The organism is Kordiimonas sp. (assembly GCF_048260245.1).
GTDB lineage: Bacteria > Pseudomonadota > Alphaproteobacteria > Sphingomonadales > Kordiimonadaceae > Kordiimonas.
In genome coordinates this window covers 1-53,879 of sequence record NZ_JBLXGZ010000028.1, presented here as the reverse complement: position 1 = coordinate 53,879, position 53,879 = coordinate 1, and the positions used below count along the sequence as shown (strand labels likewise).

36 protein-coding genes and 1 pseudogene are annotated in these 53,879 nt (G+C 54.9%); 26 read left to right on the top strand and 11 right to left on the bottom strand.

Annotation, left to right across the window (positions count from 1 at the left end):
• The 3 genes and pseudogenes from ACN0VM_RS13560 to ACN0VM_RS13550 form a co-directional block, all read right to left on the bottom strand.
• A pseudogene (locus ACN0VM_RS13560) lies at positions 1-234 on the bottom strand (gamma-glutamyltransferase); the annotation flags it as partial.
• A gap of 104 nt (positions 235-338) precedes the next feature.
• Complete coding sequence (locus tag ACN0VM_RS13555; protein ID WP_417451429.1) at positions 339-3,608, bottom strand: VPS10 domain-containing protein; 3,270 nt, start codon at positions 3,606-3,608, stop codon at positions 339-341.
• Between the two features lie 190 nt (positions 3,609-3,798).
• Positions 3,799-5,763, bottom strand: coding sequence for a TonB-dependent receptor plug domain-containing protein (locus ACN0VM_RS13550; protein ID WP_417451428.1), 1,965 nt, complete (start codon positions 5,761-5,763; stop codon positions 3,799-3,801).
• Between the two features lie 686 nt (positions 5,764-6,449).
• Here ACN0VM_RS13550 and hypF point away from each other — a divergent pair.
• The 21 genes from hypF (at position 6,450) to ACN0VM_RS13445 (ending at position 30,168) form a co-directional block, all read left to right on the top strand.
• Complete coding sequence (gene hypF / locus ACN0VM_RS13545) at positions 6,450-8,939, top strand: carbamoyltransferase HypF (RefSeq protein WP_417451427.1); 2,490 nt, start codon at positions 6,450-6,452, stop codon at positions 8,937-8,939.
• Positions 8,899-9,177 (top strand): HypC/HybG/HupF family hydrogenase formation chaperone, encoded by a 279-nt coding sequence (locus ACN0VM_RS13540; RefSeq protein ID WP_417451426.1) that lies wholly within the window; start codon positions 8,899-8,901, stop codon positions 9,175-9,177. Before hypF ends, ACN0VM_RS13540 begins: the two co-directional genes overlap by 41 nt.
• A 20-nt stretch (positions 9,178-9,197) precedes the next feature.
• Complete coding sequence (locus ACN0VM_RS13535) at positions 9,198-9,932, top strand: D-sedoheptulose-7-phosphate isomerase (RefSeq protein WP_417451425.1); 735 nt, start codon at positions 9,198-9,200, stop codon at positions 9,930-9,932.
• 8 nt (positions 9,933-9,940) lie between these two features.
• Positions 9,941-11,107, top strand: a complete 1,167-nt coding sequence (hypD, locus tag ACN0VM_RS13530; protein WP_417451424.1) for a hydrogenase formation protein HypD — start codon at positions 9,941-9,943, stop codon at positions 11,105-11,107.
• On the top strand, positions 11,104-12,195 hold the full coding sequence (gene hypE / locus ACN0VM_RS13525; RefSeq protein ID WP_417451423.1) for a hydrogenase expression/formation protein HypE: 1,092 nt from the start codon (positions 11,104-11,106) through the stop codon (positions 12,193-12,195). Before hypD ends, hypE begins: the two co-directional genes overlap by 4 nt.
• A 28-nt stretch (positions 12,196-12,223) precedes the next feature.
• Entirely contained in the window at positions 12,224-12,832 is a 609-nt protein-coding gene (locus tag ACN0VM_RS13520; RefSeq protein ID WP_417451422.1) for a hypothetical protein, read from the top strand.
• A gap of 71 nt (positions 12,833-12,903) precedes the next feature.
• Positions 12,904-14,568 carry a hypothetical protein gene (locus ACN0VM_RS13515; RefSeq protein WP_417451421.1) on the top strand — a complete coding sequence of 555 codons (1,665 nt, stop codon included), beginning with the start codon at positions 12,904-12,906 and terminating at the stop codon, positions 14,566-14,568.
• Between the two features lie 63 nt (positions 14,569-14,631).
• Entirely contained in the window at positions 14,632-15,468 is an 837-nt protein-coding gene (locus ACN0VM_RS13510; protein ID WP_417451420.1) for a hypothetical protein, read from the top strand.
• Entirely contained in the window at positions 15,461-16,291 is an 831-nt protein-coding gene (locus ACN0VM_RS13505; RefSeq protein WP_417451419.1) for a M15 family metallopeptidase, read from the top strand. Before ACN0VM_RS13510 ends, ACN0VM_RS13505 begins: the two co-directional genes overlap by 8 nt.
• A gap of 20 nt (positions 16,292-16,311) precedes the next feature.
• Positions 16,312-18,111, top strand: a complete 1,800-nt coding sequence (locus tag ACN0VM_RS13500; RefSeq protein ID WP_417451418.1) for a nickel-dependent hydrogenase large subunit — start codon at positions 16,312-16,314, stop codon at positions 18,109-18,111.
• A gap of 194 nt (positions 18,112-18,305) precedes the next feature.
• Positions 18,306-18,971, top strand: coding sequence for a TetR/AcrR family transcriptional regulator (locus ACN0VM_RS13495; RefSeq protein ID WP_417451417.1), 666 nt, complete (start codon positions 18,306-18,308; stop codon positions 18,969-18,971).
• A gap of 143 nt (positions 18,972-19,114) precedes the next feature.
• Positions 19,115-20,269 (top strand): amine dehydrogenase large subunit, encoded by a 1,155-nt coding sequence (locus ACN0VM_RS13490; protein WP_417451416.1) that lies wholly within the window; start codon positions 19,115-19,117, stop codon positions 20,267-20,269.
• Positions 20,270-20,278: 9 nt separating this feature from the next.
• Positions 20,279-20,809 (top strand): MauE/DoxX family redox-associated membrane protein, encoded by a 531-nt coding sequence (locus ACN0VM_RS13485; RefSeq protein ID WP_417451415.1) that lies wholly within the window; start codon positions 20,279-20,281, stop codon positions 20,807-20,809.
• Positions 20,806-21,402 carry a redoxin domain-containing protein gene (locus ACN0VM_RS13480; protein ID WP_417451414.1) on the top strand — a complete coding sequence of 199 codons (597 nt, stop codon included), beginning with the start codon at positions 20,806-20,808 and terminating at the stop codon, positions 21,400-21,402. Before ACN0VM_RS13485 ends, ACN0VM_RS13480 begins: the two co-directional genes overlap by 4 nt.
• Before the next feature lie 15 nt (positions 21,403-21,417).
• Complete coding sequence (locus ACN0VM_RS13475) at positions 21,418-21,978, top strand: methylamine dehydrogenase light chain (RefSeq protein ID WP_417451413.1); 561 nt, start codon at positions 21,418-21,420, stop codon at positions 21,976-21,978.
• Positions 21,979-21,986: 8 nt separating this feature from the next.
• Positions 21,987-22,460 (top strand): c-type cytochrome, encoded by a 474-nt coding sequence (locus ACN0VM_RS13470; protein WP_417451412.1) that lies wholly within the window; start codon positions 21,987-21,989, stop codon positions 22,458-22,460.
• Positions 22,461-22,567: 107 nt separating this feature from the next.
• Positions 22,568-22,960, top strand: coding sequence for a c-type cytochrome (locus ACN0VM_RS13465; protein WP_417451411.1), 393 nt, complete (start codon positions 22,568-22,570; stop codon positions 22,958-22,960).
• Positions 22,961-23,011: 51 nt separating this feature from the next.
• The gene (locus ACN0VM_RS13460; RefSeq protein WP_417451410.1) at positions 23,012-25,360 is read left to right on the top strand and encodes a TonB-dependent receptor; all 2,349 of its coding nucleotides are present in this window, start codon (positions 23,012-23,014) and stop codon (positions 25,358-25,360) included.
• 69 nt (positions 25,361-25,429) lie between these two features.
• On the top strand, positions 25,430-27,109 hold the full coding sequence (locus ACN0VM_RS13455; protein WP_417451409.1) for an AMP-binding protein: 1,680 nt from the start codon (positions 25,430-25,432) through the stop codon (positions 27,107-27,109).
• Positions 27,110-27,134: 25 nt separating this feature from the next.
• Positions 27,135-28,538 (top strand): aldehyde dehydrogenase family protein, encoded by a 1,404-nt coding sequence (locus ACN0VM_RS13450; RefSeq protein ID WP_417451408.1) that lies wholly within the window; start codon positions 27,135-27,137, stop codon positions 28,536-28,538.
• A 10-nt stretch (positions 28,539-28,548) separates the two neighbouring features.
• On the top strand, positions 28,549-30,168 hold the full coding sequence (locus tag ACN0VM_RS13445; RefSeq protein WP_417451407.1) for an AMP-binding protein: 1,620 nt from the start codon (positions 28,549-28,551) through the stop codon (positions 30,166-30,168).
• A gap of 148 nt (positions 30,169-30,316) precedes the next feature.
• On the opposite strand, the gene ACN0VM_RS13440 is transcribed toward ACN0VM_RS13445, so the two are convergent.
• Positions 30,317-37,765, bottom strand: a complete 7,449-nt coding sequence (locus tag ACN0VM_RS13440; protein ID WP_417451406.1) for a filamentous hemagglutinin N-terminal domain-containing protein — start codon at positions 37,763-37,765, stop codon at positions 30,317-30,319.
• Between the two features lie 11 nt (positions 37,766-37,776).
• The gene (locus ACN0VM_RS13435) at positions 37,777-39,594 is read right to left on the bottom strand and encodes a ShlB/FhaC/HecB family hemolysin secretion/activation protein (RefSeq protein WP_417451405.1); all 1,818 of its coding nucleotides are present in this window, start codon (positions 39,592-39,594) and stop codon (positions 37,777-37,779) included.
• Between the two features lie 373 nt (positions 39,595-39,967).
• Here ACN0VM_RS13435 and ACN0VM_RS13430 point away from each other — a divergent pair, with 373 nt between their 5' ends.
• Both ACN0VM_RS13430 and cydB read left to right on the top strand, forming a co-directional pair.
• Entirely contained in the window at positions 39,968-41,389 is a 1,422-nt protein-coding gene (locus ACN0VM_RS13430; protein ID WP_417451404.1) for a cytochrome ubiquinol oxidase subunit I, read from the top strand.
• Positions 41,382-42,380: a cytochrome d ubiquinol oxidase subunit II gene (cydB, locus tag ACN0VM_RS13425; RefSeq protein ID WP_417451403.1), complete on the top strand. Its 999-nt coding sequence runs from the start codon at positions 41,382-41,384 to the stop codon at positions 42,378-42,380. The genes ACN0VM_RS13430 and cydB overlap by 8 nt, the downstream gene beginning before the upstream one ends.
• 176 nt (positions 42,381-42,556) lie before the next feature.
• Here the strand turns inward: cydB and ACN0VM_RS13420 are convergent, their stop codons facing one another.
• Positions 42,557-43,231, bottom strand: coding sequence for a hypothetical protein (locus ACN0VM_RS13420; RefSeq protein ID WP_417451402.1), 675 nt, complete (start codon positions 43,229-43,231; stop codon positions 42,557-42,559).
• A 132-nt stretch (positions 43,232-43,363) separates the two neighbouring features.
• Here ACN0VM_RS13420 and ACN0VM_RS13415 point away from each other — a divergent pair, with 132 nt between their 5' ends.
• Positions 43,364-44,428: an oxidoreductase gene (locus ACN0VM_RS13415; RefSeq protein WP_417451401.1), complete on the top strand. Its 1,065-nt coding sequence runs from the start codon at positions 43,364-43,366 to the stop codon at positions 44,426-44,428.
• On the opposite strand, the gene ACN0VM_RS13410 is transcribed toward ACN0VM_RS13415, so the two are convergent.
• The 5 genes from ACN0VM_RS13410 to ACN0VM_RS13390 all read right to left on the bottom strand — a co-directional run bounded on the left by ACN0VM_RS13410 (position 44,425) and on the right by ACN0VM_RS13390 (position 47,266).
• The gene (locus tag ACN0VM_RS13410; RefSeq protein ID WP_417451400.1) at positions 44,425-44,985 is read right to left on the bottom strand and encodes a GNAT family N-acetyltransferase; all 561 of its coding nucleotides are present in this window, start codon (positions 44,983-44,985) and stop codon (positions 44,425-44,427) included. The two genes, ACN0VM_RS13415 and ACN0VM_RS13410, sit on opposite strands and share 4 nt — an antisense overlap.
• A gap of 38 nt (positions 44,986-45,023) precedes the next feature.
• The gene (locus ACN0VM_RS13405) at positions 45,024-45,374 is read right to left on the bottom strand and encodes a hypothetical protein (protein WP_417451399.1); all 351 of its coding nucleotides are present in this window, start codon (positions 45,372-45,374) and stop codon (positions 45,024-45,026) included.
• A 127-nt stretch (positions 45,375-45,501) separates the two neighbouring features.
• Positions 45,502-46,128 (bottom strand): phage tail protein, encoded by a 627-nt coding sequence (locus ACN0VM_RS13400; RefSeq protein WP_417451398.1) that lies wholly within the window; start codon positions 46,126-46,128, stop codon positions 45,502-45,504.
• 40 nt (positions 46,129-46,168) lie between these two features.
• Positions 46,169-46,588: a DUF6916 family protein gene (locus ACN0VM_RS13395; RefSeq protein WP_417451397.1), complete on the bottom strand. Its 420-nt coding sequence runs from the start codon at positions 46,586-46,588 to the stop codon at positions 46,169-46,171.
• Between the two features lie 51 nt (positions 46,589-46,639).
• Positions 46,640-47,266 (bottom strand): phage tail protein, encoded by a 627-nt coding sequence (locus tag ACN0VM_RS13390; RefSeq protein ID WP_417451396.1) that lies wholly within the window; start codon positions 47,264-47,266, stop codon positions 46,640-46,642.
• Positions 47,267-47,652: 386 nt separating this feature from the next.
• Here ACN0VM_RS13390 and ACN0VM_RS13385 point away from each other — a divergent pair, with 386 nt between their 5' ends.
• Together ACN0VM_RS13385 and ACN0VM_RS13380 are read left to right on the top strand one after the other, a co-directional pair.
• Complete coding sequence (locus ACN0VM_RS13385; protein ID WP_417451395.1) at positions 47,653-48,012, top strand: sulfotransferase; 360 nt, start codon at positions 47,653-47,655, stop codon at positions 48,010-48,012.
• 99 nt (positions 48,013-48,111) lie between these two features.
• The coding region (locus tag ACN0VM_RS13380) for a VCBS domain-containing protein (RefSeq protein ID WP_417451394.1) at positions 48,112-53,879 on the top strand (5,768 nt) is incomplete at its 3' end.

Here is a 53,879-nt window from a genome sequence, read left to right as displayed (position 1 = left end):
CGTGCCGCCTTTCTTGAGGATATCAATCGCCACCTGGCTCGCCAGTGGGTGCGAGGTTGCGGCCATGCCGTGGCGCCCGAGAACCGCGCTTCGTGTTGCCCACGGGTTACCGGTCACGCGGTCACCGCGGTTATCACCCCTCAGGTCAGGAATTTTTACTTCGACGCCCATTGCAGCGCTGGTGCCCGCCAGCAGCAGGCCTGCGCCTATCATCGCTTTTATCCGGTTCATCATATTGTTCTCTCCCCTTTGTCTTCAACTTTTGGCCCCACACCATAGATGAGCCACCGGGCATGCCCGGTGGCTCCTTGTCTTGTTTTACGTTTCAGCGTAACGCTTTAGTCAGCATCCGGCAGTGTTGCCGCGCCGCGTACCCAAGGGGCACCAGCGTCCATGAGCGCTTTTTCAAACGCCGGGACCGTGGTGTCCAGCAAGGTCTCAAGCCGTGCTTTCACGCCCGTGAACGCCTCAAGCGCGTAGCCCAGTTGCTCCCGGCTTTGGGGGGTCGGCCCATAGCTCGTGGAGCTGCTGAACTTGGCGAAACCGACCCGGCTACTGATGGTGGCAGGCGCTGCCCCCATCTGGTCGCGGGAACGTTTGCCATCAAGCGCTTCCTCAAGGCTGAAAATCTCCGCGCGGAGGGCAGCATATTGTGTCTCTAGCGCGGCACGGTCGGCTGTACGGTCAAGTGCCGTGCGGTAACCTTCCAGCTTTTTCTGCAGGTCAGCAATAGTGATGCTGGCAGCCTTCACGGCGGTTTCCGCCTTGATCACCCTTTGCTGGAACGCCTGCGCGTCGGCGGGGGTAGCTCCATCGAGCGTTGGTTCGATGTACTCGGTCACATTAAACGACACCGGGCCCACCAGTTCCCGAATGGCGCCGTTTTGGCGAACGTTGAGCGTGGCACTATACTGGCCTGGTAGCGCCTTCACGCCTTTCGGTTCGCCCATCCACTCGGGCCTGGGCTCGTTGGTGATGGCTTCCTTCATCGCGTGGTGGAGGTCCCACGTCACCCGGTGCACGCCCTTTTTGTTCGGGGCTGCCACATGCCGCACCACATTGCCGGCTTCGTCACGAATGGTGATAAAGACAGCGGGCTCTTCTTCCCGGCGTTCGGCTTCCAGCACATCCCACGCAGGGAACAAGACATCCTTGCCTTCCTTCACAGCTTTCTTGTCTGCCTCAACACGCTGTTCCTTGGCGGATTTGAAGCTGTCTTTCAGATAGTAGGTGAGAATTGTGCCGTAAGGCGGGTTTTCCGCAACCCACTGGTCGTCGCCCTGGCTGTCGCTGTGAAACTCGTCTTCCACATAGAGAAGTGTTTCAGGGTCTGCGAACAACAGGGCTTCATTCTCAAGGGCTGCAGCATCAATGTTACGCAGCGGGGTATAGTCATCAAGGATGAAGATACCGCGGCCAAAGCTGCCCGCCACAAGGTCGTTTTCCCGGCGCTGGATGCGTACATCCCGGAAGGAGATGGTCGGCACACCGCCTGTCAGTTCAATCCATTCTTTACCGCCATCAACCGTGAAATAGAGGCCAAACTCGGTGCCAAGGAACATGAGGTCCTTGTTCACATGGTCTTGCGTGATGCGCCAAACGAGGTTCTTTTCCCCCAGCCCGTCAGTGATAAGCTGCCATGACTTGCCGCGGTTGGTACTCTTGATCAGGTAAGGTTTATAGTCACCTTCCTTGTGGTTATCGAGCGCAGCATAAACCGTGTCAGCGTCGAAACGGTCAGCGCGGATATCGTTCACATAGGCCCGCGCAGGCACGCCCTTGATCTTGCTTACCTCATAGCGGGTCCAGTTATTGCCGCCATCTGTGGTGACCTGAATGAGGCCGTCATCCGTGCCCACATAAAGGATATCCTCGTCAACCGGGCTTTCCGCCACGTTGGCGATGGTGTGATAGTCAGACATGGCATAGAGGTCCCAGCCCGCTTCGCGGCTCCAGGTGCGGCCCATCATCGGCATGTGCAGGCGGTTGCCGTCCCGTGTCAGGTCGCCAGAGATTGGGGTCCAGCTATCGCCACGATCGTCTGACCGCCACAGGCGCTGTGACGCATGGTAAAGCCGTTTCGGGTCATGGTGCGATACGTTGATCGGCGCATCCCAGTTGAAACGTTCGGCCGGGTCGCCCGGTTTGCCCTGCGGCTGTATGAAAGTGCTTTCGCGCAGCCTGCGGTCATGCCGGGAAAGGCTGCCGCGCTGCCACTGGCCATAGACAATATCCGGGTTGCCGGGTTCGGTGGCAGGTTGGTGGCCGTCCGCGCCCAGGATCAGGAACCAGTCTGAATTCTTGATGCCGTCGGCGCGCATGGTGCGGCTTGGACCGCCCTGGGTGGAGTTGTCCTGCGTGCCGCCATAAACATTATAGAAGGGCAGGTCGTCATCCGCTGCGATCTTGTAGAATTGCGTGACAGAAATGCCTTGCATGAAACGCCATGTTGCCATGTCGTCCCGGCTTTCATAAAGCCCGCCATCGGAGCCCACGAGGATGAAATCAGGGTCGGTGGGGTGGAAGGCGAAGGCGTGGTCGTCCACATGGCGGTTTTTCAGGTTCATGGTTTCCCATGTCTTGCCGCCATCCTTGGACACCGCGCTTGCGTTATTGGACATATAGATCAGGTCGAACGTGTCGGGGTCCGCGAAAATCTCCTGATAGTAGTGCGGCCCGGTGCCGCCCGCGACCTTGTCAGACATTTTTTCCCAGCTTGCGCCCTTGTCTGAAGATCGCCAGAAACCGCCCTTGCGCTCGTCAAGCTCGATCGCGGCATAAACCACGTTCGGGTCGATCGGCGACACAGCGATACTGGATTTGCCCATGTTTTCCTTGGGCAGGCCATTTGTCATTTTCACCCATGTTTCGCCGCCGTCATCTGACGTATAAAGCGCGGAGCCCGGTCCCGTGTTCACAAGGGCTGCAACCGTGCGCTGGCGCTGCCATGTGGCCGCATACAGCTTGTCCGGGTTTTTGGGGTCGATAGCGACAGAGCCAACCCCGGTCCACTCATCACCCTCAAGCACATTGCGCCATGTTTTACCGCCATCTGTGGTTTTAAAGAGGCCGCGTTCACCGCCCTTTGACCACAATGGCCCCTGTGAGGATACCCAGACCGTGTTTGAATCGGTTGGATGCACGATGATGTCGCCAATATGCTCGGATTTCTTGAGGCCCATGTTCTTCCATGTCTTGCCGCCATCAAGCGACTTGTAGACACCGTCGCCAAAGGCGATGTGGCGGCCCGCGTTGTTTTCACCCGTGCCCACCCAGATGATGTTCGGGTTGCTTGGATCGATTGTTACATCGCCGATGGAATATACGTCCTGCTTGTCAAAAATCGGGGTCCATGTGGTGCCGGCGTTGACGGTTTTCCAAACCCCGCCTGAGCCAATAGCAACATACCAGATGTTTGGGTTTGTCTGGTCAACCGCGATATCTGCCACGCGGCCGGACATATAGCCCGGGCCAATGTTCCTGACCTTGAGGCCATCGAATGTCTTGGCCGACATTGGTTTCTGTGGTTTCTGTTCTGCGTCGTCTGCGCCCATCGCCGGTGTGGCGGCGAGCATCATTGCCAGTGCAATATTTATCCCGAGCTTCATAGGTGTCCCCCCTTTTGTGTCGGTTTTTCCACATTTTTGTCTAGGAAGTGGCTTCCTGACGTTTTGTAACTGATACTTCAAATAGCCTCAAAGTGTTATACAGTAATAAAATTAAAGTCATAAACGCGGTCGCCATGGTGGCATTTTTTGACCCCGCTGCACTTCACATATTCGCGAGGTACATTTGCCTTCAGTCACTGGCCAGTCGAATGCCCAGCTTGAACGTGCGTCCGGCATCTGGAAGCCCAAGCTGCGGCAGGACCACCGTATCAGTGATATTGTTCAAGGCGCCGTAAACCTGCCAGATGCCATAGTCTGTTTGTTTGATTGGCATATAGAATTTGACATTGAACTCGGTAGAGGTGCCAAGGCGGGCCACAGTGCCGTCTTCATTTTCATCGAACGCATGGCCCAGGTGGTTCATCTCTGCCCTCACGTTACCGCCGCTTGCGAACATATAGTTCGCGGCCAGCAGCAGTTGGCTTTTTGGCCGCTGGTAAAGGGTCGGGCGGGTGCCGTCTGCCGCGCGGTCGGCCTTCAGGTCCTGCCAGAAGGCGTTGGCTTCAAGGGTCAGGGCGTTTGTTGCCTGCCAGATCGCCCCCGCTTCAATGCCGTATCCGTTTGAGCCGTCCAGATTGTAGCGTTGCCTGCGTGAGACGCCGTCCACCGTCACGTTGCGCTGGGAAAGCGTGTCGTCAATCCGCGTGAACCAGGGGGTGAGGGATAGTTCAAGCGGCAGAGTGGCGGGTGTCCACGCGAATGTCACGTCGCTTACAAGCGCGGTTTCCGGCTTCAGGTCAGGGTTCAGGAGGAAACGGCCGAGCGCGTTTCCGTACAGCTCCCGCATGGTTGGGAAGCGCGTGCGCAGGCCCAGCGTGGCGGTGACGGTCAGTTCCTGTGATGCCTGCCACTCAGTCGCGCCGCCTGCCGCCCAGTTGGCGATGGCAGGCTGCACAGGCCTTCCACCGGTGAGCGGGGTGGACGCGCGGTCATACGCCAGCGACAGCGAGCTTTTGACCATACTGCTGAGGGGGATATCCACTTCACCACCGATGCTGACCAGCCGCTGGCGGAACTGCTCCGGCTCGCTGGTGGTGTCTGCCATAAGGTCAGTCTCGGTCTGTGTGTGTGTGCTTTCCTGTATTGAGGTGATAAGGCGCGTGGTCAGGTGCTGCCAGTCGTGCGACAGCACCAGCCGTCCGCCATAGGTGCGGTCGCGGTCGTCCTGCTGCTCCTCGGGTTGGCTGTAAGTGACATCGCTATAGGAGACGATCTGCTGCTCAAACTGCTGGTGCCATGCATTGACACGCAGGCCGGTTGCCTCACCCAGCGCGATATCACCGGCAAGGCTGATCTGGGTCATGTGCCAGTCTGGGTAGCGCCAGAAGCGGGGGGCGCCCTCGGCGGGGTCGATGTGGGCGGCGGCGGCAATGCCTTTTTCAGCGTCGATATCCATCGCGGAAAGACGGAAGGTACCCCACTCGCGCTCAAGGGCGGCGGCGGCGAAAAAGCTGGTGCTCTCAAGGTCGGTATTGGTCCGGCCATCGTCCGCCTGCGGGTCAAAGGGGATCGGGTCACTGCTTGCAATGCTGATGGCATCCCGGCTGAAACGGTTGGCACCCAGTTGCAGGTCCAGCCCGCCTACGGGTACAAAAACCTCGCCCTCCAGCAGGTAGGAATCGTGGCTGCCAACCTCGGTCCGGGCGTTCATCTTGAAATGCCCGCTGGTCTCGAAGGTGGAGATATCCACCACCCCCAGCACGGCATTGGCGCCATATTCAATGGGCGCGGCGCTTTTGATGATGCTGACGTTCCTGATGAAACTGGCCGGGAACAGCGACAGGTCGGCGCGGCCGTCCCACGGCACGCTGATGGGCGCCCCGTCAATGAATATCTGCGACTGGCGCTCCTCCGAACCACGAAGCCTGAGCACAGCTTCCCCGCGGGAGTTTGTGCGGATGCCCACACCCATAACCGCACGGAAGACCTCGGTAAAATCGGTGGGGAGCCTGCTCTCAATATCCTGTTCACTCAGCGCTTGGGTGGGCTGAAGCGCGCGGTCTTCGCTTCTGATGGCGGTGACGCTGATTTCGTTGAGATTCTCTTTCAGACCATCGTCGGCGGTTACACCCCCTGTAAGGTGGAGGGCACACATACCGACAGCAAGGCCGCTAGCGTATGACAAGACGCGGAAGGTGCACTTTGTGTGGGGGGCAGGTCCCTGTGTCCTTTGAAGGGGATGCATTCTGAGTGCCTCGCTGTACTGTACGGTTTTTTATTTTATGGCTGAGTTTCAAGTGCCAGCACTATAGGTGTGGCCTTGCCGCAAGAAAAGGCACCTTTTGTTCGGCCGGTGCGACGGGGCATGCGGGGCGGCTATCATTAGGAGACGTCACCAGATCGCCGCCGATGAGCAGTTCATTGCTGGCAACAAGGGGAATGTCTCAGCGGCATGCTCTGTTGTTGCCTCAGTTTGAACTGATAGAAAATGACAGTAATTTCAATTGAGAGCATTAATACACCTAATAAGGTAAATTCAGTGCGCTAGGGTTTGCTCGACGATCCAGTTTTGATCAGGGCCTTCAATATTTTAAATATTCTATATTTTTCAGTTGTTTAAAAATTACTTTCGTTGAGTTTCTGTCGGTTTGTGGGGCCTTTTTCACTCAGTTAGAATAATTGATTTGCTAGTTTCGTGTACTTTGATACACTTATTAGTGAAGATATTTATCGTAATAGGTGTATCAAAGCGCCTGAGTTATATTCCGTCTTTATACATCGTGTACCTGAGTGATCTTGCAGCAGTCCCGAGTTTCCTCTTTCGAGGCGTGGGGAATAGTCATGTTATTTGAAAATCAGGAGATACGTGTCAAAGGCACGGTACAAGGGGTTGGTTTCAGGCCGACAGTGTTCCGGCTTGCCCATGAGTGCCAGATAAACGGCGAAGTTTTTAACGACGCTGAGGGTGTGGTGATAAACCTCGCAGGCAGTAGTGCTCAGATTGAGGCCTTTGTTGCTAAATTAAGGCTGAACGCACCGCCGCTGTCGAAAATTGACGGAATAGAATGTCGACCTACGGACAAGGGACGGCACTATAGCGATTTTCGTATTACAGAATCGAGCAAGGGACAGACCAGCACAGAAGTGACGGCCGACGCAGCAACATGCAGCGCATGCGCTGATGAAGTGATGAACCCAAGTGAACGGCGTTATTTGTATCCCTTTACCAACTGCACCCATTGTGGTCCGCGCCTGTCAATCATCCAAGATATTCCCTACGACAGAGCAGGTACCACCATGCGTGCCTTTCCCATGTGCAAGGCCTGTGCATCAGAATATGAAAACCCGCTTGATCGTCGTTTTCATGCCCAGCCTGTGGCGTGCCATGAATGCGGCCCGCGTATTTTTATACCCGGCGAATGTGAGGGGCCAACTGGTCCTGCGAAGGCCGCTGCGATGCGCGCCCATACCGAGGCGGTGTTGGTCCGCACGGTGCGAGCCCTGCATGCTGGTGATATCGTCGCAATCAAGGGTATCGGTGGTTTCCACCTTTGTTGTGATGCCAGCAATCATGAAGCAGTTCGAAATCTTCGCCGTCGTAAGCAACGGTATGCAAAGCCATTCGCGTTGATGTGCCATGAACGGGAACGCATTAGTGCTTATTGCCAGCTTGGCAGTGAGGAGTGGAAGGTACTTAGCAGTCCTGCTGCACCGATCGTTCTGCTCGACATAAGGCGAGACCCGATCAATATGCCGATCTTGTCGCCCGACATCGCCCCGGGTAGCAACCTTCTTGGTTTCATGCTGCCTTATACGCCGCTTCATGCGTTGCTATGCCAGCGCTTTGGTGGCCCATTGGTGATGACAAGCGGCAACGTATCGGGTGAACCGCAGATTATTGACAATGAAGAAGCGCTCCTGCGGCTTGGTCATATTGCGGATATGTTCGTTTGCCACGACAGGGATATTGCCAACCGTATCGACGATTCGGTGGTGCGGTACATGGCAGGTAAACCGCGGGTAATGCGCCGTGCCCGTGGTTATGCCCCGCGGTCAATCCAACTGCCCGGGGGCTTTGATAAGGCGCCACCGATTTTGGCTTATGGCGCGGAGTTGAAAGCCACTTTCTGCATGCTGCGAAAGGGCAGTGCGCTGGTGTCGCAGCATCAAGGTGATCTTGAAGACCTCCGCACCTGTGAAGATTATGAGAAAAACCTCAGCCTTTATCAGGAGCTGTTCGAATTCACCCCTACCCAACTGGCGACCGACATGCACCCGGATTATCTTTCCTCCAAGCGGGGGCAATGTGATGCGGATCAGGGCCAGCTACCGCTTCATCAGATTCAGCACCACCACGCGCATATTGCTTCTGCCATGGCGGAAGGCGGCCTGTCTATTGATCATCCGCCGGTGCTGGGCATCGCGCTGGATGGCCTTGGTTTTGGCGCCGACAATACCTTGTGGGGCGGTGAGGTGTTGCTGGCAACATATGAAGGTTTTGAAAGGCTGGCGAGCTTGAAACCAGTGCCTATGCCGGGCGGCGCCATGGCTGCCAGACAACCCTGGCGTAATGCGCTTGCCCATGTTCTTGCGGCTATGTCCTACGGTGACTTCGTTGATCGCTTCGGCGAAATACCGTTGGCCACTGTATTTGCTGACAAGCCAATAGGTACGGTGATGGCGATGATGGCACGCGGCCTCAATTGCCCGCCAGCAAGTTCTGCGGGACGCCTGTTCGACGCCGTTGCTGCCGCTGTGGGAGTGTACCCGGATTTGATCCAGTTTGAAGGCCAGGCGGCGATTGAGCTTGAAATGCTGGCTGACGTAGATGCTGTTATATGGGGCACTGTGACCGGCGCATATCAGTTTACGGTGCGGCAAAAGGACCTTGCTGCTGATGGGCTGCCGGGCCTTGAGGTGGACGCGGCCACCATCTGGCTGCCACTTCTAGAAGATATACGAACGGGTGTGAGTGCAGCCACGATCGCCACCCGTTTTCACGCTGGCCTTGTGGCGGCGCTTGTTACCACGGTCGAGCGTTTGCGCGCCGACCACACATTTGGCGATGTGATCCTGTCTGGAGGCTGTTTGCAAAATCGCATCCTGTTTGAAGCTCTCAATCTCCAGCTGAGCAATCGCCAATTCCGCTGCATCAGCCATGCTGAAGTCCCCGCCAACGATGGCGGTATAGCACTGGGCCAGGCGGTGATTGCAGCGGCCCGAATTGCAAAAGATACCAAAGACATCAAGCGCAATTCAGCATCCAGTACTGTCAGGAAAGGGAGTGATCATGTGTTTAGGAATACCGGGGAAAATAATCAGCATCAGTGACGAGGCACAACAAACGGGCATGGTGGACGTGGGCGGCATCCAACGCGCCGTCAATCTCAGTTGTATTGCCGAAGAAGGCGGAAACCTTGGTCAGTTTATCGGAGATTGGGTTCTCGTTCATGTAGGTTTTGCCATGAGCCGGATCAACGAAGCGGAAGCGCAGGCGACGCTGTCGGTGCTGACGGAGCTAGGTGAGATGCAGGAAGAACTCGATGCCATGCAAGCTGGCGCCCGCTAGCTGATGATCGGGGGGATCCAATGACAACCACAAAAAACAGGGAAGCGTTACAGTCGCTGTATCCGTTCCTGCACAATAAAAAAAGCGACATCGGCCGAATGAAAACGGCACTGTTGGACTCAATTAACCGGAAGGTAGACCAGCACCGCATCGTTATAGACACCTTTTACACCCAGAATGGCGAAGCCATGGTTGGGTGCGCCCAAGCCATCGCGGCCACCTACCGTGCTGACGGACGGTTGTTTGCGATGGGAAACGGTGGGTCGAGTTCCGATGCATCGCATATCGCGGTTGAGTTTCTACATCCAGTAACTACCGGTCGGCCTGCGCTCGCAGCTTATGATCTGACAGCCGACAAAACGCTGATAACAGCTCTGTCGAACGACGTCGGGTTTGACCATGTTTTTGCGCGTCAGGTTGCCAATCTGGCCAGGCCCGGTGACTGCCTTATCGGCATTTCAACAAGCGGTAATTCGACCAATATCGTCAGTGCTTTTGAGGTGGCGCGAAAACAGAATGTCACCACGATCGGGCTGGCGGGTGGTGATGGCGGTACCATGGCGGCCATGGGGCTTGATCATTGTCTTGTAGCGCCATCAGACAGCATTCATCGCATTCAGGAATGCCACGTCACGATCTACCACGTCCTTTGGGACCTGGTTCACACGCTTCTTGCCGATGATCGCGGCAACCTCGGGAAAGCATCCAGTCCCGGGGCAAATACCCATCTGGGGAAAGCATCTAAAAAAGAGTAGGGCCAATCATGAAATATGTTGACGAATTCCGTGACCCTGAGAAGGCGAAAGTCCTTCTGGTCGAGATTGAGAAGATAGCCGGCGGCCTCGCTGAGAAACTTGGACGGCCTGTCTATATCATGGAGGTATGCGGCGGCCATACCCACACCATTTTCCGATACGGCATCGATAATATGCTGCCGGATAGCCTTGAACTGGTTCATGGCCCGGGTTGCCCCGTGTGTGTGCTTCCCATGGGCAGGGTCGATGACTGCGTCGCAATTGCGGAGCAGGAGAATGTGATCTTCACCACTTTTGGTGACGCTATGCGGGTGCCGGGGTCCCGTAAAAGCTTGTTGCAGGCTAAGGCGGATGGCGCGGATGTGCGCATGGTGTATTCCCCGCTTGATGCGCTTAGCCTCGCGCGCAAAAACCCGGACAAGGAGGTCGTCTTCTTTGCTCTCGGGTTCGAGACAACCATGCCCAGCACGGCACTGACGGTCTTGAAGGCGGAAGAGGAATTCATTTCCAATTTCTCACTCTTTTGCAATCACATTACGATTATTCCGACGATCAAGGCCGTGCTTGATAGCCCAGGCCTGATGCTTGACGGGTTCCTCGGCCCTGGTCATGTCAGCATGGTGATCGGGAATGACCAATACAGGTTCATTGCGGACCATTACCGTCGTCCGGTAGTGGTTGCGGGATTTGAACCCCTCGATATTCTGCAGTCGCTCTGGATGGTTCTGCAGCAGCTCGAAGCTGGTGAAGCCCGCATTGAAAACCAGTATAACCGTGTGGTGCCTGAGGACGGCTGCGCCAATGCGCTTGATGCAATATCCAGGGTGTTTGAACTGCGCGAGTTTTTCGAATGGCGCGGGCTCGGCTCGATTGATCATTCAGGTGTTCAGTTGACAGATGCTTATGCAGCCTTCGATGCGGAGAAAAAATTCACCGTGCCGTCGGTTACGATCGCGGACCCGAAATCCTGCCAGTGTGGCGAAGTTCTCAAGGGCGCAATCAAACCCAATCAATGCAAAGTTTTTGGTACCGCCTGTACACCGGAAATCCCTCTCGGGGCCCTTATGGTTTCAAGCGAGGGCGCTTGCGCGGCTTATTATCGCTTCGGCCAGAAACCCGGGAAGAACGAGCCGACGCGTCCCGTCGTCCGCGAGCTTGAGGAGGTCGGGGTATGAATGTGGTCAGCAAGGTGAATGCGGAGGACGGCGGTGACACCCGTGTCCGCAAAGGCAAGCTCAAGAGCCCGATGATTACCCTTGCCCATGGCGGCGGCGGTAAGGCTATGCGGGATTTGATCGACGATGTGTTCGTGGCCACTTTCTCGAACCCGCACCTGAATACGCTTGAAGATCAGGCGCGGTTCGATCTGGCGGACCTGGCAAAAATAGGTGACCGGTTGGCGTTGACCACTGACAGTTTTGTCGTTGACCCTATTTTCTTTCCCGGCGGTGACATTGGCAAGCTGGCGATATGCGGCACCGTCAACGACCTTGCCGTCGGTGGCGCTACGCCGCTGTATCTGACCTGCGGAATGATTATCGAAGAAGGCATGCCTGTCGATACGCTGAGACAGATTGTCCAGTCGATGGCCGATACAGCACGTGAGGCAGGCGTCCAGATCGTCACCGGCGACACCAAGGTGGTCGAGCGTGGCAGTTGCGACATGATATTCATCAACACAGCAGGGGTTGGGGTCATAAGCGAGGCCCGGCAGTTGGGGTCTTCTACCGCCCGGCCCGGCGACCGTATCCTTGTGAACGGTTATCTGGGTGATCACGGCGCAGCCATTATGGATGCGCGCGGTGACATGTGCCTTGAAAGTGCAATCAAAAGTGACTGTGCACCGCTCGGCGGCTTGATCGAGGCGCTGTTCAGCGCCGCGCCGGGTACGCGTTTCATCCGGGATGCAACCCGGGGCGGCGTGGCGGCTGTTCTGAACGAGATTGCAGAGTCGTCAGGTTGCGCCATTGCGATCGACGAGGATAAAACGCCGCTTCGTGCTGAAGTGCGGGGTTTTTGTGAAATCCTGGGGCTGGACCCGCTCTATCTCGCCAACGAGGGCAAGCTGGTGATGGTGGTGCCGGAACAGGAAGCTTCCGCCGCGCTCAACGCACTCAAGGAACATCAATACGGCGCAGATAGCGCGGATATCGGCACCATTCTCGCGGATGGGCATCCTGGCCGGGTGCATATGAATACCGCGTTTGGCGGTACACGCATTGTCGACATGCTGATCGGCGATCAGCTGCCGCGCATTTGTTGACCGGATTACTTTTTGAAAGGATACGAAAATGGATGAATCAACAGCCCTTCGGCTTCTGCCGACTGAGGGACTTGTCGTGCGCATCAAGGATGAGGGCGCGCTTCTCACGCTTGATTATCAGGAAAGCACAGCAAAGCACCGGCAGTCGCTGTGGTGGGGAACCGCTGTTGGCTGGCGTGCTATGCAGATGGCCGCGATGGCTTTGTCGACAGATGGGCTCTGGAGCCGGGATAATCTGTCGGTGGTGTCCGGTCACCCTGGCCCCGGTGTTCTGGATTCAATAAACTTTGTCACTGATGCTGGAGCGAGGGACGCGCTGACTGTGATGCAGAACCCTAATTGCGTCAGTCGTTGCAATAGCGAAATGAAGTTTGAATGGTGGGTCTCTGACGGTGTGAAAACAGCGCATGTGGCGCTTCGGGATGACTTTGTCGACCGTGGCTTCTATGAGCTGATTGATCGCAGGGTCTATAACGAGAAGCGCGACGATGATGACGAGCTTTTCGAGCTCTACAAAGTCAATATGTCGGCGCGCATATGGGTTGCGCCGCTCGACGTCAATTTTTCCGTAAATTACCAGGCTCCGCTTGCCAAGGGAGAGATCCCGGCAGGCCATGCCTGGTCTGTGCCGGCCTGACCGGCAATCACTTTCGTCCTGAGTAGTGCAGCGTACGACGACAGATAGTTTCCATGAAAGGGAGAGCAGAAATGTTGAGACGATATACAGCCGCAGCAGCGGTGGTGCTGGGCCTGGGGGCCTGCGGGTATGCCGCCGTTGGCATGCAATCAATGCCGGATGGCTCCGGTGATCCGATTACCTCGTCGGAGTTGACGGCGACAAATGTGATGTTTCCCGGGGACCTCAGTCCATCCGCGACACATAGTCAGAAGGCTTATTATGCATGGCGCCTGTTTATTGCCGCGATGCAGCAGACCGATGCCACCCTGACTTCCGGGACAGATCGGGGGACGCCAAGCAGTAGCAGCACGTTCATCAAGACAGGGCAATCTCCGACCTTGGCAAATCCGTTGGTATTTGAAAGCTTTTACCACCGCACAGAAGCGTTTCCATACTACACGGGAAGCAAACCAGCGTCGCAGGTAGGGCAGCCGCCAGTCTACCGTACCTACTACGAGGACAACAGTAACAAGGTTGCCGTTGAGTTGACGGGGAAGAACTATGTCTATCTAGATGAAACCAACGAGATCGGCCAGAACTTTCTTTATTATCAACAATCGAAAGACCCGAACTTCCCTGTTCTCTTTATGGCGAAGGTCAGTGCGTCAGAAACTACCTATGCTTACAATATGAGCTATGGTCCCTCGTCTGGCCAGTCCTGGAATTTCCCGGATGATGTGATTGAGGTGAAGACCGCCTGGCGCCGGATCAGCGATATTCAGTTCTCTGATCCGAACGATTATCACCAGGCGACCGCAAACTATTGGGTTGATAACGGAAGCGATGCGCCGACGCTCGTGACAGACACTTTCGCTCTTGTCGCGATCCATATAATCCACAAGACGGCCAACTATCCGGAGTTTATCTTCAGTACCTTTGAGCATGTTGATGCCGTAACCCGCGATCAGGCCGGTGGTATCGTTGATCCGGCCTACAAGACAACCTATGCCAACGTGGCTTATCAAAGCCCGCATTCCAGCCCGGTGACGGCCACTTACACGGGCGCTTATGACGATATCGCGCCCGGCCAACCGCCAGCTTCGAATGTGAACTCGACGACGTCGCTGCCAACTGAGGGCACGGTCAGCACCGGGTTTACGACGGTGGTGCAACCCAAGACCATTACTAGTGAGGTAAATAACGCCAACAATGCCGTTCGCTCACTGATCATAGCAGCCGACCCGGATAATATCTGGGCGAACTACCGGTTGAAGGGTGTTCAGGCGGGACCAACCAGCGACACGACAGCACCAGATTTCTATCTGGCCAATATTGCTGTTGAAAGCAGCCAGCCGGGCGTTCAGCTTTTCTCGGGTGTTCTCAAAAATGGTGGCGTACCCCAAGGCAGCAATGGTGGGTATCTGGTGAACTGTCGCGGCGACAAAGGTTCGACGACATGCCTGTACCCTGCGGCGGCGGGTGTCTCTGGCGATACCGACCTTAGCACCTATAAAAATGTATCACTTGGCGTGCAGCAGGGCGTCGCGGTGCCAGCACCCACCTATGATGTTGGCGGGTGCCAAGGTTGCCACGGTGCTGCGCAGCAATTGGGAAGAGACTTTAGCTTCCTGGCAAATGGCGCGTTGGGCAAAGGCAAAGAGCTTGATTCTGTCGCTGCGTCTTCCATGAGCCCTGAGGAAAGGGCCGCGCACAACAAGGAAATGGCGAACAGTTCCGCCTTTGAAATACACTAAATAAGACAGGCCGCGCGGACTTGATTGTTCGCGCGGCCTGCTTCTGTCCGGGGAGGACACAGTATGGATGAGCAAGGGCAAAACCAGCAAACCTATCATGTGGCGCGGGTGATTGACGAATGGCCGGCGGACATGGACCATCCTCTTTTTACTACATACCCGGCTATGAAGCTGGGGCAGAAGCAGGCCGTGGATTTCTATGCTGATATACTCGCCAGGACGGTGGACCGGATAAGAGAGTGTCATCCAGATCTTTCAGGTTGGGCTTTGATGGCGCCTCCTATATTCCACCTGCCTGCTGGCGCCAGCCTTATGGCGCGTGCCGTTGCTGACAGGCTTGACGGCTTGACGTTGGTCGAACCGCGTCTCTCACGACCAATAGCAGGGAATGGATATGCCATGGCTGGGCTTAGCGTTCGTGCGGATAACCGCCGACGTCAGGACGAGGCTCTGGACCGGCCGCGCCTTATGCAAGAGCTTGGGGGCAGGCCGGTGATCGTGATTAACGACATCAATGTCACCGGCACACAGGAGGCCTTTCTTGCCCAGTTACTGGCAGATGTTGGCGCGGTTGTCAGCCACTGGAATTATGTGTTTGCGGTCGATCCGGATCTTGGTGCGCGTTACCCACAGCTGGAACATGAATTGAATACCAACTGCTTGCAGTCAGATGAAGAATTCCAGAAGTTGCTGGCGGCCTCCGACACCATCCCGACAGCGCGGTGCATAGAACGTTTATTTGATATGCCAATGGCCGGTTTCAAGGTGTTGGCGCTTGGGCTTTCCCCAAACCGCTGCGCAGCATTGCGCGCACTTGCTGTTGGAGAAGGCAGATACGCTAGCAACATCTTTGCAGGCAAGCTTGACTATCTAGCGGAAAGGCAGGTGTCCGATGTATGATTTTGATCACCGGTTGGTGCGGGCCGATCTGAAGCCGATACGGAAGCCGCACAATAAAATTCCGGTGGATGATAAAGACCCGAGATATCATGAGCCCTTGGTCAATCTCAGGGATTACGATGTCGCCTTCCGCTCCTGGCATGCGATTGATGACGGTACGAATCCACCCTACCACAAACCGATCCGAGGTGCGCGGCAGGAAGGTTGGCTCAGGCGTTCGATTGCCGAGAAGCTGCAGCGTGTCAATAGCTTGCTGGCTGTTTACGGCGCGGAGGTAATGATCCTTGACGCTTATCGTCCCATCGCCTGCCAGCGGGGCTTATGGGAATTTTTCTACGAGCGTGGACGCGAGGAAAACCCCGATGCTGGGGAAGATGTATTGCGAGCCTATGCGCTCCAGTATGTGCGCGACCCTCGTGTGTACGACAAGGAAAATGCCAGTACCTGGCCTATACATATTACCGGCTCATCGGTGGATGTTATCCTGCGGGACAGGAAAACCATGGCCTTGCTGAATATGGGTTCCGCATTTGAAGAAATGAATGAACTTGCAGTAGCGGACTATTTTGAACGTGAACTGGCAGCAGGCAGGATTGCGGATCAGGATGAAAGGCTATGGAACCGGCGCCTGCTTGATTGGGCGATGCGCAGTGAAGGCTTCCTCAATGACCCCATCGTTTATTGGCATTTTGATTGGGGTAATCAGGCCTGGATCAAGGTAAAAAACGCGCTTTATGGCGATGCGCCGGCAATGGCCTGGTATGGCCATATCGATGCGCCTGCCTGGGGCGTGCCAGACGCGGCACTGGCCACCGCAATGTAATTCGGCAGGAGACATATAAGATGGATGAGCAGTTTATTCCGGGCGGCATGTCTGGTCCCGGGCCAGCCCTGAGGCGATTGATTGACACACAGCTCTCTGCAGCGGCAGGTACAGGCGATCTGGCGGAAAAAATCAGCGGCCGGTCCGAAGTTTTTTGTCGGGTCGACCCCTTTGAGCGCCGCATAACTGAAGTGGCGTCTGTTGCCACCCCACACCGGGGCTACGAAGCGCTCCTTCCAGGCCGGGAGTTGGGCCAGGTGGGCCGAATGAGCGCACTGGCGTCCGGGTTGTGTGGCGGGGTTCATGCGACGGCGTCCGCTTTGTGTCTCGAGATGGCGCTCGGCATTGCACCGCCACCCCTCGGTATAGTGCTTCGTAACCTGCTGCTCAGCTGCCAATATTTTAACGATAACGTCATGCATCTGTTTGTGCTCGCCGGGCCGGACTTTTCGCGCTCGGTGGTGGAACGGACGAGCCCACGCTTGTGGGATCGTGCACGGCAGACATCGGCGCGAGGGCAACGGCAGCATGGTTGTCGCACGGTGGGAGACATTCTGGAGGGTCTCAATAAAGGTGAGGGGAGCTTCTACAGGGAGGCCCTCAGGATGGCAGGGTTGGCGCGCCAGGCCTACAGCCTGTTGGGAGGTAAATATCCTCATTCTGAATCGATTGTACCAGGGGGGGTTACGCTTTCGGTTGACGAAACGACGCTGCTGGCTTTCCGCGACGCTATTGCACCTTTCGCGGCCTATAGTGTCAAGGCGGCATTAATTTGGGATGACGTATTCGACTTTTTTCTCGAAGCGGAGCCGGGCTACTTCGACCTTGGCAGAGGTGCAGCCACACTTATGGATTTTGGTCAATGGGATGACCCGGAACACTACAATGCAGCTTATGTGGATTGTGATGATTGGGGCAGTCGACGTTGGTCCAGCCCGGGCATTGTCATAGACGGACAGTTTGTTTGCGGTTCTTTGAGCGAGCTTAACGCCGGGCTTGAAGAGGGCACTGCGCATTCTCTCCAGGCGGTGGACCGCGCGGATGGTGCGGACCGTGTTTTTGCCGACGCTCGCGGCAATAAGCTTGGCGCGAACCATCCCTGGAACCGGCGAGTTGGTAAGGTGGGGAGCGCGGTACCCGTGGGCGCATACAGTTGGGGGTCTAGCTTGACGTGGCGCCAGCAGGGGTTCGAAGTTGGTGCTTATGCCCGGCTATACCTGACTGCGGCTGCAGGGCGCAGGGTCGGTAAATATTTTGCGACCACGGGCCACGGTATTGAATTTGCATACCCAGGCAGTGAGGGTGAAATGTTGCTGCAATGGAATATCCCCGAAGTCTGGAATGCGTTTGAACGGAACCGCGCTCGGGCCAATGTGCTGGCGTTCAATGTGGCGGTGACCGCAGAAAACCTTGAGCTCGCGCTTGGCTACGTGCGGGGGGGAGAAACAAGCTGTCGCACCGAAGGGGGGGAGATGCCATCCGGTCGACGGCTTGGTGTTGGGCTGTGGGGCGCAAGCCGTGGTTTTCTGGCGCATTGGGCTGTGATTGATGAAGGACGGGTCGATACCTACCGCATCAGCATCCCGTCACGTGTGAATATCGGTACTCGTACGGACGCTGGGGCGCCAGGCCCACTTGAAGCTGCACTTTTGGGTAGTCCACTAATCGCGACCGAGGGGGGACGCGATGGCATGTCCTATATCGATATCCAGCGCGCAATCCAAAGCTTTGACCCTTGCATGCGGTGCGTGGCGCACATTTTGCCGGATGGCCAAGGGTCGGCAATTGAGCGCGAGATTGACACGGCTTTCCCGGTTTAGCCCATTTGTAAGTTTCTGCAAATGTGGGCTACTCGGCGCTATCGCGGCGGGTTTAGTGCTAAAGTTGGGGTGGCCGCGTGGACCTTGCTTTGCTGCCAAGCTGTCCCCACTATTCGTTGTAATTTTCTGATGGCACGCCTAGTAATAGGCCAGACGGAGCAATTTTAGGTCAGCGGCATCGGGAAAGTAAGACAATGCGTACACTGACGCTTCAAGGGCGGCATGAAAAGGCGAGTTCTCGAAAAGGACGGAAGCGTGTTGAAGTTATTCTTAACACTGCGCGCGATATCCTGATTGACGAAGGTTATGCTGCACTTTCCATGCGGCGGATCGCCAAGATGTCAGGTATCACCGTTGGAAATCTCTCCTATTATTACACGAGTAAGCAAGACCTGGTGCAGGACCTGCTGGAAGCTGTGATACAGGGGTATATGGGGTGGTGGGACGACATAATGGCAGACGATAGTCTGACCCCTGAACAACAGTTCGCCAAAATTATTTCTTTTATCATAGATGACCTCACGACGAAGGAAACGACACATTTTTTCCCCGAGCTTTGGGCTTTGGCAAACCATGAGCCATTTGCGCAAGAGGCGATGAACACCATGTATGGGCATGTACGTGACATGCTGATGGAGATGGCGCAGCGCATTAATCCTGCGCTTAGCGTCAGCGAACGGGAAATTTTGGCGGTGTTTATGTCCTCCTCATTTGAGGGGCATACCATGTTCCTCGGCTACGGCCGACGCTGGAGCGACCGGACGCCGCAAATATCTCACATTGCCATACGCTCCTTTCTCCATCTGATCAAAACGGCGACTCCCGAAAATATTAACGGTTTCGATCCAGCGATAGCTTAAGTCCGATCACAGATTAATGCTCATCTTCAAGACGTTACAGCATGACTGCTGTGATCGCTTGACAGGCTGTGCCTTTTTAAAATATAGGACATATGTACTAAATAGGACGTACGTACTATATTTACGCGACAGGGGAGCAGGACATGAGGAAACTTCTGGCAATTTCAGGCGCCGTAGCGTTGCTGACCTGTGCAGTGAATGCGCAGGATTTACCGGTTGAACCACTCCCCAAGGTTGAGACGTTGCCAGAGTCATATCCTGATCACTGGATTTATGTTCATGACGTGAATTTTATGAGCCTGATTGACGGTAAGGTCGTCCTTTTGGACCCCATGGCAGAAACCCGCCAATATAAAGGGGCTGTGGGTGCCGGGCAGTTTGCCTCATTCATTGCACCCAGGACCCGTCCCGAGTTTTACGTGGCGGAAACTTTCTATTCCCGGGGTACGCGGGGTGAGCGCACGGATGTGCTGACGATTTATGACCGTGCGAACCTTGCCCCTATCGGTGAGGTTGCCTTGCCGGGTGGAAAGCGCAGCTTGTCGGTCACCCAGAAGGCAAGCTTGGGCCTTAGCGCGGATGAGAAATTCCTTTATCTTTTCAACTTTACGCCGGCGGCGTCGGTCTCAATCATAGACCTTGATGCCCGGCTAATCGTCAATGAAATACAAATACCCGGGTGCAGTCTGGTCTATCCCTTTGGGATGCGCTCCTTCGGTACCCTTTGCGGTAATGGCAGCATGACCACCTTTACGCTTGATGATGGCGGGCAACTGGCATCCCGCCAGTCTAGCCGTGCCTTTAATCCCATTGACGAGGACCCGCTATTCATGAAGACGGCCTTGCTTGGCGATCGTACGTATTTTCCCAGCTTTAAAGGGCGGGTGCAGGCGATTGAATACGGCGCGGCAGGGGCTGTCCCCGTCAAGGGCTGGGCCGTGGCCGGTAGTGCAGCCGCTGGCGGGGCATACCGACCCGCTGGATGGCAGGTGATCGCTGCGAGTGAGGAAACCGGTAAACTCTACCTGTTGATGAACGAGGGAGCAGGCGAAGGCGACCACAAAAATGGAGGCGGTGAGGTATGGGTAATTGACCCCGAAAGTGGCGCCGTTGAAAGTCGCTATGCGCTTAAAAGCTGGGGGCTGTCCATCGAGATAACAGGCGGAGCCAAACCGCTTCTGGTGGTGTCGACCATAAAGTCCGAGATTGAAGTTTACGATGCGGCCAATGGCGGGTTCGTCCGTATGATTGGCGGCGATCTCGCTATTTCCCCCTTTGTCATGCATGCGGTCAGATAGGGGTTGATGATGGATATAGCCGCTGCTCTGACGATCCAGCTTTTTCTCGCAATTGTGCTTGGTGCAAGTGCATACAAAAAAGTGACAGATATGGAAAGCTTCAAGGCATCGGTTGAGACCTATGCCGAGTTCCCCCAAGGCGTTGCTGGTGTGTTGATTCCCCTCGTTCCGCTCAGTGAGTTCACCGTTGCGGTGGCCCTACTGGCACCAGCAACGTCAATCTATGCAGCGGTTGTCGCTGCTGTGTTGTTTGCGGGCTATGGCCTGTTGATCGCGAAGGCGGTGTTGACGGGACGCACCGCAGCCGATTGCGGATGCTCGTTTTCTGGAAAAACGATACCGCTTCGCGGGGCGCTGTTGTGGCGCAATCTTGGGCTTGTAATCGCGGCTCTGGTTCTGGCTTTCGCGCCAGCACAAGAGGTGCCTTCGGGCGCGGATGTGGCGCTCGCGGCCTTTGGCGCCGCGGCGTTGCTGATGAATTATCTGGTCGTGGAAGCGCTCATTGCCTTGCCACAACTAAACAGGGGAGGGGTTCAATGACCTCGTTGCTTTCCATGTCCCACGCGCTTTTGTGGGTGGCTAATATCGTGCTCGGACTGACTGTGCTGGCTCTGGTGCGGCAAGTTGGCGTGTTGCATGAGCGTATCGCGCCCGCTGGAGCGCTGGCGGTGAACAACCAACGTAAGGTGGGGGACAAGGTACCCGCTCTGCCGCTGACGACTCTCGCGGGGAGGTCAATCCTTACCGATAGCAGTAACCGCAGCAGGCTGTATTTCTTCCTCTCGCCTGATTGTCCGGTGTGCAAGACCTTGCTGCCTGCCATTCGTTCGCTGGCAGGCGCTGAAAAGCAGACCTTGGAAGTCGTGCTGGCGAGTGACGGTGCGAGCAAGGATCATAGAGGGTTTATCTCGACCCACAATCTTGAGGGATTTGACTATGTCGTCTCCGAAGAGCTGGGCCGGGCGCTAGGTGTTTCCAAATTGCCATATGGCGTTCTGGTTGGCCCAGACGGCGCGATTGCCGCGATGGGTATTGTGAATTCGCGCGAGCACCTTGAAAGCCTTCTTGAAGCGCAAGAACGCGGTGTGGCGTCTATCCAGGACTATATGAAGCGGCGCGTCACGGCTGATTAAACCAGGGGACATAACATGGTTTCGATGGATAAAATTACTGAAAAACTGAGCCGCCGCATGGCGCAAAAAACGTCCCGGCGCGGGTTATTGACCGCCTTTGGTACCGCGCTGGTCGGCGGCGCGGCGATCCCGCTGCTGCCTGTGGCGCGGGCGGGGCAAAGCGGGCAAGGTGTCCCATCCAATGGTTACGAGGGCGTGGCACCACAAAGCACCGGTAACGTGCAGGACCCGGGCGACCCGACAAGCTGTGACTACTGGCGCTACTGCGCAATTGATGGCTTTCTCTGTTCTTGCTGCGGCGGCACGCAAAATTCCTGCCCACCGGGCACAGAAATGTCGCCAATCACCTGGATCGGTACGTGCCAGAACCCGGCGGATAGCAAGCATTATATCATCTCTTACAACGACTGCTGCGGCAAGACGAGTTGTGGTCGGTGCCTGTGCAACCGCAATGAATCTGACAAGCCGATGGTGCGCCCGCAGGCCAACAACGACACCAACTGGTGCCTTGGCACTGAAAGCTCGGTTTACACCTGCTCCACAGCCGTGATTATCGGCCTCGCGCTGGAGGACTGAGGATGCGGATGTCTCAGTTTTTTGCTGCTGCCATGGCTGTCGGGATGACATCGCCTTTGGGCGCCACAGATCTGGAAGCAGGGGCCAAGCTCTACAAGCGGTGTGCGGCCTGTCACCTGGCTGATGGAGCGGGTGTGCCCGGAGCCTTTCCTCCACTGACGGGTAAGCCTGCGGCATGGTTTACGGAAAAAGAGGCCCGTCAATATCTGGTCATGGTGCTGAACAAGGGGCTGGCCGGGAAACTGGAAGTGGCCGGGGTAACCTACCGGGGCATAATGCCTGCGCAAGGTAGTTGGCTAAAGGATGAGGGCACAGCCGAAACATTGAATTATGTGATGATGGAATTGAATGGCGCGACGGACGCGCGGCCTTTCAGCGCTGAAGAAGTCGCCAACATCAAATCTACCATGGCAGGACAAAATGCTCGCACCTTGATGCAGCTTCGTCCGCAGGCGGACGCCGAAAGCGAGGCCGCAAAGTGAAATATCTGATCACAGGGCTGGCCTTATTCGGTGCTGCTTTTGTGGCGCAAACGGTGCAGGCCAAAGGCCAACAAAAACCAGTAATTTCATCACAAGAAGCGCGGGCTATGCCCGTGCTTCCTGACATTGCCGTGAAAAAGGCCCGCAACGACTGGATGCTTAATTGTCAGGGTTGCCATCAGGCAAATGGCGCCGGTTCGCAGGGCGGTGCGCCTGACATGCGCGGCATTGTCGCGCGCTTGTTAGCGGTAGATGGCGGTCGTGCATATCTTGGGCAGGTACCGGGGGTGGCCTATGCACCGCTGGATGACCAGAGCCTGGCAAACCTTCTGAATTGGCTGTTGCAGGAATACGACCCGGAAAACCTGTCAAACGACTTTCAGCCGTACACGGCCCAAGAGATTGGCAGCCTTAGAGGCATGCCGCTAATTGAAGAAGCACCGGAAATTCGGGCAGAGCTAATAACCATGCTGCAAGGGGCAAGCAGCACGGACAACTAGGTTCATAATCATCAGGGGGGCGCCCTTTGGCGCCAAGAGAGGAGTGCGAAAATGAAAAACACGGATGGGAAACGGTTCATAAAATTCGCTACAGCAGCCAGTATGCCAATTTTGATGCAGGCGGCGGCTTATGGCGCTCAGGAAAATGAACAGGCGAGCCAGGGGGGAGGCTCTGTTCTTTTCGAAGAAATTCTGGTTACCGCGCAAAAGCGTGAGGAAAGCCAGCAGGATGTGGGGATCGCGATCACGGCGCTCAGCGGCCAGCAGATGGCGCGACTTGGCTATACAAACGCACAGGAAGTCACTGCACTTGCCCCCGGGGTCAGCACGATCCAGCCGAACGGTGAAGCAAACTATGCCATCGGCATCCGTGGTGTCGCCAACAGCGATTTCACCACCAATGTTGAAAGCCCGATTGCTGTTTATGTGGACGAAGTTTACATAAGCCAGATGTCAGGCGCAGGTTTCATGTTGTTTGACATGGAACGGGTTGAGATACTGCGCGGCCCACAGGGTACGCTTTTTGGCCGCAATGCCACTGGCGGCTTGGTGCACTATATCACCAAAAAGCCGGGCCGTGAATTTGAAGGCTACGGCAGTATCACCTACGGCAGTTTCAACCGGGTAAAAGCCGAGGGCGCTGTTAACGTGCCGATTTCGGATACCCTGCAGGCGCGCGTATCAATGGCGACCCAGCAGGGCGACGGTTATGTGAAAAATCGCGTCCGTGAAGGCCAGAAGCTGAATAACGCAAATGATTATGCGGGCAGGCTTCAGGTACTCTATGAACCAACCGACACGTTTTCGCTGCTGCTGAACGCGCGCTATGGTTCGCAGGACATTCGCACCGGCTTTTTTGAGTATCTTTCGGCGGTCAACCCGGACAGCACACCGACACCGGATACCGATAACAGCAACCTTGGTGGCTATAATGACACCGATGGAGATGTGTATGCGGGTGCCTATGACTTCCATGGTCGTAATGACCTTGAGACAAAAGGCTTTTCTGGCACGATGAAATGGGACTTTTCCGGGCTGAGCCTCACAAGCATCACTGATTACCAGGAAGTGAAACGAGACTATATTGAAGATTCAGACGCCTCACCGATAAACTATTTTAACTTCTACCTGACCACGGATGTTGAACAATTTTCGCAGGAACTGCGCCTGTCGGGTCAGGTAGATAAACTGGACTGGGTTGCAGGCTTTTATTATCTTGACCTGAATATCAATGATTCCAATGGCGCTTATGCGCCCGGTTGGTTTGAAGACTTCCTGCCGATTGCGTTTGGTGTGACACCGGCTGATCTCGGCGGCACCAATGGCCTCGATAATCCCTATACCACCAACACCGAGAGTTGGTCCCTGTTTGCGCAGGCCAGCTATCATATGTCAGAGACTCTGACCCTGACGGGTGGTTTCCGCTGGATCGAAGAGAAAAAGGCGCACAGCTACCGTAGTGTGCTCTCGCTCTACCCTGATGGCGTGGCCAGCGGGCAGGACCCCAACATTGAGGAAATTGCCGACGGTGTGCCACCCTATGAGGGAGAGCGCAACGACGGAAACTGGTCGGCGCGTGTACAGCTTGACTATAAGCCGACGGATGACTTGCTGATGTATGCAAGCTGGAACCGGGGGGTGAAATCCGGGGGCTTTAATGCGCCGCTATTGCCGACGGACGTTTTTGTAACCGACCAGTTCATGAACTATGAGCCTGAAAAGCTGGATGCGTTCGAAGCCGGGTTCAAGCTGGATTTTGCCTCTGGCACAGCCCGTTTGAATGGTGCGGCCTATTACTATGATTACAAAAACTGCCAGGCGTTCTCAATCGTCGGGCTTGATACTTTCACCTTGAATGCGGACTGTGAAAGCAAAGGCTTTGAACTTGAATTTCAGGCCGCGCCGGCTGCGGGCCTTGATCTGTTGTTCGGTGTTGGCTTTATCGATGCCAAGGTAACCAATGTGCCGGGCGTCACTGTGGATGTGGATACGCCGCTTGGTCTGGTTGAAGCCGCTGCACCGGGCGCGACGCTGACACCAGTACAGACACCGAAATGGAACCTGAACGCGCTCGCGCGCTACGAGATACCGCTTAAAAACGGCAGTCTCGCCGTACAGGCAGATGCACAGCATCGCAGCGAACATTTCTTCGCGCTGGTTCAAACACCAGCCTCAACCGAAGACGGCTATACAATTGCCAATGCCTCGGTGACATGGTTGCCCGATGATGCGAATTGGAGCCTGCGCTTCTTTGTCAATAACATCACCGATGCTGAATATCTGGTTCAGACGTTCGACCTCTCCGGCAACATCGATAACGGCGGTGTCTTCTTTGGCATGATCGAGCAATATTATGGCCGACCCAGAACATGGGGAGCCAATCTGCGCTTCGAAATTTAAGGCAAGCGGTGCCACTGGTGCATGTCACTGGTGGCGCCACAACTTGTGACCATGTCTTAAGGGATGCAGATGATAAGTAGACAAATAAGCTATGAAAACGGTGCGACGGCGACACCGCTTCGCTTCCAGACAATCGGGCAAGCGCTTGATGACGCGGTTGGGCTTTATGGTGACCGTCCGGCTCTGGTGGTTAGACACCAGAAAATACACTGGACATATGCGGAGCTGGCGCAGGCCGCGACGGACTTTGCCGCTGGTCTCCTGTCGCTGGGGCTCAAGCCGGGCGACAGGCTGGGCATATGGGCGCCCAACTGTGCAGAATGGGTGGTGACCCAGCTGGCAACGGCAAAAATCGGCGTGGTGCTTGTTACCATTAATCCTGCGTACCGGCGCTCTGAACTGTGCTATGTGCTCAACAAGGTAGGCTGCCGCGCCATTGTTACCGCGACACGTTTTAAAACATCAGATTATATCAGCATGTTGCAGGACCTTGGCGCCCTGAGCGATGAGACGGCGCGCAATCAGGTGCCCACACTTGAGCAGGTCATCGCCATATCGCACATGCCGCCGCCCGGATACTTGAGCTTCAGTCAGGTCATGTCCCGACATACACCGGCAGCGCACGCAGAAGTGGGGGAGGTCGGGGCAAAACTGAAGCCGGATGACGCCATCAATATCCAGTTCACGAGCGGCACAACCGGTCTGCCAAAAGGCGCGACACTCACGCACCACAATATTCTCAATAACGGATTTTTTGTTGCTGAACGTCAGTGCCTTATTGAAGAAGACCGCCTGTGTATTCCTGTGCCGCTGTATCACTGTTTTGGTATGGTGATGGGCGTATTGGGTGCGCTTACCCACGGCGTGTGCATGGTGTTCCCGTCAGAAGCATTTGACGCCAGTGCGGTGCTGAAGGCGGTGTCTGAAGAAAAATGCACCGCGCTATACGGCGTGCCCACAATGTTTATCGCAATGCTTCAGCACGAAGATTTTGACAGTTTTGACCTGTCACGGCTCCGGACGGGCGTGATGGCTGGCTCACCATGCCCGGTGGAGGTCATGAAACGTGTCGTCAGCGATATGCATATGGACGAAGTTACCATCTGTTACGGCATGACGGAGACGAGCCCTGTAAGCCTGCAGAGCACTACCGATGACCCGATCGAAAAACGCGTCAGTACGGTAGGAAAAATTCATCCGCATGTCGAAGTGAAGATTGTTGATGAGAGCGGCGGTACTGTTGAACGCGGCAAGCAGGGTGAACTGTGTACCCGTGGCTACAGCGTCATGCAGGGGTACTGGGATGATGCGGAGCAGACAGCCAAAGCTATTGATACAGCGGGATGGATGCATACCGGGGACCTCGCGGTCATGGATGGTGACGGTTACGTCAATATCACAGGGCGGGTGAAGGATATGATCATCCGGGGGGGCGAGAATATCTACCCCCGCGAGATTGAAGAGTTTCTCTATAGCCACACTGAAATTCAGGATGTGCAGGTTTTTGGTGTACCCGACGAACGGTTCGGTGAAGAGGTCTGTTGCTGGGTTATTGCCGTTGAAGGAAGCACACTGAACGACGAGCAGATCAGAAGCTACTGCAAGGGACAGATCGCACACTACAAGGTGCCTCGCCATATCCGGCTTGTGCGCGAATACCCCATGACGGTGACCGGGAAAATCCAGAAATTTGTAATGCGGGAAGCCATGCTTGACGAGCTTGGACGAGACGAACAGCAAACGGCGTGAAGACGCACAGGGGAAGGATAGTTCAATGAAACAGTATCGCCTTTTGATTGATGGGAAGATGGTAGACGGCGCTTCAGATATGGCGGTGATCAACCCGGCAAATGAGGAAGCGTTCGCGCAGGTCGCGCGGTCAAGCGAAGCACAGGCTGGCGAGGCGGTTTCAGCCGCGAAAAAGGCGTTCCCAGCATGGTCCTCCATGACAGTGGACGAACGCCGCGTCCTCTTGACCAAACTGGCCGATGCCATTCAGGGGAGGGCGGCTGAATTTGCGCGTGTACTGACAATGGAGCAGGGTAAGCCGCAATCTGAAGCCGTGGCGGAAGTCGCCTATACGGAAGCTTTTATACGCTATACTGCCACGCTTGACCTGCCGGTCGAAACCTTGCATTCGGACACCGAAAAGCTGGTTGAGTTGCGGCGTAAACCACTGGGGGTGGTTGCCGCCATTATCCCTTGGAATTTCCCGCTGCTTATCATTGCCTTCAAATTGCCGTCGGCCCTTCTGGCGGGCAATACGCTTGTCATCAAGCCATCACCGACAACACCGCTGACAGCCGCGATGCTGGCGGAACTTTGCGCGGAAATTTTCCCGGCTGGTGTGGTCAATACAGTCACAGACCAAAACGATCTGGGTGGGTACCTGACCGCACACCCGGATGTCGCCAAAGTATCGTTTACGGGGTCGACGGAAACCGGACGCAAGGTTATGGCCAGCGCGGCGGCAACCCTTAAGCGGCTGACCCTTGAGCTTGGCGGCAATGACGCCGGTATTGTTCTTGATGACGTGGATGTAAAGGACACGGCACAAAAGATATACTCGGCTGCGTTCATGAACTGCGGGCAGGTGTGCCTCGCGCTCAAACGCGCTTATGTGCACGAGAGCATCTACGATGCCATGTGTGACGAGTTGGCACTGCTTGCCAAGCTGGCCATTGTAGATGACGGCCTCAAGCAGGGTACCCAGATCGGCCCGCTCAATAACCGGATGCAGTTCGAAAAAGTGAAAACGTTTCTGGACGATGCGGCCCACGCCGGGCATGTCATTGCCGGCGGTAAGGTCAAGGAACGAAAGGGCTTCTTCGTTGAACCTACTATCGTACGCGATGTGACAGACGGGGACCGCATTGTTGACGAAGAACAGTTCGGTCCGATCCTGCCGGTTATCGCCTATAAAAATATCGATGACGTTGTCGAACGGGTCAATGCGTCCGATTTCGGATTGGGTGGTTCAGTATGGTCGCGTGACCCCGCGCGGGCAAAAGAGGTTGCGCTAAAGCTGGAGTGCGGCACGGCGTGGGTCAACAAGCATCTTGATTTTGGCCCCGATGTTCCCTTTGGCGGGGCGAAACAATCCGGCATCGGGGTGGAGTTCGCCAAGGAAGGCCTGCACGAGTTTACGCAGGTCAGCGTTTTGAATATGGCGCTTTAAGGGGTATCCCATGGACGATTATGACCGTATACGCGCCGAGTTTTGCTGGCCGCAAAAATCACACTGCAATTTTGCCACCGATGTTGTTGACCGCTGGGCGAAGGATGTACCGGAAAAACGGGCCATGCTGTGGACCGACGATAATGGGGTTGAGCGCAACCTTACATTTCGACATTTCAGCGAGCAATCCTGCCGGGCGGCTAACCTGCTGTCGCGGTTGGGTATCCGGCGTGGCGATACGGTTGTTATCATTCTATCGCGGCAGATTGCCTGGTGGGAATTTCTGACAGCCTGCATCCGGGCGGGTATCGTGGCGTCACCGGGTACAACGCAGCTTTCGACCAAGGATATTGATTACCGGATCGAGGCCTCCGGAGCGGTTGCGGTGATCACAGATAGTGAAAATGCAGCGAAAGTAGACGCTGTCGGCAGTATCGGAGGCAGGTTGACAGCGCGCATTCTGGTTGATGGAGAACGTCCGGGCTGGCTGGATTATTCGGCAGAGGTCGAAAAAGAAAGTACAGACTTTGACAACGTTGATACGGCCACGGACGAGGATATGCTGTGCTACTTCACTTCAGGCACGACCGGCTACCCGAAAATGACTATCCATAGCCATGGTTACTATCTTGGCCACATAACCACCGGCCGCTATTGGCTGGATCTTACGCCTGACGACCTGCACTGGAATATTTCCGACACCGGCTGGGCCAAGGCTGCTTGGTCCAGTTACTTTGCTCCGTGGATACAGGGGGCAGCGCTTTTTGTCCATCACGGTGCAGGCTTTGACGCCAGCGCAACCTTGGCAATGTTTTCGCGTTATCCCATCACCACCATGTGCGGGGCGCCAACCATCTACCGTATGTTTGTACAACAGGACCTCTCGCTATACCGCTTCCCAGACCTGAGGCACTGTGTCGGGGCGGGGGAGCCGTTGAACCCAGAGGTGATCGAAACCTGGCGCCGCGCTACCGGGCTTGAGATCCGGGATGGCTATGGCCAAACCGAGACGGTGATTCTGTGCGGGTCATTCCCATCCATCAAAGTACGGCCCGGTTCTATGGGGAAACCAGCGCCCGGCGTTGATTTGGCCGTGATAGACGAGGTGGGCCAGGTCTTGCCCGCAGGCGAGGAGGGTGATATCGCCCTCAGGGTAGACCCTGGGCGGCCACTATGGCTGTTCAAGGAATATCGAGGCAATGCAGAGAAAACCGCCTCCTGTTTTCGCGGCGAATGGTACCTGACAGGTGACCGGGCTTACCGCGACAATGACGGCTATTTCTGGTTTGTCAGCCGTGCTGATGACGTCATCCTTTCGGCGGGCTACCGTATCGGTCCGTTTGAAGTGGAAAGCGCGTTGATAGAACATCCGGCGGTGATGGAAAGCGCGGTGGTCTCCAGCCCGGATGCAACCCGTGGCGAGGTTGTGGCCGCGTTTGTAGTGCTTTCCCCCGGTCATGAACCATCAGATACCCTGAGGGCGGAACTGCAACGTCACGTCAAGTCGGTGACAGCCCCTTACAAATATCCCCGCAAAGTGACTTTTGTGGATGAACTGCCCAAGACTGTCTCGGGCAAAATCCGTCGCATTGAGTTGCGTCAACGCGAGTGGCAGTCCAGTAATAGTTGAGCAGGCTGCTTAACCGAATAGCCAGTCTTGCGGGGCAGATATTGATCATCTGTCCCGCTTCTATTTGTGGTCACCTTATTTGAAGCAGCTAATGATGGTCACTGGTGAGGCGGGCTGCCTTGTGTCGGTTCTCGCCGGGTGTTTCATCTTACGATTTATTCTTTGTTCCTCCGGTCAGGTTGGACCACGTACCGCGCAAGAATTTTAGTAGCTCGCTTTCCTCGTCTGAATCTGCTTCGCTGCTTGTGCCCGCACCCTGTGATGGATTGATTGCATCAGGAGCGATGCCAAGGGAAAACTCCATCTCAAACACGTTTCCGGCGGTATTGGAAAACGCCCGGTCTGCAGGCGTTCCCGAACTGACCTGGGCCGGTATCGAGCCTGAGGTAATGCCGTTGTCTGGTGTGGTGACGGCGTTATCAAGCTCTTCGGGCTCAGGTCCGGGTTCTGGTTCCGGTTCCGGCTCCGGTTCTGGTTCTGGTTCTGGTTCTGGTTCCGGCTCCGGCTCCGGCTCCGGCTCTGGTTCCGGCTCCGGCTCCGGTTCCGGCTCTGGTTCCGGTTCCGGCTCTGGTTCCGGCTCTGGCTCTGGCTCTGGCTCTGGCTCTGGCTCTGGTTCTGGCTCTGGTTCTGGTTCTGGCTCCGGCTCTGGCTCCGCTTCCGCTTCCACAACGTTGCCATTCACATTAATGTTGGTGCTGCCATTCGGGACTGTAACAGTGTTGACAGTGCCGGTGACATTTGACTCATTCTGGGCGGAAATCGTCAGTGTGTCGACGTCCACTTCGACTTCAGCGTTTGCACCAGCTGCTACATCGGCAGTGGGGGCAGTTATTTTGCCGCTAACATTATTGCCCTGGACCGAGGCAGATGAGGTGGCGGTTACCTCAGCTTGAACATTATTGGCGGCAGCAACACTCACTGACCTGCCCTTGATTTTTGAAGCACTGACTGTTGACGCGGAAATGGCAATATCTTGTTGCGCATCTGCATCAAGGGTTGCTGTTCCGGTTGCTCCCACAGTGATCGTATTCCCGACAAGGCTGCCAGTTACGTTCGCGCCTTGGACCAAAACTGTGCCGCCGGTGCCCGTTGTGCTGGCGGTGACGTCAACCTCGACGTCCTCGTCTGCGATGACGGACACGCTATCCCCGGATATTTTTGATGTCGTGACCCGCCGGGCGGAAAGCGAAACACCGTCTGTCGCCGTCACATTCAGGGTCGCTGTCTGTCCGGCACTGACGCTGACATCCCGTGCATTGATTGAACCAACAACGTTGCGACCCGAAAGTTGTACTGTTCCGGTTGCGTTGACGGTATTTTCACCCACGCTGATATCGTTTCCCGTCACGTTCAGGTTTGTGAGATTTGTCGTGCCGGAGGACGAGTCATAATTCCCTGATATGACTGTCACGTCCCCCAAACGGACATTTTGCCCCGCGTCTACATGGGTCACGATGCCGGTGCCGGCATCAAGCCTAAGGTCTTCGGCTCCAGCTGTGGTTCCGTCGAGTTGCCCTTCGAATGAGATATTGCCGTCCGCGTCACTTGTATTGATCGTGACGTCATTCTCCAATGTTGTTGCTCCGGTCACCGTCCAGGTCTCGGCTGTAAACAGGGAGCCCTGCAACAGAACAGAACCGTCATAATATTGTGCGCCAGTCGTGGTGATGTTTCCGAGGCGTATGCTGTTTCCGTCAATCGATACGCTGTCTAGCGCGGTTATCGTCCCGGCACTTTCAAGGTATATGTCTGTACCAGAAAGGATAAGCCCATGGCTTCCTTCTACTGCACCCAGTGTGATATCGGCTGTGGTGTTGATGGTCAGGTCACCACCGAGGATAAATCCGTCTCCCAGTGAGAGTGTGCCCGTACTTACTTCACCGGAGAATGTCGGTACCACTCCCTCACTTACAGTCAGACCATCGACTGTTACATCGTCAAAAATGATCTGTTGACCGCCGCGTATAACTGCCTGTTCCTGGTATTCGCCGGAAGCCACCTGAATGATCCCGCCAAGAACTGCGGCATTGGACGCGTCGGTAATGGACGCAAGAGGCTGCCGCGCGTTACCCAGTCCATTGCCCAGATCGAAATCGTCTTCAGATGTATAAGTGGAATCTGCAGATGCATAGACATGAGAGCGGTTGCCTGTGTCAAGTGCAATACCCAGAAAGCCATTGGAGCCATATCGGCGGTCCAGCACATGCATGCCGCCATTGGCGTTGGAAAGTGCCATTATTCCGGCACCATAGGCATGCTCATCAACGGTAGGTGAGGTAGTATAGGCCTCATCTGAAACATTATTGAGGAAAACAATGTCCCATTCATTGCCGTTTTCCCCGGTCATATTTCCGGTGATATCGAGGTTGTCGGTGCGGATCAGGATGGAACCTTTGGTATTGTCGATTGTATTGTTGCTGATGATTCCCGTGTTGTTCCCGTGAAATGCGATGCCTGTCCTGACATTCCGGATAGTGTTGTCGCTGATTGTTATGCCTGTGGAATCTTTCTGGGCGACTATGCCGAACGTATTTGACACCGTATCCCAATCGATATTCGGGAACAGGTCGGCAAATGGACCGCTGATCGTGAAGCCAGCGACTGTTACATTATCTGTTTTAATGTTTATGCCGGTGGTGCCTTCTTCCACATGAAGGATGGTGCCTTCCTCGCCGTTCAGCGTGATGCCAGCGGTGTTGATGACAACGTTTTCGTTATACTCGCCAGCTTCTACCATGACGATATCGCCATTCGCGGCGAGTTCGAGACCATTATTAATACTGTTTGTCGTGTTAACGAAAATGTAGCCATCGCGTAGGGAAGCGGTGCCTGAATAGCCGGTGTCTAGCCCATCACCGATATGGCCTGCCAGTTCCAGCAATTCATCAGGACCAAGGTCTGAAAGATTGCTGCCGCCAAAGCGGTTTGTTTGCAGGTCGAGGACCATGTCCGTATACAGAGCGACATGCATTTTATTGTTGGTGAAATTATTGTTTTCCAACGTCATGGCGGGAGACGATGCGCCTGGCCCTACGCCAATCGCTTCAAACAGGTTTCCGCTGAAGCTGTTGCCAGTCACATTCGCGCCTGCGGGCCCATCGATCGATATGCCGACAAAGTTGATATCGAAACTATTGTCCGTAATTTGAACGTTGGTAGCGCCAGGGTTGATGTAGGTACCTGTATGCCAGCCAGAGAAACTGTTTTGGCTGATGCGTATGCCGTCGTGGTTGCCACCAGAGACGCTCAGAATGCCGCGATAGGTATCAGCGTCTACATCTCCGGTCCGCGTGAAAATGATGTTTTGCAGCGACACGTCGCCTGCACCGGACGCTAAATACACGCCTGCTTTGGAACCTTGTATACTGGCGCCGTCCAGAATGGTGAGCCCATCAATGGTTGTGCCGTTGGCGGTGCTATTTATTGCAATGGCACCTGAGAGAATACTTTCCCCGCTGCCACTCCGGCTACGCGCATCCACCCCTGCTTGCGCGCCAGACAATGTGATGTCTCGGGATAGTGTGACATTACCAAAATAATTTCCGGCACCGACCATGATTGTGTCACCTGATTGGGCAATATCAGCAACGTCTTGAATGGATGATTTTTCAAGGAAAAAGGCCGTACCGGTGCCGCCATACTCTGTGTAGTCGCTGTAACGCAGTGTGGTGTCTGATGTCAGCGCATATATGGATGTACCCACGGTATTGCTGTTTATGAAATCTGAAACGTAAGCAGTATCAGGTTCGGCGCCTACGTTGCTTCCCCAATACTGGAAGATATAGTCGCTGACGCCGGTGACATCGTTACCGGCCATGGTAGTCGGTGAATGTGCTGCGGAGTTCAGCCAGGCCACGTCGTCGACGATGCCGCGAACACGTAGGAAGTGATTACCGCTCACTGTGTTGTTGGTGATGGTGAAGTCGACATCACCGCTGTCGCCCGCTCCGTCCGTGATTGTGATGCCACCATGCAGCCGGTTGTTATTGACACGGAAACTGGACAGGTCATCTACATTGCCATCGCCGAAATACAGGCTTGTGCTGGTTTTTCCGTCAAAATTATACCCGGATGCCGCTGCAATCACCGAGTTCTCTATGATGAAACCATTCGCGGTGATCTCAAAAGCCTTATTTACTGAGTTGGCAGCGGATTCCGTATCGTTGGATCCTGCAGCGGCCTCAAAGCCTAAACCCTTGATGCTGACGTCGGTGCCTGTCACATAGAAGTTGGTTCCCCAATTTGACTCTGCACCGGAAATGATGGTGGCTTGCACCGCAGACCAGTCCGTAATCGACGTCCATGTGGCGTCCACGCCTTGCAGGGAAACGGTCTTGTCGATCAAAAGACCAAGGCCCGAGCCACTGTAATCTGTGAGTTCATTGTATGTGCCGGGGCCAATATAGAGGGTGTCCCCATCTTTCGCAGCGTTGACGGCGGTTTGCACCGACATGCTCGCGCTATCATTGGCTCCGATATAGAGGTGCCCATCGGCGTCTACATTTAAGTCGCCGTCCGTATCGGTATATATGCTGCCCGCGCTATTATGACGAACGACGGAATCTTCCGGTGTGGAAAGCGCCAGGGCGAAGGCGACAGCATCAGAGGCACTCGCTTGGAAATAGGTATATTCTGCACCATCGGAACGGGAGGTGGCATTTTGCACAATATACTCATAGCCCTCCAGATCGAGGTTGGTAATTGTGAAATGATTGCCGTCAGAATTTACATCATTCTCTGCGTAAAGCGCATTGCCTTCGGTGAGGTTGTTTTGCCCGCTGAGGCGAATATTGCTTGAGCCGCCTTCAGCGTAGCGACCTGCTGAATATATGCCGATACCGCCCCATAGGTTGCCTTGCGTAGTTATATTTGTCAGGGTGACGTCATGGGAATCTGTTATGGAGATACCCACTCCGCTTGTATCTGCGCCGAGGGCAGAAACATTGGTCAGTACGGCACCGGTCACCCCTAATAGGTCAATTTCAGAGCGGCCCGAGCCTGATACGGAAACATTACTGAGTGTATAAATCAGGTCAGGATCATCATTCAAAGGCCGGAACTTCAGGCCGTAGGTATTGGCGGTCGGACCCAATATATTCAGATTTTCAAGGCTGACCCCATCGGAATGCACGAGCATTCCGGCGCCGATGGAAGTCGATACATTGCGCGCGTCAATGATAACGCCGTCTGCACTCTCCCCAGTGAACGAAACGCTGTCCTGATCGATAAGTAACGGGCTGTCCAGCCGATAAGTACCGTTCCGCAGTAAGGCCTTGTCACCGGCCTGCATAGTGCCTGCGGCTTGAACCATATCTGTGCTTAGGGCGTAGTAGGAGGTGATTTGCCCGGCATACTCTATTTGGGTGGTGCGAACTGCCGTGCCTTCGCTCTCAAGCGTCAGGATAGCGCCGTCAGCAAAGCTGTTATTGTTGAAAATATCGCCCCAATCAAGATCAGGCAGGTTATTGCCGCGTGCACTGATTGGGTCATTAAGGCCTGCGAAAGTGTTGTTTTCAATTGTAGCACTGCCAACTTCTGAAAGAAGCCATGCGACACCATTCACAGAACTATTGAAGCGGACGCCGCTTTCACCGTCGTTACCTGCACCAATAAATTCATTACCGCTGATAATGCGGCTTTCTGCGGCGCTGTCATCACCGCTGCCATTTGCAATGGCTAGCAAATAATAGCTGTTGCTGCCGCCGATGAACCGATTCCCTTCCACATGGAAACTCTCGGTATCCTTGTTCTTGCCCTCAACGTCGCCAAACTCTGAAAAGTATAAAGCGACCCCGGCATTGCTCCCGTTGTTGTCTATGACAGAATTGCGTAGCGAAAAGTTGTCACCGATTACCTCAAGGGTTTTGTTGTCGCCTCCGGAAGTCGGCTTAAAGGACAGGCCCTGTAAGCTAATCCCATCGCCGTATATGAAATGCTGCGCGCCAAAACCCGCCTGGTGGCGCGCCGTCAGGGTGGCTTGGACCTCGTCGGCATCACTAATGGCTTCACCGCCATCGGTGACCCCTTGAATCAGAATGTTGTCTTTGTAGACATGAAGGCCGAAGTATTGTCCGCCCCCCTTTGCACCGGCTTGGGTAACGCCTGCATTGCCTTCCGCGTAGGTGCCGGGATACACATTTATGATATTCTGGTTGGTAGGCGATGCGCCGTCCGCGATAACGTGCACGGCGTCTTGAACTGCGCCGCCGTTATAGATGTTGACTGCGGTGGCGTTGCCGGAAAGTGTCTGGTTGTCGCCAAGGGTAATCGTCGCGTTGAGATTGACGGTGAGGTCGCCGTCGGCGTCCTCATCCAGGAACGTGAGAGAGGTTGCCGCCGTTTGCGAGCCAGTGTCGATGTCTGCGTCAACTGAAATACTGGTTCGCGCGGCAAGTTCCATGTTTGTCGACGCAAGCTGGCTTGTAATCGTGGCGGCTTCGACCTCGTTATCTCCGGTCACTGTAGACACTACCGTGAGGGTATCCGGGTCCAGGGACCATGTGCCATAGCGGCCATTCATGGCGCTGGTATCGACACGTGCATCAGGCATGATGCTCAGTTTTGGACCTGATGTTTCTATGAACCCTCCGTTGCCCGATAACTGCCCGCCGGCGGCACTGGCTGTGCCGGAGAAGGTCATTTGTTTGTTCGCAATCATGATCGCTTCGCCACCATCACCGTGGCTTTCTGACTGGGAGACGTCCACACTCCCATCGACATTGATACTGTCGCCAGACAGGATGATCCGCCCCTCTTTCTGGGAGACGGATCTCGCTTGCACCACGCCCGACATATTCACCACGGAATCGACAAGACCACGGGCGGCACTCGCCTGCAATACGATGGTTCCGCCGTCGCTCATGACAGTGCCTGCGTTGGCTAGAATTCGGCTTGTGGTGTCATCGGCGGCGAGGTGGATTAGCCTGTCGCCATATAGGTCGATGGTGAAGCGGCTACCGGCAGATAAATCTACGCGCCCGTAGTGCGCAGTAATAATGCCGTTATTCTCCACGCTGGGGGCAACAAAGGCGAGTAGGCCGCTTTCACGCACAGTCACAGTGCCGTCATTTATGACGTGGCCGTCCGCTGCAATTGGCGTGAAATGATGTCGACCAGCCAGAAAATCTTCGTCAGTAATGTTAGATGTAGTGGCAACCAGTCCGCCGACATCGACTTTTGCGGATTCGCCAAAAAGTATACCATTAGGATTGATAAGAAAGACCTGCCCGTTGGCCGACATGCGGCCTAGTATCTCCGACTGATATTCGCCGGTTACCCTGTTCAGGATAAGCGAGTTGGCACTGGGCTGGTCGAAAGTGACGCTGCCATTCGCTGTGATGGAGAAATCTGTCCAGTTAATGATGGCCTTGTCGCTGGTTTGATGAATGTTGGTATCCATACTGGTTGGTCTGCTGATGGTCACATCGCCTGAAACGATCGTGTCCAAAACAGGGCCGTCGGCACTGGCTGGCATGAGGGGGATTGCCCCGACCATAATAGCTCCAAGGCACTTGCCCGCAAGACTGGTGGCCGTGAGCAAGCGTACCTTCAGTAAAGCAAAGTGCGTGGTCGGATGTATTACCTGATGATGCCGCATGGTGGTCCTCCTCAAAACCTTAGGCTCAGACCGAAGAAGCCGCGCAAGGCACTGCCCCAGCGTTGATCGTAGTCGTCGGTTTTCTTGATAGGTGTTGCCAATTCGAACTGGGCGGAGATATTACGGCTCAAGGTCAGGCGCAAGCCAGCACCCGTCGAGCCTAGATCAGTGGATATGTAACCAGTGTCTGTGTGGTCCCATACGACCCCATAATCAGCAAAAGCGTAGACTTGGTAACGCGTTAGCCAGTTAAGATTTGCAGCCGCGTCGTAACGCAACTCTGCGCGTCCGGCGGCGCCACGATCTCCACTGATTTCCGAAGGATCGAAGGCCCGGCCATATTGGCTACCGCCGATTGCCATTTCTTCCGAAGCAGCGAGGGCGTCTTTGGTATATTGGCCGGTAACGTCAATCAGAAGGTTGACGCGCCGTGTGATTTTCTGCAACCGCATTGCAGAAAAGTTTATTTTGAAGAAATTTGTCTGTGCATCTGCGCGAGACATGCCTGTCGAGCCAGTATCCTTGGCGCCAAGGATATCAAGGCCATGATGCAGTTCTGTTGAGACAAGGTTGACGCCGTCCAGGCTATCGATGAAATCGAAGCTTGCGCCAGTCGTCACTTTGCGCACTCTGTCCTTGGTGAAATCCTCACCTAAAATAGTGGTTTCAGTGTTCCGTATATCAAGCCCGGCATGCACATACAGGCTTTTGGCACGGGACCGAATAACCGGGTGCGAAACGATGAACGCACCTGAGGTGGAACGGCTCCTGATTTCCAGGTCAGCGAGAGAAGCTCCAGGCTGAGAGCGGGTATGACGCGCGAGCAGTGTCATGGTCGTGCCTTCGCTGCCCAAAACTTGCTCATGACGTATTTCGCCACTTTTGAATTCAGCCAGCTGCGAGGCGCCGATTAAACGAACGCTGGTTTTGGACGCAGCGGTGAAAAGCGAATTAAAGCTTGCACCCAACTGCATCTGGATCGGTCCATTGAACTTGGAGCCACGGTTGTTAACGGTGCCGTAAAAGAAGACGGGATCTTCGCTGACCAAGATTGTAAGGTTTGTCGCACCGGGACTGGTAGGTGATGGCTGAAGTACTGCTTGGGCTTGTATTCCGGGAAGATCATTCGCCAGTAGCATGTATCGTTCAAGTGCGCTGGCCGTCAGGGGGACCGAGGCACGTATACGGTCCCCTAGACGGGTCAAAACCTTGTGGCCAAGTTTGATGTTTCCTTCAATAGAAACTGTATCAATGTAGCCTTCGACAACCTGTAAGGTGATTTGGCCATGCTCGATTTCCTGTGCAGGCACAACAACGCGCGAGAGAATGAACCCATTATTTCGGTACAGAGCCGTCATCTGGCCCGCTAACTCATAGACTTGGCTGAGGGAAATACTCTGACCTAAAAATGGCGCGTAGAGAGGTGTAAGGGCATCAGGCGCAAGGGCTTGCGCGCCGTTGATCGTAACCTTGGATAGTTGGAACCTGACGTTGCTGTCGGGGGGCGGCTGCTGTTTAATCCGATCTGGCGGTGTAATTGAGATGGTTGACTGCGGCATATCCACATCGTCGAACTGGTTTTCCAGTTTGGATGGGTCCGGTATGTCTGGCGGCGCATCTTGCGCTGCGGCTTTTTCCGGGAATACGATGGGAATGACGAAGGGTATCTGGGCCCATATCAGGATATGCAGAGCAAGACAAACTAGACCATTGCCGAGCCTTTTTTTGAGAAAGCAGCGCAGATACCTGCCAAGAGCAGGACTGTCGCAAAAGCAACCTAGCCCTGCTTCTGTGAAGCAGAGAACATTGATTTTTTTAACCCCCCACATGTGCAACACCAATCATTCGAGGATGATTAAGCGTAATCCTATCGCCCGAAACGCTGGGCAATAGGGGCGTCAACTTGGTACAAAATCGTAAATCAGCTACATCTCATCTGCCCGAAATCGGACAGGTCGCCGCTGATAAAGGTACAAGTTTCGTAAAAATTGTCAAATTCTATCGTAAAAATTGTCTTAATTCCCCCAACTTCAACCTAATGCTTGCTACGGTGGTTCATACAGTGTGCTGATTTTGTGATGCGGCAGTTAACCTGCTGGGATGGAGCCGTGCGACACACTGGCTTCTTTACTTGCTGTCCACGGGCTTTATCCTGAGCCATGGCAGGCGATAGAAACGCGCCAATAGTTGAGGAGGGTCCGTATGCCGGAATTTTTGACCGCGGAGATACTCGCCAGGGCACAGTTTGCCTTTACCGTGGCGTTTCACATTGTCTTTCCAGCCTTCACGATTGGTCTGGCATCTTATCTGGCCGTGCTCGAAGGGATGTGGCTTAAAACTGGTGACAAAGCTTATCTCGCCACTTACCGATACTGGATAAAGATATTTGCTATCGCTTTTGGCATGGGCGTGGTTTCAGGCATTGTCATGAGTTACCAGTTCGGTACCAACTGGGCTGTTTTTTCTGATAAAGCTGGCCCTGTGATTGGCCCACTCCTCGGCTATGAGGTGTTATCGGCCTTTTTTTTGGAAGCTGGTTTTCTTGGCATTATGCTTTTCGGCATGGAGAAGGTTGGCCGGAAGCTGCACTATTTTGCGACGCTGATGGTAGCGTTTGGGACCCTGTTCTCAGCCTTCTGGATTTTAAGTGTGAACAGCTGGATGCAAACGCCTTCGGGCTATGCAATCAACGACGTTGGCCAGTTCGTCGCTACGGATTGGTGGCAGGTGGTGTTTAACCCGTCCTTCCCCTACCGGTTGGTGCATATGGTTCTTGCAGCATATTTGACGACGGCTTTTGTTGTCGGCGGTGTTGGGGCTTGGCATCTTCTGCGCGACAAGAAGAACAGGCCTGCCCGCATCATGTTTTCCATGGCGCTCTGGATGGCCACTGTCGTGGCACCACTTCAGATTTTTGCCGGTGACATGCACGGCCTCAATACGCTGGAACACCAGCCGAGGAAGGTCGCAGCCATGGAGGGGCTTTACGATACCACATCCGGTGCGCCTTTGGTGCTGTTTGGCCTCCCCAATGACCAAACAGAAGAAGTAGATTACGCGCTGGAAATCCCTAATGTGGCCAGCTTGATCTTAACGCACGAATGGAATGGGACGGTTCGGGGGTTGAAGGAATGGCCGAAGGAGGATCGTCCGCCGGTGGCGATTGTTTTCTGGGCCTTTCGTATAATGGTTGCTCTTGGTTTTCTGATGGCCGCACTGGGCCTTTGGAGCTTGGTTGTCAGAATTCGGGGGCGGCTCTATGATACCATTTTGCTCAAACGGGCGGCCGTCGCTTTGGCGCCGGCGGGTTTTGTCGCGGTGCTGGCCGGTTGGGTTGTGACGGAAGTGGGGCGTCAGCCTTACACCGTTTATAACTTGCTGAGAACTTCTGAGTCATTGTCACCGATTGCGGCGCCTGCGGTGGCGACGTCTCTTGCGGTCTTTGCCGTGGTGTATTTTGTCGTGTTTGGGGCAGGTACGCTCTATATTTTACGATTGATGGCCCATACTCCTCGGGTGGACGAACATGGGCTCAAAGAAGGGCGGCCCATGCGGGCTGCGGGCACGACGCCTGTTGCAGCTTATGAGGAATCCGACATTAATGAGGGAGGTTACAATGATTGACTTACCATTGATCTGGGCTTTCCTGATTGCGATTGCCATACTGATCTATGTTATCCTCGACGGGTTCGACCTGGGTATTGGCATCTTGTTTCCTTTTCTTGAGGAAGAAGACCGCGATATCGCGATGAACACTGTTGCGCCGGTTTGGGATGGTAACGAAACCTGGCTTGTGCTTGGCGGAGGAGGGCTTCTGGCAACGTTTCCTTTAGCCTATTCCATTCTTATGCCAGCCCTGTATTTCCCTGTGCTGTTGATGCTATTCGGGTTGATCTTCCGTGGCGTGGCTTTTGAGTTTCGCTGGCGTGATAAAGGCCATCAGCGTTACTGGGATATTGGCTTTGTCGCAGGGTCTATTGTCGCCAGTTTTTGTCAAGGCGTGGCGCTTGGTGCCTTCATTCAGGGGGTTGAGGTGAGTGGCCGCGCCTATGCGGGCGGCTGGTGGGACTGGCTGACTCCTTTTAGTGTGTTAACTGGTGTTGCACTGGTCGTGGGATATGCGCTTTTGGGGGCCACATGGCTTGTTATGAAAACAGACGGCCGATTGGGTGAAAAAGCCGTTCGCTATGCTCGGTTTACCACCGTCGGCACGGTGGTGTTTATAGGGCTCATTAGTGGCGCTACTCTATCGCTCGATACCCGGTTCATGAAGGTTTGGTTCGGTTTCCCGGCAGTGTTATATACTGCGGCAGTGCCCCTGGCGGTTGGCCTCGTCTCCTGGTGGCTTTGGCGTCGGCTGTCCAGAGAGATGGATTACAGGCCATTCATCGCGGCAATCCTGCTATTCGTCTTATGTTTTATTGGCCTGGGCATCAGCTTGTTTCCCTATATCGTACCGATGGGTGTTACAATATGGGAGGCTGCAGCGCCGGATGACAGTCTGGCATTTTTGTTGATAGGAACCGCTGTGTTGTTGCCGCTGATCCTTGCCTATACCGGATATGCATATTACGTGTTTCGCGGCAAAGTAAAGCCGGGGCAGGGCTATCACTAATGCCGCAATCCGAAAATGCTGAAAGAGGCACCGGGCGCAAACTGCTTTGGTTCGCCGGCATCTGGCTGGCGAGTATTCTTGTTCTGGCGTGTGTAGCAGGTTTGATTAAAGTGGCGATAGGGGTCACAACGTGATGACGTGCATATCCGCCGCTACAGGTCGGGATGGCGATGCGCCTAGCGATATTTGTTTACATAGTCGACGAGGCTCTGGTTTTCCGTCCCCAGGAGGATAAGCCAGTCAAGCAGCCCGTGGTCGCGCGCATACACAAACATATCCCAACGTCGCCAGCCATAGGCGAAGTTGATTTGTTCACGCAGCATGGCTTGCTCACTCTTGCTTAGGAAAGCGTATAGAATGATCCCTGTATGAATTCGCGCATTCAGAAGAAACGGCTCAAAGGTTGCGGCTTCAACAGATCTGCGCCAGGCGGTAACGGCGTCATGGTAGTGCGTCTCACCGAGAAGGATGTTGACGGCACTCAAGCGATGCCATGCGAAGGCATTGAAGGGCTGTGCCGAGAGCGAAGCCTGAAGATTGATTAAGGCTTTATTTGCTGACGCAGCCCTCTCGACGGTATCTTTCGATAGTTTGGCCCGTACCAGATGAACTGCGCCAAGTTCGGAATATGTTGAAGGTTTGCGTTGATACGCCAGAGACTGCTGGAGTGCTTTTTCCAACACTTCCAGTTCCTTGTCCGAAACAGATTGGCCCTCGGATATCTTTTTCAGAATTGGCTCACCAGGGATACGCATCAACTCCGCGAGAAACAGCGGCACCGCGAATGCCAGAACCATGGTTGAGGCGATGAGAAGTGAGCTGGGCACAAGCCAACGAGAAAGTTTACCCATAGTCATACCCACCACATTGTTCTTTGCGCAGCAAATGTCTAGATTGCTTGGAAAGTGTCATCAGCGGGCCCGCTTGTCAAATATGATGAGCGCTCAGGCACAGGACACGCTCCTGCGAACGGGAAGATAGAAATGTCAGCAATTAAAACAGCGATTATCGGATATGGCTTATCAGCGAAAGTGTTTCAAATTCCCTTCATCATGGCGAATGGTGCTTTCGACCTTGTTGCCATCAGTTCTTCACGGTCGGCCGAAATCAATAAGAACCTTCCTGACGTTACGGTATACGCTGATGCTGAAGAAATGATTGCCCGCAGCGATGCCGAGCTGATCCTCATAACAGCCCCCAATGAAACACACTATAATTTCGCCCGTTATGCGCTTGAACGCGACAAGCATGTCCTTGTTGAAAAGCCATTTGTTACCACAAGTGCGGATGGCTTGGCGCTGATCGAATTGGCGCGAGAGAGGGGACTGGTGTTAAGCGTTTACCATAATCGCCGCTGGGACGGTGACTTCCTGACCGTCAAAAAGCTTATCCAAAACGGGACGCTCGGCAAAGTGCGGTATTTTGAGAGCCATTTTGACCGGTTCCGCCCCGCAGTAAAGGATACTTGGCGCGAGAGTGATGATCTGGGAAGTGGTATTTTATTCGACCTCGGACCACACCTCATTGATCAGGCGGTCATGCTGTTCGGGGTGCCTGAGGCGGTTACCGCGCAGGTTATTGCGGCTCGTTCTGGAGCGGTGACAGACGACATGTTCAGGCTGACTTTTCATTATAAGGATATACTGGCTGTACTCGTCTCTAGCCCATTTTGCTCGGGGCCCAATTTGCGCTTCAAGGTGGAAGGGGAAGCGGCTAGCTATATCAAATATGGCCTCGACCCCCAGGAGGCGCGTCTGCGGTCAGGGCAAACTCCAGTTGAGGAACGTTGGGCAGCAGAGGATGCCGCTGCTTTTGGAATGCTATATGCACCAAGCGATATGACTTCAGCCGAAGGCATGCCGGTTGACACAGAGATAGGCGGATATCAGCATTTTTTCGCGGCGCTAGCCTCCAGCCTGCGCCGAAAAGGGAAGGTCCCTGTCACCGCCTCACAAGCGGTTATGGTTATAAAGATTATTGAAGCTGCACAAAAAAGCGCGTCAAGCGGACAAACTGTTTCGCTCTCGCCCTTGATGGTGGAGCGTTAAACGCTGCCATGAACTGCTGGCCGCGGCTTTATTTCCGTCAGTCCGGCAATTTCATCGGCGGTTGGAAACCAATTCATGCGGGCATAAACATCATCTGACATGGTCTCGTCTTCCACAAAACCGTATTTTGTCAGGAATTTTGCCATGCTGAAGTCATCGCGGCGGGCGGGCACCAGCAGTGGCTTTTTGGTTTGTGCCGCAGCCTTCATCAGCCACAGCAGGATGCTGGAGCCAAAGCCTTTGCCCTGCGCCTTTTTGATGAAATCAAGGTCTACCAGGCGAAGTTCTACCGGGCCTATGTCAAGAGTAATCCGACCAATGCGGGTGCCATTTTTCTCCAGAATCAGATAGATGGCATTTGGAAATTGCTCGCCATATCCGCCATTCTGCGCCTGTAACTGCATATCAATCAGGTTCTCGATATAATCTGTATCGGCACTGGCCATGCGCAGATCATCCCGGTTGTCCCGATACATTTTTGCCAAAAAATCTCTGTCGTTTGCCCGTGCAGGGCGGGCCGTGATGCCGTGGGGCAGGGGTACCGTTCCATTGATCATGACTTGTCTCCGATCCATAACTCAGGGGAAGTGTCGTGTTATCCGAAAATGACCTGATAGTAGGCGCCCGCAGGCATTTTCATTGGCCGTAAGGTCCTGGTTATCAAAAGCCCTGATAGTGTGCCTTTTTCCAAGCCCTCAATCGCGCCGTGAAATTCCTTCGCCTGCTGCATCGGGTGGTTATTGTCTTCGTCCGCCTGGAAAAGAAGCAGGAAGGGCGTGCGGGTTGTATCAGGCCCCATGGCGTCAGGGTTTTCCTTGCAGTCCGCAAGCCGTACAGGCATCGATACCTCGCCACTGACCAGTTTAAATTCGGCACCAACGGCTGGGCCAAATAAATCAGATGACACATCCGCTAGCTCAAGCGATTGTTGCAGTTCTTCGGTCACAAAGTCCCCCTTACCCCGTCTCATGGTGAAACAAGGTAGTTTAATCATTTGAGTTGTTTTTTGTAAATCTAAAATAGATATGCGGCGCGGCCCGTCGCCCCTTCGTGCGAGCCGCGCCAATATATCTTCAGCTTCTGGCTGGGTATAACCCCATCATGCAAATGCAGTAGTTTAACACGGCACTTGGTTGTGTCGGGTTAACGTATTCGCTTGGATTGCCGGTATTATTCACAGTCAGAAAGGTGTTCTGGAAAGAACCGCTCCCGCCATCAAATCCGCCAAGCTCAGCGGATGTTGCAACATCCGAGCTTGCAATGAACATATTATCCTGCAAGGCACCGAAATTGTTCGCCATGGGTGCGAGATAATCTCCGACGCTCGGCGTTTGTTTTTTGGCTGGGTCAGTTGCCGCGCGCACGCTAATGTCGCCGCCGCCACCAGTGCCGCCATATGTGACACTGTGTGAATGCGCGGGCATGTGAGAAACAGTCAAGACTTCCAAAGGTACACCGAACCGCTGGCCGATAACCCTGGGTGTAAGCCCGGGGCCGGTAAACTGCCCTACAGGTATGCGCCCCCTCAGGTCTGGAAGGCCAAAAACGGTTCTGCAATCGCCGCCGTACTCGCAGCCAAGCAGCGAAAACAGAGAGCTGAACTGACTAATGGCTAAGATCGCTCCTGAGCAATAGCCCCAATTTTCGGGTGCAAAACTAAAACCCAGCGCCTTGATGACGCCGATATATGTATCATACATGAGAAATTCTCCTGATAATCAGGTTGTCACCAGCGCTTCATTAACTGAAACTGATTTCGTACAGCACACGTTCTTCAACCTCGACGGGCGCTTGCTTTTGGTCTTTCGGCAAGCCTGTCTTGCTGGTCCCGCCGCCACCCGATGCGTCCGCCTTGGCTTCATTGAAAGCCCTACTTTCAGGGTTATCGGATTTGTTGTCGATGTAGACACTTTCAACAACGCCGATTTTCTCAAACGAAATGTCATATATACCGTCTGGCGCCTGATGGCTTTTTGCGCCGCTAAGGATCAAAGTGAAAGGCTTTTTGCGACAAGTGTCCGGCCTGCCTTCCTTCTTTCCGGTTTTCAGTTCTTTTACGTCTTCAAGTGTAAGTGAAACGTTGGGGCCGTCCATGACTGTGACCGCAACCGTTGTACCTGTAAGGTCTTTGAATTTTTCGATTGTTATTTTATCCAGCATATCAACCTCCTGAAGGATAATCCGTAATCAGATGCTTCTGTGAAACTGGCCTTAGCTACGTGACGGAAACAGCCCCTGGATACAAATGCAGAAGTTGACGGTTTGTGACGGTTGAACAATCGAAAACGGTGTGCTGAGACCTGTATCGTGGATCGCAAACAGGTTGGGGTCAAAGCCGCCGCCGCCGCCCGTTACGCCCCCGAGTTCAACAGTGCTGGTAATATCCGCTGGCGCGATGAACATATTGTCCTGCAGGGCGCCAAAATTATTTGCCGCTGGCGCGATGAAGTCACCGTCGGCCGGGGTTTGTTTTTTCGCAGCCGTGGCAGAGGCAGAAAGGCTGGCGGGAATGCCGCCACCTCCACCTCCGGCATAGGAGTGCGAGTGGGTGTGCGTCGGCAGATGGCTGGTGGTAAGTGTAATATATTCTGCGCCGGGTTTTTGCCCCAAGATCCTGTCTGTCAGGCCAGGTCCTTGAAACTGGCCCATTGGTGTCCGGCCCCGCAGGTCGGGCAAGCCAAACGTAACTCTCGCGTCACCGCCAAAACGATCGCCCAGCAGCGAAAACAGTGCCTGACTCTGGGCGATGGCGATTAGCGCCCCTGCACAGTAGGCCCAGTTACGGGGGGCAAATTGAAAACCAAGTGCTTCGATAACCCCAAGATAACTATCTTCCATTTCTCTTCCCCTTGATAAATCCCGTGGATGCAAAAATAAACCATTAGGTGTACATCCCAGCTTATTAACAATTGTTAGTCAATTGATAAATCGTGTATTTTTGACGAAAATAATTGGGCAGTTATATTTCAGCGGAACAAAGAACTGAAATAGAAAGGAAATTTTCATGAAATTGATTTACACAAGATGTGCTTAAGATTATCTTCAGCAAGGAGATTTCCTCTGTTAGGCCGCTGAGTTTCAAGCTAACGCTATAAATTTAGCCGTGTTTTAATAAAAATGAGAGTTTGTTTTCAGGTGTGAAATTTCTCGAGAGGGTAGACTCCTCAAAAGCTGCAGTGGCGAGGGAAGATTGATGGGTGTTTTGCGTGATAGGTTGAAAAGCAGTGGGCGATAGTTTGATCCATTTTATCTCGGGGCTTCCGCGATCCGGGTCCACGTTGCTGGCGGCGTTGCTGCGGCAAAACCCTCGTTTTCATGCCGAAATGTCAAGCGCGCTTGCCCCGCTAGTTAACGCTAACCTCAGCATCATGAGTGCCGGTTCGGAGATATCTGAGTTGCTGGACGCCCGGCAGCGCGCCCGCATCCTGCGGGCTATTTTCCAGGAGTATCGCTCCATGTCGTCCGAACGGGAGGTGTTTATTGATACCAGTCGGTCATGGTGCGCACGTATGCCTTTGGTGTCTGATCTGTTTTCGGGTGCGGTGCGGGGGGCGACCAAGATTAAAACAGTTCAGGGCGTGTAGCCCAGACTGTGATACGATTTGCTAATTGGTGGGGCTTGTGCCTCGATGAGAAAAGCCTGACGAAGGCGCAACATATACACAGGAAATTTGGGGTTCACTATGCGTGACGAATATAATCTTTACCTTGATGTTGACGACTCTGCTGCGCTTGCTTTGTCAGGAGCGGGGCGTGTTGGCTCGGCCCCGGCGGATCAAGCAGCGGTTAGTGATTATCAGTCATTGCCTAGTGGGCGACAAACGCTGATCGTGGACGCCTCGGTGAAGGACGCGGATATCCTGTGCCGCAGCCTGCCGGATTGTGTTGACGTGCATGTCGTTGCGCCGAACGGGCTCGACTCCCTGATCTGCGAGCTTGAGGCAAACCAGCATGTTGGTGACCTTCATATCCTGACCCACGGTGAGCCCGGCGCTATCACACTTGGGGGTGAACGTCTGGATGTAAGCGCGCTCGTGCCGTCCCATTCTTTTGCGGCGATGGTCATGAGGCTGACAAATACAGGTTCTAAAATTGCGCTTTGGGCCTGCTCGGTTGCAGGCGATGCGATAGGCCTGCGGTTCGTCAAGGCGCTTGAAGCGCTTACGGGTGCCTCTGTTTTTGCGGCTGACCAACTGGTTGGTGCCGCAACATCCGGCGGGACATGGGATATCGGTATCACCCCGCCTTTTGGCCGGGAAGCGCTGGCCAGCTACCCTCACACCCTGCCGACCTTTGATATGACTGGCGGCACACTCGGTACCGCAAGCGGTGCCGACAGCATCGCCAACAACCAGTTTCAGGAGACGGAAAGCGGCGTGACGATGACCGTGACCTATGATCAGGGTAGCGCAACGGCAGCCGACAATGCACTCCTCGGCAATATTACCGTGATGGACCTCGTGGGAGACTATGTGAGGGTTGATGGCATTAACGTTACGACGGTGACCATCAGTTTTGATACAGCGGTGCAGGTGGATTCCTTCGTTTTCGGAATTGAGAACGGTACGGTTGCAGGTACCTATACAGCGACGCCAAACGCGGGTTCGACATTGTCCATCACCGCGCCGGGCGACTTCACCAATTCCGCGACACATAAGGAAAGCCCGAGTGACTGGACAAACGTTACCAGCTTCACCATCACCAGTTCAAACGGCGACTGGCAAGCTATTGTCGACAATATTGTATTCAGCGTGGCGAATAATGCGCCCGCGCTTGGCGGTACACCGGCGGATGATACGGCGGTGGAAGATGTCGCAACGGCGATTGACCTGTCAGCATATAATGTCTCAGACGGTGACGGCGACACTATCACGCTTACGCTGGCGGTGGACCGGGGCACCATCGCGTCCGTTGACGGTAACGGCACCACCGACGGCGTGACCATTGCAACCTCGGGCACCGCGTCGATGACGTTGCAGGGGTCAGCTGGCAACCTGAACACCTACCTGAACGATACCTCGCACATCACCTACACCACCGATAACAACGACACCACATCGGCAACCCTGACCGTTACACCGAACGATGGCACGGAAGACGGCACGGCCGATACGGTGACCATCAACATCACCCCCGCCAACGACGCGCCGGTGCTTGATAATTCTGGCGCACCAACACTGACAGCCATCAATGAAGACGCAGGCGATGACGACAGCTCAGGCGCCGATGGCGACGATGACGCCACCAACAATGCCAACAACACGGGCACCAGCATTGCCGACCTCGTGACCGATGGTTCAATCACCGATGTGGACGGCAGCGCGGTTGAAGCCATTGCGGTTACCAACGTGGATAACACCAATGGTGTTTGGCAATATTCAACCGACAACGGCTCAAACTGGACCAGTTTTTCAGGCACGACAGGCAGCTCGGTCGATATCTCCAGCGCAGCTCGATTGCTGGATGGTACGCTGTCCGGGAGCAGCACACAATTGATCCGCTTTGTGCCGGACGCCGACTATAATGGCACCGCCACCATCACCTACCGGGCATGGGATAAAAGCACTGGCACTGCGGGCAATACGGCGGATACCTCAACAAACGGAGGCACCACGGCCTTCTCAAGCGCGACTGAGCAAGCCACGGTTACCATCAACGCCGTGAATGACGAGCCAACGCTCACCGCCACAGGGGAAGACCCCACCTTCACCGAAGATGGTGCGGCGGTTGACCTGTTCAGCAGTGTGGCGCTTTCCACGGTCGATGGTAACGGTGTTGCCAGCTACACAATCACCGTTACTAATGTGACCGACGGCGCCAATGAGATTATCAACGCAGATGGCAAAGCCTTCGCGCTGACGAACGGCACGTCAGACACCATAAACGGTGGGTTGATCACTGTGAACGTGGCGGTCAGCGATACCACAGCCACCATCACCTTCACCGATTCAAGCGGTTCACCGGCCGCAAGCCAGAACATTCTGGAAGGCCTGTCTTACGAGAACACAAGCGAGAACCCAACCGAAGGCGACCGCGTTGTAACGATCACAAGCCTCAGCGACAACGGTGGCACCGCAAACGGTGGGGATGATACGGCAACACTTTCCCTCAGTTCAACGGTGACAGTGGCAGCCGTTAATGATGACCCAGACGCCACCGGTATACCAGATGACGTGACAGTGCTTGAAGACACGGAAAGCGCCGTTGATCTCTCAGGCGTTACCTTTGACGACCCGGACAGCGACATCATCACGGTTACACTGACGGCAAGCGGCGGTACCTTCAGCGCACCGGCAGACGGCGCGAGCGTTGGCTCTGGTGTTACGGAAACACTGGTCAACAGCACAACAATTTCGCTGGTTGGCACAGCCGCTGACTTAAGCAGCTATCTCGATGACACTGACGCGATCCAATACACCGGTGCGGAACACGTCAACGGAGACGACGCGGCGACCATAACCGTGACAGCCAATGACGATGACGGTTCCGGCGATGTCATACTAGACACTATCAATATCGACATAACAGCCGTGAACGACGAGCCTGAGTTTACCGGGCTTGATGGCACGCCGTCCTTCACTGAGGACAGCACGGCTGTCACGCTTGATAGCAATGTCACCTTGGCGGACGTGGAGCTTGACGCCCTCAATGGCGGCAACGGCTATTACAGCGGTGCGACACTCACCATTGCCCGGAATGGCGGCGCCAACGCAAATGACAGTTTCAGCTTCGACACAAGCGGCAACACCTTTGTTACCTCCGGCACGGCAAGCGCAGGTGCGCTCAACACGTTTGCGGACGACGACACCTTCGCCACCTATACGGTGTCAGGCGGCACACTCACGATTACGTTCACGTCAGCCGCAACGGCGGCCACCACGTCGCTTGTCAACGACGTGCTCCAGCATATTCAGTATGAAAACACCAGCGATGACCCAAGCGCGAGCGTGCAGCTTGACTGGTCCTTCAGCGACGGCACAGACACGGACACCGGCTCAACCACGGTTTCCGTCACCGGTGTAAACGACGAGCCAACGCTGACAGCCACCGGCAGTAATCCGACCTTCACAGAAGGCGGCTCTGCTTCGGATGTGTTCAATACAGTTGCAGCGTCCACCGTTGAGGCTGGCCAAACTATCACCGGCCTGACCCTGACGGTTACCAACGTGTCCGATACCGGCAATGAAATACTGAATATTGATGGTACCGCAGTTACGCTGGACGACAGCGAAACCGGCACAACGGCAACGAACAGTCTGACCTATTCGGTTAGCGTATCAGGCAGCACCGCGACCGTTACGCTAAGCGGCGGCACGATGTCGGCGGCCGCGACGCAGACTCTTGTGGATGGCATCAGTTATGAGAATACGTCGGATAACCCCACCACCGGGGCTAACCGTGTCGTGACCGTCACCTCAATGACAGACAGCGGCGGCACCGACGACGGCGGCGATGATAGCGCGTCCTTGTCCGTAGTATCGACCGTGTCGCTCACGGCCGTTAATGACGCGCCGGTTGTTGGCAATGTATTTGGTGACAGCGCGTCTGAAGTGATTTCAGGCGCTGGCGCGACAGCGGTTAGCGACCTGAGTGATGCGACCGTCACCAACGCGGACTCCGCTGACTTCAATGGCGGTTTCCTGACTATCGCACAAAACACCGGCACCATTAACGGCAGTTGGGCAGTAGACGGAACAACGATTACCTCTGGCGGTGACGGTACCGTCACCGCGGGCGAAACCATTCAGGTTTCAGGTGTGTCGATTGGCGTGGTTGATGCAACCGATGACGGACAGGGCGGCAATGACTTCAGCATCAATCTCAATGCCAATGCGACGCCGGAACGCGTTGAAACGCTGCTGCAAAACCTGGTCTATTCGGCGCCAAGTGGCATCGGTGACCGCGGCTTCACGCTGACGCTGAACGATGGTGACGGCACCGCGAATGGCGGCGACGAAGACACCGCGGGCAGTTTCACCATTGCCGTCACGCCCAATCCGCCAATTGTCAGCAATCTGGACGGCGACAGTTTTACCTTTACCGAAGGTGACAGCGCGACAGCAATTGACGTTGGCGGCAACGTCACAGTGACCGATGCAGATTCGAGCAATTTCAATGGTGGCAACATCACGGTCAGTTACCAGTCTGGCCAGCAGAACGAAGACAGGTTGGTAATCGATACGACCGGCACCGTAAGTCTGTCCGCCGGGCAAGCGGCTGGTTCAAGTGTTTCGGTCAGCGGCAGTATCATCGGTACCATTGAAAGTGGCTCGACGGGGGCTACAGGCGAAGGTCTGATCATTACTTTGAGCGCAGATGCTACAACAGCCGCGGTACAGACTCTCTTGCAGTCGATACAATACGATAATGCGGCGGGCGATGACCCAACCGACGGTGACCGTGTTATTCGCGTGACGGTGACGGATGCCGACAGCGGCAGCAATCCGGCTACATCTACTGCGGCAGACGTTACCGTCAATGTCAATCCGGTGAATGATGCTGCCACCTTTGGCGGTACGCTGACCGGTAGCCTGAACGAAGATACGGATAGTGTCAGTGGTTCAGCGACGGTGACGGACGTCGACGGTGCCAACAGCTTCACGGCGGAGACAGTGAACGGGACCTATGGTGACCTTGCGATCGCGGCCAATGGTGACTGGGTCTATGACCTTGATGAGACCTTGGCGGGTGTTCAGGCGCTGGGCGCTGGTGATACACTGGGAGACACGCTGACGGTTGAATCTGCCGACGGCACAGAGCAGAGCATTGTGATCACGGTCAGTGGTGTCAACGATGCCGCGAGCTTTGGCGGCAACCTGACGGGTAGCCTGAATGAAGACACCGACAGTGTTGGTGGTTCAGCGACAGTCACAGACATTGACGGTGCCAACAGCTTTACGGCAGAGACAGTGAACGGGACCTATGGTGATCTGACGATCGCGGCCAATGGTGATTGGTCCTATGACCTTGATGAGACCTTGGCGGGTGTTCAGGCGCTGGGTGCTGGTGATACACTAGGTGATACGCTAACGGTTGAATCTGCCGATGGTACAGAGCAGAGCATTGTGATCACCGTCAGCGGTGTTAACGATGCCGCGAGCTTTGGTGGTAATCTGACTGGTAGCCTGAACGAAGACACCGACAGTGTTGGTGGTTCAGCGACGGTAACGGATCCGGAGAGTGCCAACCAGTTCACGGCAGAGACAGTGAACGGGACCTATGGTGACCTGACGATTGCGGCCAATGGTGACTGGGTCTATGACCTTGATGAGACCTTGGCGGGTGTTCAGGCGCTGGGTGCCGGCGATACGCTGGGTGACACGCTGACGGTTGAAGCGGCCGACGGTACAGAGCAGAGCATTGTGATCACCGTCAGCGGTGTCAACGATGCAGCCACGTTTGGTGGCGCACTTTCGGTCAGTGTCGGTGAAGATGCTACCTATTCGATTGG

Bases quoted from the DNA above. Each gene is read 5' to 3' on its own strand.
- ACN0VM_RS13460 (WP_417451410.1), top strand. From the start codon at position 23,012: ATGAAAAACACGGATGGGAAACGGTTCATAAAATTCGCTACAGCAGCC.
- ACN0VM_RS13455 (WP_417451409.1), top strand. From the start codon at position 25,430: ATGATAAGTAGACAAATAAGCTATGAAAACGGTGCGACGGCGACACCG.
- ACN0VM_RS13495 (WP_417451417.1), top strand. From the start codon at position 18,306: ATGCGTACACTGACGCTTCAAGGGCGGCATGAAAAGGCGAGTTCTCGA.
- ACN0VM_RS13420 (WP_417451402.1), bottom strand. From the start codon at position 43,231: ATGGGTAAACTTTCTCGTTGGCTTGTGCCCAGCTCACTTCTCATCGCC.
- ACN0VM_RS13485 (WP_417451415.1), top strand. From the start codon at position 20,279: ATGGATATAGCCGCTGCTCTGACGATCCAGCTTTTTCTCGCAATTGTG.
- ACN0VM_RS13440 (WP_417451406.1), bottom strand. From the start codon at position 37,765: ATGCGGCATCATCAGGTAATACATCCGACCACGCACTTTGCTTTACTG.
- hypF (WP_417451427.1), top strand. From the start codon at position 6,450: ATGTTATTTGAAAATCAGGAGATACGTGTCAAAGGCACGGTACAAGGG.
- hypD (WP_417451424.1), top strand. From the start codon at position 9,941: ATGAAATATGTTGACGAATTCCGTGACCCTGAGAAGGCGAAAGTCCTT.
- ACN0VM_RS13520 (WP_417451422.1), top strand. From the start codon at position 12,224: ATGGATGAATCAACAGCCCTTCGGCTTCTGCCGACTGAGGGACTTGTC.
- ACN0VM_RS13435 (WP_417451405.1), bottom strand. From the start codon at position 39,594: ATGTGGGGGGTTAAAAAAATCAATGTTCTCTGCTTCACAGAAGCAGGG.
- ACN0VM_RS13510 (WP_417451420.1), top strand. From the start codon at position 14,632: ATGGATGAGCAAGGGCAAAACCAGCAAACCTATCATGTGGCGCGGGTG.
- ACN0VM_RS13465 (WP_417451411.1), top strand. From the start codon at position 22,568: ATGCCCGTGCTTCCTGACATTGCCGTGAAAAAGGCCCGCAACGACTGG.
- cydB (WP_417451403.1), top strand. From the start codon at position 41,382: ATGATTGACTTACCATTGATCTGGGCTTTCCTGATTGCGATTGCCATA.
- hypE (WP_417451423.1), top strand. From the start codon at position 11,104: ATGAATGTGGTCAGCAAGGTGAATGCGGAGGACGGCGGTGACACCCGT.
- ACN0VM_RS13450 (WP_417451408.1), top strand. From the start codon at position 27,135: ATGAAACAGTATCGCCTTTTGATTGATGGGAAGATGGTAGACGGCGCT.
- ACN0VM_RS13430 (WP_417451404.1), top strand. From the start codon at position 39,968: ATGCCGGAATTTTTGACCGCGGAGATACTCGCCAGGGCACAGTTTGCC.
- ACN0VM_RS13395 (WP_417451397.1), bottom strand. From the start codon at position 46,588: ATGCTGGATAAAATAACAATCGAAAAATTCAAAGACCTTACAGGTACA.
- ACN0VM_RS13445 (WP_417451407.1), top strand. From the start codon at position 28,549: ATGGACGATTATGACCGTATACGCGCCGAGTTTTGCTGGCCGCAAAAA.
- ACN0VM_RS13540 (WP_417451426.1), top strand. From the start codon at position 8,899: ATGTGTTTAGGAATACCGGGGAAAATAATCAGCATCAGTGACGAGGCA.
- ACN0VM_RS13390 (WP_417451396.1), bottom strand. From the start codon at position 47,266: ATGGAAGATAGTTATCTTGGGGTTATCGAAGCACTTGGTTTTCAATTT.
- ACN0VM_RS13470 (WP_417451412.1), top strand. From the start codon at position 21,987: ATGTCTCAGTTTTTTGCTGCTGCCATGGCTGTCGGGATGACATCGCCT.
- ACN0VM_RS13555 (WP_417451429.1), bottom strand. From the start codon at position 3,608: ATGAAGCTCGGGATAAATATTGCACTGGCAATGATGCTCGCCGCCACA.
- ACN0VM_RS13550 (WP_417451428.1), bottom strand. From the start codon at position 5,763: ATGTGTGCCCTCCACCTTACAGGGGGTGTAACCGCCGACGATGGTCTG.
- ACN0VM_RS13415 (WP_417451401.1), top strand. From the start codon at position 43,364: ATGTCAGCAATTAAAACAGCGATTATCGGATATGGCTTATCAGCGAAA.
- ACN0VM_RS13500 (WP_417451418.1), top strand. From the start codon at position 16,312: ATGGATGAGCAGTTTATTCCGGGCGGCATGTCTGGTCCCGGGCCAGCC.
- ACN0VM_RS13535 (WP_417451425.1), top strand. From the start codon at position 9,198: ATGACAACCACAAAAAACAGGGAAGCGTTACAGTCGCTGTATCCGTTC.
- ACN0VM_RS13410 (WP_417451400.1), bottom strand. From the start codon at position 44,985: ATGATCAATGGAACGGTACCCCTGCCCCACGGCATCACGGCCCGCCCT.
- ACN0VM_RS13505 (WP_417451419.1), top strand. From the start codon at position 15,461: ATGTATGATTTTGATCACCGGTTGGTGCGGGCCGATCTGAAGCCGATA.
- ACN0VM_RS13515 (WP_417451421.1), top strand. From the start codon at position 12,904: ATGTTGAGACGATATACAGCCGCAGCAGCGGTGGTGCTGGGCCTGGGG.
- ACN0VM_RS13490 (WP_417451416.1), top strand. From the start codon at position 19,115: ATGAGGAAACTTCTGGCAATTTCAGGCGCCGTAGCGTTGCTGACCTGT.
- ACN0VM_RS13400 (WP_417451398.1), bottom strand. From the start codon at position 46,128: ATGTATGATACATATATCGGCGTCATCAAGGCGCTGGGTTTTAGTTTT.
- ACN0VM_RS13475 (WP_417451413.1), top strand. From the start codon at position 21,418: ATGGTTTCGATGGATAAAATTACTGAAAAACTGAGCCGCCGCATGGCG.
- ACN0VM_RS13480 (WP_417451414.1), top strand. From the start codon at position 20,806: ATGACCTCGTTGCTTTCCATGTCCCACGCGCTTTTGTGGGTGGCTAAT.